At 69.4% G+C, this 56277-nt stretch carries 52 protein-coding genes (1 of these 52 only partly in view); 29 read left to right on the forward strand and 23 right to left on the reverse strand.

Going from position 1 to position 56277, the window contains the following annotated elements; all coding sequences use genetic code 11:
• Window positions 1-698: energy transducer TonB (locus FL344_RS09990; protein WP_194863062.1), on the forward strand; the 698-nt coding region annotated here is incomplete at its 5' end.
• A gap of 26 nt (window positions 699-724) precedes the next feature.
• Here FL344_RS09990 and FL344_RS09995 read toward each other — a convergent pair.
• The 3 genes from FL344_RS09995 to FL344_RS10005 are packed head-to-tail and all read right to left on the reverse strand — an operon-like array spanning window position 725 to window position 3706.
• Window positions 725-1831, reverse strand: a complete 1107-nt coding sequence (locus FL344_RS09995) for a sensor histidine kinase (protein WP_141589901.1) — start codon at window positions 1829-1831, stop codon at window positions 725-727.
• Complete coding sequence (locus FL344_RS10000) at window positions 1828-2541, reverse strand: response regulator (RefSeq protein WP_141589900.1); 714 nt, start codon at window positions 2539-2541, stop codon at window positions 1828-1830. Before FL344_RS10000 ends, FL344_RS09995 begins: the two co-directional genes overlap by 4 nt.
• Complete coding sequence (locus FL344_RS10005; RefSeq protein WP_141618348.1) at window positions 2516-3706, reverse strand: sensor histidine kinase; 1191 nt, start codon at window positions 3704-3706, stop codon at window positions 2516-2518. The genes FL344_RS10000 and FL344_RS10005 overlap by 26 nt, the downstream gene beginning before the upstream one ends.
• Window positions 3707-4162: 456 nt before the next feature.
• Here FL344_RS10005 and FL344_RS10010 point away from each other — a divergent pair, with 456 nt between their 5' ends.
• Window positions 4163-4405 (forward strand): di-heme oxidoredictase family protein, encoded by a 243-nt coding sequence (locus FL344_RS10010; protein ID WP_194863063.1) that lies wholly within the window; start codon window positions 4163-4165, stop codon window positions 4403-4405.
• Window positions 4406-4437: 32 nt separating this feature from the next.
• Here the strand turns inward: FL344_RS10010 and FL344_RS10015 are convergent, their stop codons facing one another.
• From FL344_RS10015 to FL344_RS10040, 6 genes are all read right to left on the reverse strand, one after another.
• Window positions 4438-4920, reverse strand: a complete 483-nt coding sequence (locus FL344_RS10015; RefSeq protein ID WP_194863064.1) for a MerC domain-containing protein — start codon at window positions 4918-4920, stop codon at window positions 4438-4440.
• 271 nt (window positions 4921-5191) lie between these two features.
• Complete coding sequence (locus FL344_RS10020) at window positions 5192-6607, reverse strand: DUF3526 domain-containing protein (RefSeq protein WP_194863065.1); 1416 nt, start codon at window positions 6605-6607, stop codon at window positions 5192-5194.
• Between the two features lie 20 nt (window positions 6608-6627).
• The gene (locus tag FL344_RS10025; protein WP_141618352.1) at window positions 6628-8055 is read right to left on the reverse strand and encodes a DUF3526 domain-containing protein; all 1428 of its coding nucleotides are present in this window, start codon (window positions 8053-8055) and stop codon (window positions 6628-6630) included.
• A 10-nt stretch (window positions 8056-8065) separates the two neighbouring features.
• Window positions 8066-8770 (reverse strand): ABC transporter ATP-binding protein, encoded by a 705-nt coding sequence (locus tag FL344_RS10030; protein ID WP_141618353.1) that lies wholly within the window; start codon window positions 8768-8770, stop codon window positions 8066-8068.
• A 296-nt stretch (window positions 8771-9066) separates the two neighbouring features.
• The gene (locus tag FL344_RS10035; RefSeq protein WP_011554250.1) at window positions 9067-9957 is read right to left on the reverse strand and encodes a LysR family transcriptional regulator; all 891 of its coding nucleotides are present in this window, start codon (window positions 9955-9957) and stop codon (window positions 9067-9069) included.
• 258 nt (window positions 9958-10215) lie between these two features.
• Window positions 10216-11403: an SRPBCC family protein gene (locus FL344_RS10040; protein ID WP_228564918.1), complete on the reverse strand. Its 1188-nt coding sequence runs from the start codon at window positions 11401-11403 to the stop codon at window positions 10216-10218.
• A gap of 236 nt (window positions 11404-11639) precedes the next feature.
• Here FL344_RS10040 and FL344_RS10045 point away from each other — a divergent pair, with 236 nt between their 5' ends.
• Together FL344_RS10045 and FL344_RS10050 are read left to right on the forward strand one after the other, a co-directional pair.
• Window positions 11640-11861 (forward strand): hypothetical protein, encoded by a 222-nt coding sequence (locus tag FL344_RS10045; protein ID WP_141589891.1) that lies wholly within the window; start codon window positions 11640-11642, stop codon window positions 11859-11861.
• Window positions 11862-12038: 177 nt separating this feature from the next.
• Window positions 12039-12719: a phosphoribosyltransferase gene (locus tag FL344_RS10050; RefSeq protein ID WP_141618355.1), complete on the forward strand. Its 681-nt coding sequence runs from the start codon at window positions 12039-12041 to the stop codon at window positions 12717-12719.
• Window positions 12720-12738: 19 nt separating this feature from the next.
• Here the strand turns inward: FL344_RS10050 and FL344_RS10055 are convergent, their stop codons facing one another.
• Complete coding sequence (locus FL344_RS10055) at window positions 12739-13929, reverse strand: fatty acid desaturase (RefSeq protein WP_141618356.1); 1191 nt, start codon at window positions 13927-13929, stop codon at window positions 12739-12741.
• A gap of 194 nt (window positions 13930-14123) precedes the next feature.
• Here FL344_RS10055 and FL344_RS10060 point away from each other — a divergent pair, with 194 nt between their 5' ends.
• The 10 genes from FL344_RS10060 (at window position 14124) to FL344_RS10105 (ending at window position 26471) form a co-directional block, all read left to right on the forward strand.
• Window positions 14124-16247, forward strand: coding sequence for a PAS domain-containing protein (locus tag FL344_RS10060; protein WP_141618357.1), 2124 nt, complete (start codon window positions 14124-14126; stop codon window positions 16245-16247).
• Window positions 16244-17635 carry a sigma-54 dependent transcriptional regulator gene (locus FL344_RS10065; protein WP_141618358.1) on the forward strand — a complete coding sequence of 464 codons (1392 nt, stop codon included), beginning with the start codon at window positions 16244-16246 and terminating at the stop codon, window positions 17633-17635. Before FL344_RS10060 ends, FL344_RS10065 begins: the two co-directional genes overlap by 4 nt.
• A gap of 86 nt (window positions 17636-17721) precedes the next feature.
• The gene (locus FL344_RS10070) at window positions 17722-18102 is read left to right on the forward strand and encodes a response regulator (RefSeq protein WP_228564919.1); all 381 of its coding nucleotides are present in this window, start codon (window positions 17722-17724) and stop codon (window positions 18100-18102) included.
• Window positions 18103-18286: 184 nt separating this feature from the next.
• On the forward strand, window positions 18287-20098 hold the full coding sequence (locus FL344_RS10075; RefSeq protein WP_228564920.1) for an OmpA family protein: 1812 nt from the start codon (window positions 18287-18289) through the stop codon (window positions 20096-20098).
• On the forward strand, window positions 20098-21264 hold the full coding sequence (locus FL344_RS10080) for a FecR domain-containing protein (protein WP_255508187.1): 1167 nt from the start codon (window positions 20098-20100) through the stop codon (window positions 21262-21264). Before FL344_RS10075 ends, FL344_RS10080 begins: the two co-directional genes overlap by 1 nt.
• A gap of 72 nt (window positions 21265-21336) precedes the next feature.
• Window positions 21337-22794 carry a CHASE2 domain-containing protein gene (locus FL344_RS10085; RefSeq protein WP_141618362.1) on the forward strand — a complete coding sequence of 486 codons (1458 nt, stop codon included), beginning with the start codon at window positions 21337-21339 and terminating at the stop codon, window positions 22792-22794.
• 87 nt (window positions 22795-22881) lie between these two features.
• A complete protein-coding gene (locus FL344_RS10090) occupies window positions 22882-24666 on the forward strand; it encodes a GAF domain-containing protein (RefSeq protein WP_141618363.1) in 1785 nt (594 codons plus the stop codon).
• 38 nt (window positions 24667-24704) lie between these two features.
• Window positions 24705-25286: an aspartyl/asparaginyl beta-hydroxylase domain-containing protein gene (locus FL344_RS10095; RefSeq protein WP_141618364.1), complete on the forward strand. Its 582-nt coding sequence runs from the start codon at window positions 24705-24707 to the stop codon at window positions 25284-25286.
• Between the two features lie 25 nt (window positions 25287-25311).
• On the forward strand, window positions 25312-25482 hold the full coding sequence (locus FL344_RS10100) for a hypothetical protein (RefSeq protein ID WP_228564921.1): 171 nt from the start codon (window positions 25312-25314) through the stop codon (window positions 25480-25482).
• A complete protein-coding gene (locus tag FL344_RS10105; protein ID WP_141618366.1) occupies window positions 25479-26471 on the forward strand; it encodes a sulfotransferase family protein in 993 nt (330 codons plus the stop codon). The genes FL344_RS10100 and FL344_RS10105 overlap by 4 nt, the downstream gene beginning before the upstream one ends.
• Before the next feature lie 307 nt (window positions 26472-26778).
• On the opposite strand, the gene FL344_RS10110 is transcribed toward FL344_RS10105, so the two are convergent.
• The 4 genes from FL344_RS10110 to FL344_RS10125 form a co-directional block, all read right to left on the reverse strand.
• A complete protein-coding gene (locus FL344_RS10110; protein ID WP_141618367.1) occupies window positions 26779-27276 on the reverse strand; it encodes a DUF6232 family protein in 498 nt (165 codons plus the stop codon).
• Window positions 27269-27682 (reverse strand): DNA-binding response regulator, encoded by a 414-nt coding sequence (locus FL344_RS10115; protein ID WP_141589875.1) that lies wholly within the window; start codon window positions 27680-27682, stop codon window positions 27269-27271. Before FL344_RS10115 ends, FL344_RS10110 begins: the two co-directional genes overlap by 8 nt.
• A gap of 123 nt (window positions 27683-27805) precedes the next feature.
• Window positions 27806-29164: a sigma-54 dependent transcriptional regulator gene (locus tag FL344_RS10120; protein ID WP_141618368.1), complete on the reverse strand. Its 1359-nt coding sequence runs from the start codon at window positions 29162-29164 to the stop codon at window positions 27806-27808.
• The gene (locus FL344_RS10125) at window positions 29154-31262 is read right to left on the reverse strand and encodes a nitrogen regulation protein NR(II) (protein WP_141618369.1); all 2109 of its coding nucleotides are present in this window, start codon (window positions 31260-31262) and stop codon (window positions 29154-29156) included. Before FL344_RS10125 ends, FL344_RS10120 begins: the two co-directional genes overlap by 11 nt.
• A 153-nt stretch (window positions 31263-31415) precedes the next feature.
• Here FL344_RS10125 and FL344_RS10130 point away from each other — a divergent pair, with 153 nt between their 5' ends.
• The 9 genes from FL344_RS10130 to FL344_RS10170 all read left to right on the forward strand — a co-directional run bounded on the left by FL344_RS10130 (window position 31416) and on the right by FL344_RS10170 (window position 38122).
• Window positions 31416-32102, forward strand: a complete 687-nt coding sequence (locus tag FL344_RS10130) for a TetR/AcrR family transcriptional regulator (RefSeq protein ID WP_141618370.1) — start codon at window positions 31416-31418, stop codon at window positions 32100-32102.
• Window positions 32099-32896: a CoA transferase subunit A gene (locus FL344_RS10135; protein ID WP_141618371.1), complete on the forward strand. Its 798-nt coding sequence runs from the start codon at window positions 32099-32101 to the stop codon at window positions 32894-32896. Before FL344_RS10130 ends, FL344_RS10135 begins: the two co-directional genes overlap by 4 nt.
• Entirely contained in the window at window positions 32893-33633 is a 741-nt protein-coding gene (locus FL344_RS10140; protein ID WP_011554268.1) for a CoA-transferase subunit beta, read from the forward strand. Before FL344_RS10135 ends, FL344_RS10140 begins: the two co-directional genes overlap by 4 nt.
• A 47-nt stretch (window positions 33634-33680) precedes the next feature.
• The gene (locus FL344_RS10145; protein WP_141589869.1) at window positions 33681-34718 is read left to right on the forward strand and encodes an alcohol dehydrogenase catalytic domain-containing protein; all 1038 of its coding nucleotides are present in this window, start codon (window positions 33681-33683) and stop codon (window positions 34716-34718) included.
• 49 nt (window positions 34719-34767) lie between these two features.
• Complete coding sequence (locus tag FL344_RS10150) at window positions 34768-36024, forward strand: hydroxymethylglutaryl-CoA synthase family protein (protein ID WP_141618372.1); 1257 nt, start codon at window positions 34768-34770, stop codon at window positions 36022-36024.
• A 144-nt stretch (window positions 36025-36168) separates the two neighbouring features.
• On the forward strand, window positions 36169-36657 hold the full coding sequence (locus FL344_RS10155; RefSeq protein ID WP_141589867.1) for an Hsp20/alpha crystallin family protein: 489 nt from the start codon (window positions 36169-36171) through the stop codon (window positions 36655-36657).
• A gap of 171 nt (window positions 36658-36828) precedes the next feature.
• Entirely contained in the window at window positions 36829-37233 is a 405-nt protein-coding gene (locus tag FL344_RS10160) for a hypothetical protein (RefSeq protein WP_141618373.1), read from the forward strand.
• 96 nt (window positions 37234-37329) lie between these two features.
• Window positions 37330-37521, forward strand: a complete 192-nt coding sequence (locus FL344_RS10165; protein WP_141618374.1) for a hypothetical protein — start codon at window positions 37330-37332, stop codon at window positions 37519-37521.
• Between the two features lie 85 nt (window positions 37522-37606).
• Window positions 37607-38122 (forward strand): SgcJ/EcaC family oxidoreductase, encoded by a 516-nt coding sequence (locus FL344_RS10170; RefSeq protein WP_141618375.1) that lies wholly within the window; start codon window positions 37607-37609, stop codon window positions 38120-38122.
• Window positions 38123-38125: 3 nt separating this feature from the next.
• Here the strand turns inward: FL344_RS10170 and FL344_RS10175 are convergent, their stop codons facing one another.
• The 5 genes from FL344_RS10175 to FL344_RS10195 form a co-directional block, all read right to left on the reverse strand.
• Window positions 38126-40558, reverse strand: a complete 2433-nt coding sequence (locus tag FL344_RS10175) for a cation-translocating P-type ATPase (RefSeq protein ID WP_141618376.1) — start codon at window positions 40556-40558, stop codon at window positions 38126-38128.
• 37 nt (window positions 40559-40595) lie between these two features.
• On the reverse strand, window positions 40596-41180 hold the full coding sequence (locus FL344_RS10180) for an HMA2 domain-containing protein (protein ID WP_141589864.1): 585 nt from the start codon (window positions 41178-41180) through the stop codon (window positions 40596-40598).
• Entirely contained in the window at window positions 41177-41449 is a 273-nt protein-coding gene (locus FL344_RS10185; protein WP_141589863.1) for a hypothetical protein, read from the reverse strand. The genes FL344_RS10180 and FL344_RS10185 overlap by 4 nt, the downstream gene beginning before the upstream one ends.
• A complete protein-coding gene (locus tag FL344_RS10190) occupies window positions 41446-42663 on the reverse strand; it encodes a hypothetical protein (RefSeq protein WP_141589862.1) in 1218 nt (405 codons plus the stop codon). Before FL344_RS10190 ends, FL344_RS10185 begins: the two co-directional genes overlap by 4 nt.
• 173 nt (window positions 42664-42836) lie before the next feature.
• On the reverse strand, window positions 42837-43394 hold the full coding sequence (locus FL344_RS10195) for a hypothetical protein (RefSeq protein WP_141618377.1): 558 nt from the start codon (window positions 43392-43394) through the stop codon (window positions 42837-42839).
• A 305-nt stretch (window positions 43395-43699) separates the two neighbouring features.
• Here FL344_RS10195 and FL344_RS10200 point away from each other — a divergent pair, with 305 nt between their 5' ends.
• Window positions 43700-44611: a serine protease gene (locus tag FL344_RS10200; RefSeq protein ID WP_228564922.1), complete on the forward strand. Its 912-nt coding sequence runs from the start codon at window positions 43700-43702 to the stop codon at window positions 44609-44611.
• 121 nt (window positions 44612-44732) lie between these two features.
• On the opposite strand, the gene FL344_RS10205 is transcribed toward FL344_RS10200, so the two are convergent.
• From FL344_RS10205 to FL344_RS10220, 4 genes are all read right to left on the reverse strand, one after another.
• Entirely contained in the window at window positions 44733-45431 is a 699-nt protein-coding gene (locus FL344_RS10205; RefSeq protein ID WP_090490707.1) for a LysM domain-containing protein, read from the reverse strand.
• Between the two features lie 169 nt (window positions 45432-45600).
• On the reverse strand, window positions 45601-48534 hold the full coding sequence (locus FL344_RS10210; protein ID WP_228564923.1) for a helicase-related protein: 2934 nt from the start codon (window positions 48532-48534) through the stop codon (window positions 45601-45603).
• Complete coding sequence (locus FL344_RS10215) at window positions 48521-50716, reverse strand: phospholipase D family protein (RefSeq protein WP_228564924.1); 2196 nt, start codon at window positions 50714-50716, stop codon at window positions 48521-48523. Before FL344_RS10215 ends, FL344_RS10210 begins: the two co-directional genes overlap by 14 nt.
• Complete coding sequence (locus FL344_RS10220) at window positions 50713-52098, reverse strand: hypothetical protein (protein ID WP_228564925.1); 1386 nt, start codon at window positions 52096-52098, stop codon at window positions 50713-50715. The genes FL344_RS10215 and FL344_RS10220 overlap by 4 nt, the downstream gene beginning before the upstream one ends.
• A 422-nt stretch (window positions 52099-52520) precedes the next feature.
• Here FL344_RS10220 and FL344_RS10225 point away from each other — a divergent pair, with 422 nt between their 5' ends.
• The 5 genes from FL344_RS10225 to FL344_RS10240 form a co-directional block, all read left to right on the forward strand.
• Window positions 52521-53141 carry a DUF6624 domain-containing protein gene (locus tag FL344_RS10225; RefSeq protein WP_141618380.1) on the forward strand — a complete coding sequence of 207 codons (621 nt, stop codon included), beginning with the start codon at window positions 52521-52523 and terminating at the stop codon, window positions 53139-53141.
• A gap of 11 nt (window positions 53142-53152) precedes the next feature.
• Window positions 53153-54397 carry a hypothetical protein gene (locus tag FL344_RS10230; protein WP_228564926.1) on the forward strand — a complete coding sequence of 415 codons (1245 nt, stop codon included), beginning with the start codon at window positions 53153-53155 and terminating at the stop codon, window positions 54395-54397.
• A gap of 3 nt (window positions 54398-54400) precedes the next feature.
• Entirely contained in the window at window positions 54401-55729 is a 1329-nt protein-coding gene (locus FL344_RS10235) for a cupin domain-containing protein (RefSeq protein WP_141618382.1), read from the forward strand.
• A gap of 61 nt (window positions 55730-55790) precedes the next feature.
• On the forward strand, window positions 55791-55943 hold the full coding sequence (locus FL344_RS38455; protein ID WP_194863066.1) for a hypothetical protein: 153 nt from the start codon (window positions 55791-55793) through the stop codon (window positions 55941-55943).
• 145 nt (window positions 55944-56088) lie between these two features.
• Window positions 56089-56277, forward strand: the 5' portion of a protein-coding gene (locus tag FL344_RS10240) for a hypothetical protein (RefSeq protein WP_228564927.1). 1212 nt of this gene lie beyond the right edge of the window; the window shows 189 of its 1401 coding nt (coding positions 1-189); its start codon is at window positions 56089-56091; its stop codon lies beyond the right edge, outside the window.

The raw sequence follows: 56277 nt of genomic DNA on the forward strand, positions 1-56277 counted from the left end.
CCGCCCCCCTCCTCATCCCGGACACGGGGACGATTGCCCGCACGGAGCTGTCGCGCGTGCCCTACTCGCTCGACGCTGAGCCCACCGCGCCCGTCCTGCTCGAGGACGCATCCCAGGAGTCGCCCGACGCCACCCTGGCCGAGGCGGCCTCGGCGCACGCCGACGAGCACGCCTCCGAGCTGCCCCGGGTGGTCGCCTCCGCGCCGGCGCCCTCGCGCGCCTCCGCGTTCGACGCCGTCTACAAGGCCATGAAGGCGTCAGCTCCCGTCAAGACGCTCCGGCCCGGAATCACCCCGCCCCGGTTCCTCTCGGGCGAGCGCATCCACCTTCCCAGCATCGCCTACGGGATTCAGTCCCACTTCGGAGGCTTCCCCAAGGGCGCGGTGGTGGCCCGCTGCATCATCACCACGCAGGGCTCCGTCACCGATTGCCAGCCCATCCAGGGCCTGCGGGGCCTGGAGGAAGGCGTCATCCGCACGCTCTCCACCTGGCGCTACGAGCCCGCCACGCTCAACGGGAGGCCCGTGGCCGTGCGCTACGTCTTCGACATCTGGTTCACGAAGGAGCCGGGCGGCGGAATGCACGAGTCCCGGCACTTCGCGGGCCTCGACCTCTCCGATGTGGTGGGCGCCGCGGCCCCAGGGACGTGCGACGACTGCGACGCCTTCGAGTTCCACAGCCCGACGGCGCAGCGGTAGCGCCTCCCGCCTTCCGCTGACGGGCCCTACCCCGCCAGCGGCATCCGGAGGATGAAACGAGCGCCCCCACCGGGCGCCGAGTCCACCTCCAGCGAACCGCCATGCTGCGTGACGATGGCATGGACGATGGACAGCCCCAGCCCCGAGCCCTGGGCCTTCGTGGTGAAGAAGGGCTCGAAGATGCGATCCCGAACCTCCTGGGGAATACCCGGGCCGCTGTCGTCCACGGTGAGCCACACGCGCCCGCCCTCGTGACCCGCGGAAAGCGTCACGGTGCCTCCCGCTGGCGTGGCCTCCAGTGCGTTGAGGCACAGGTTGATGAGCACCTGACGCAGCCGCTCCTCCTCGCCCGCCACCGACGGCACCGGCGACTCGCGTGGCGAGACTTCCAGCGACACCTTGCGGGACGCGGCCTGTCCGCTCAGCAGGTCCACCACCCGCCGCAGCAGCTCGTTCACGTCCACGGAGGCGGGACGGAATTCGCGAGGCCGCGCGAACTGGAGGAAGTCCTCCAGGATGTGGTCCAGGCGGCGAATCTCATCGCGCACCAACAGCAGCGGCTCCAGCAAGGGCGCCTGCTGCCCATCCGGAAGACGCCGTAGACGCCGCTCGAGGACGGAGAGCTGGAGCGCCGCCGCGTTCAGCGGGTTGCGGATTTCGTGGGACAGGCCCGCCGTCATCGTCCCCACCGCCGCCAGCTTCTCCGTCACCTGGGCGCGCCGTGCCAGCTCGCGCTTCTCCGCGTGCAGGCGCACCTGCCGCATCGCCTGCTCCAGCGTCAGCAGCAGCTCCTGCGGCGCGCAAGGCTTCATCAGGTACGCACACGCGCCCGCCCGCACCGCGGCCACCGCCGTCTCCAACGTGGCGAAGCCCGTGAGCAACACCACCTCCGAGTCCGGCGACGCGGCCTTCAGCTCGGCAGCCAGCGCCGTCCCATCTCCGTCTGGCAGGCGCAGATCCACCAGCGCCACGTCGAAGCCCTCCCGGACCCGCTCGCGCGCCGCCTTGCAACTGGACGCGCCGCGGACGGCGTAGCCCGCGTCCCCGAGCAACTCCTCCAGGTTGTCCAGGAAGGCCGCGTTGTCATCCACCACCAGGACGGACGGACGGGACGGAGAGGTGGGCTCGCTCATGAGGCGTGGGTGGGGCGTGCCGCGTGCGCCGTTTCCAGCACCTCCATCAGCGCGCCTGGGTCGAAGGGTTTGGAGAAGACGCCCGTGGTCCCGTCAAGCGGGGCCGCGTCGGGATAGGCCGTCATGACGAACGTGGGCAGGTGCGGATAGCGCGCGCGCAGCCGTCGCAGGGCCTCACCATCCGGCCCACCGGGGACGCGCAGGTCCACCAGCGCGGCGAAGGGCTGCACGCAGAGGATTCGGTCCGCGTCCAGCACCGAGGCCGCCGTCACACAGGAGAAGCCGCGCGCGCGCAGCAGCTCGGCGATGTTGTCGCTCAGCGCCGGGTCGTCCTCCACCAGCACCACCAACCCATCCCGGCGAGCACCGGACAGCAGCTCCACCAACGTGGGGATGGGCACGGGCTTGGGCAGCACCGCGAGCAGACCTTCGCGCCGGGCCGTCTCCAAGTCATCCTGGCGTGGGTGCGCGGTGATGACCACCGCGGCCAGGCCCGGATCCACGCGGCGGAGGTGGTGCACGGCGTCCGCGCCGCTCATGCCGGGCATGCGCATGTCGGTCAGCAGGACGTCGAAGCGCGTGGTGCGCGCCAACCGCACGGCCTCGTCACCGCTCGTGACGACAGTGGCTGCGTCCCCGCCGTCGCGCAGAATCTCCGCGAGGTTCTCCGCGAACGCCAGGTTGTCATCCAGCAGGAGGTACTGGCGCATGCGTCTCCTCCGAAGCGACGAGGGAAAGCCGAATCACGAAGCGCGCACCCGCTCCGGGACGGGGAACATACGCGATGCTCCCTCCATGCCGCTCCACGATGCGCTTGACCAGCGCGAGCCCGAGCCCGATGCCGCGCGCCTTCGTCGTCATCAGCGGCTCGAAGAGGCGGCGGCGGATGACGTCGCTGACACCCGGCCCGGAGTCCTCCAGCACCAGCTCCACCATCCCCGGTTCGGGCGTGGCGGCGGACAGCGACACCGTCCCGCCCGTCTCCTCCAGGGCCTGGACGGCGTTGTCGAGCAGGTTCACGAACACCTGGCGCAACTGCCCCGCGTCTCCTTGAACCGCGGGCAATGAGGTCAGTCCCTCCGCGCTCACGACGACAGTGTCGGGCCGCTGCACGGCCTTGAGCGCTTCCTGCCAGACCTCGTCCAACCAGACCTCCTGCAGGTGCAGGGGCCGGTCCCGAATCATGTCCAGCAGGTCGGAGACGATGCGATTGGCGATGCCCACCTGGTCGCCAATGCGGTCCAGGTGCTTTATCGTGCGCTCGTCCACGGCGCCCGGACGTCCGCGCAGGATGTAGAGCGACGTCTCGATGACGCCCAGCGGATTGCGCAGCTCGTGGCCGATGGAACCCACCAGTTGGCCAAAGGTGGACAGCCGCTCGCTGCGCGCCTGCTGCGCCAGCAGATCTTCCCGGTACGTGTGGAGCATGATGGCCAGCTCCAGGTCGAGAATCTTCCCCACCGCGGAGCGGGCCGCGCGGAGCGCCGCGGGCTGCTCCAGGTAGGTGGCGTCGATGTGGCTGTTGAACTCCTGCCGCAAGATGTTCATCGCGCCGAACATGTAGTGCTGCGGCAAGGCGATGCGCACGTGCATGCGGCCAATGCGGCAGCGCAGCGCGTAGTAGGCCTCGTCCCAGGGGCCGCGGAGGAGCTGGTCCATCCACACCTGCAGGGTGCCGCGCAGGTGGCCCACCTGGCTCTCGCCCCCTTCAAGCGCTTGCCGAGCCCCTTCATGCTCCAGGATGCGGTCGTAGAAGACGCGAGCGAAGCGCGCGAAGTGGGGCTTCGCGGTGGCGTGCAAGGTCACGAGAGCCTGCTCGTCCGCCGAGCCGAACCCCACGTACCGCTTCAATTCCTCGAACAAGGTTTCCGCCATGAGTCCTGGGGTAAGAGCCTATCCGCGCTGAACGCCTGAGCGCAGGAACTTCCTCCCCCGCTTCGCGCTGGCTCGGCACGCCGCCCAGGGGCCACGACCCGCGAGTCCAAGAACTCCGCCGAGAACATGACCTGGACCGCCTGTGGCTCACCGCAAATGGCCATGAAGGCTCCTGGAGCCAGGTCATTCCGGCCCGGCGAGAGCGCTTCAGCAAGCCCCAGGCCAGCGACTGAGCACGGAGGAAACCCCGAGGACGCACGCAAGATGTGCGCACATCCGACATCGAGACCCTCTATGCGCAAGGTTTGCGCGCGTGGGCTCATGGAAAATCCCGACAACAGAGAACTCTTGTCCGCGCCGCTCCGTTCCGGGCGGGGACGACACCGCCCAATTCACCATGCGCACTGCAAATGAAACACGTCTGCAACAACCAGGATGCCTCTCCTACGAGGCACCATGAATTTCAGCAGCACGAGGACGTATTTTTTTTGGTGGACGCTCACCTCGGCCCTGCTCCCGCTGAGCTCGGCGTGCAGCAGCACCTCCACTCCCACGGAACCCGATGCACCCGACCTCCACGACGGCGCCGCCAGCACCGTCACCCTGCATGGCGGCGACGCGGAGTCCTCACGGCGCACCTACGGAGCCCTCTCCGCGCCGGAGCGAGACGCCCTGCTCGCGTTCCTCCAGACGCTCTGAACGCCGCTCCGGAGTCCCGCCGTCCCGCCCGCTCAGGGCTGGGCGGCGGGACGCTCGCATGCGGAACCGCGGGTGAAGAGCCGGCGCCAGACACGGCGCTCCCACAGGCCCCCCGCGAGCAACACCGCCACCCCGCTCCACGTCAGCGCCGGGTCCTCTTCCAGTGCATGCCCCAGCACCAGGAGCGAGCACCCCGCGGCCGTCACCAGCAGTGGGCCCACCCGCCGCAAACGCCGCGACCGCCAGCCACTCACGGCCAATGACACGGTGACGGCTACGGCGAGCAACACCTGGTGCGCGGACTCCGTCAGCGACAGTCCCACGCCCAGGAACGACAGTACCTGCGCATACGTCGCCAGGCAGGTGGGGCACACCGCGCACGCCAGCAACGGCACCAGCATCGACCAGCGGCCTCCCGGCACCTTCACGGGCTCGTTCGGGTCAGTGGCGGCTTGAGCCCGGTGATGGGCGCAGTCGCAGGCCGCATCAGGAACGGAGGAAGAGGAGGAGCGCATCACAGTCATTCCAGGGGGAAGCCGGCCCCAGTGAATTCCGGAGCCGCGTTGTTCGACAATCCAGAGACGCACGTGCCCATGTGCGGCGTGACGTGACGCGCGCCCACACTCGGGAGGTACCAGCCAGCCACGTCACACAGGCGCTACGAGCGCCGCTCCGCACTGAACCTCGCGCACCGCGCATGACCGCACCGTTGAGGCACAGCGCAACGGCCCGCGAGGATTCCCTCCGCGCGGGCCGCGAACCGCGACGACGACTACGGCCACACGCTCAAGCGATGCGAGGCCGTGCCAACCATGCCAGGCCCAGCCCCAACGCCAGCAGCGTCGGCAGCACGAGCGCGAAGAGCCCCAGCGCCACCTGGGGCACGACGTCGGTGCCTGGCTGCTCGACATAGGCGAATCGAGGCAGCCGCGCGTGCTCCGCGGCCCCCAAGGTGGCGCCCGAGAAGACGCGAGGAAGCAGCGCCTCACGCCACGTGGTGTGGAAGTGGTCGACCTGTCGCAAGAAGTGCTCGTGCCGCGAGCCTCCCGTGCCCGCCACGTCCTGGAGCGCCTGCTGGAAAGCCAGCGCAGGAGACAGGAAGCGCAGCACACCCAGCGCATCCTGCTGCCGCTCCAACTGAGACTGGAAGGCCGCCACCACGGGCGCGGTCGCCCGGGCCGCCTCGTCCTGCACGGCCAACGCCGTGGGCCAGTACCCCTCCGCCTTGGCCCCCTTGGGCGCCAGCTCCGGATGGTCCTCGAAGTAGGCGGACAGCACCTCGCTGCCGCGCTTCTGCGCCTCCAGCGACGCCTCGCGCGTGGCCCCGACCAGCGCCACGCGGGACGGCACCGGATACAGCCCACTCACGCCGAGCTGCGCCACCGCGGGCACCACGACCACCAACACCAGCCACGCCCCCACGAGCACCAGCGCATTGGTGGCGGAGCTCAGGGCCCGCGCATTCACAGCCAGCGCCAGCGCGAACCAGAAGGCACCGTACCCAACCACCAACGTCAGCCAGCCCGCCAACCGCCCCAGTCCCCCTGCCCCGCCCGTCAGCGCGTAGCCGGCGACGCCCGCCAGCACGCACAGGCCCAGCAGGACACCCGCGCGGACCGCGAGCCTTCGCAGCGCCCAGCCGCGAAGGCCCGTGGCCTGCACGAGCACCAGCCGAAGCGTTCCGTCCTCGCGTTCACGCGACACCAGGTCAAAGGAGAACGCGAGCGCGAACAGGGGCAGCAGGTAGAGCAGCACGAACGACAGGTCCAACGTTCCTGTCGCCAGGTGCACCGGGTGCTCCAGCGTGTCACGCGCGAAGTCCGTGAGGCGCCCCTGGAGCGACACCTGGTAGGCGGACGGCAACAGGTCCATCTGCCCCACGGTGAATGCGCCCAGCGGTCCCGGAGGGAGCAGGGCTTCGGGCTGGACGAGCGTGTTGCCCACGGGCACCGGCATCGCCGGGCTCTTCCAGGGCGGCAGCTCCGGCCCTCGCCCCTGGCGCAAGGCTTCCGCCTCCTCCGCCAGACGGGCCCGCCGCTCCGTCTCCTGGGTAACGAGGCGCTGCTGGTAGGTCCGCAGGTCCCGGGTGAAACGCCAACCGTTGTAGAGGCCCAACGCCATCAAGCCGAGCAGAAGCGCGGCGGAGAAGGCGAGCATCCGGTCCTTCCGGAGCAGGAACCACTCGTGTCGAAGCAATGACATGTTCATGGTCTCGTCGTGCCTCAGACGGCGCTCAGGCGTGCGCAAGCGCGCAGCGCGAAGAGGGTGGTCCACGCCAGCCAGAGGCCCAGCAGGAGAAGCTCCGGCACCTGCGCGCCCAGCGCATCCGAGAGCCGCTCCTCGTCCAGGCTCAGCTCCGGCACCTCACGCCACAGCGACGCGTCCGCCTTGTAGTTCGCATCGCCGTATTTCGAGCGGAACGTGACGGCGTCATTCATCTGCTTCACCAGCCTCTGCCGGTACTGCTCCGCCTGCTTCGCGAAGCGAAGGTGCGCGGACAGGTCCGTCCGTGCGAGCGACGCCGACAGGTGCCGCAGCGCCAGCATGGGAGACAGCGGCGCGAAGAAGCGGTGCAGTCGCTCCTGTTCACCGTAGCGGGTCTCCAACTCGCCAAAGCGCTGCGCGCCCACCCGGTTGCTGTACTCCTCCCCTGCCTGGAGCGCGATGCCCCGGAAGTTGACGGGAAGCGCCTCCAGGGACGCCGCGCCGTAGCGCGCCAGCGTCTCGCGCTCGAGCGCCGCCTGTCGCTGGTCCGCCGGGTCATGACCGCTCAGGCCCTTCTCGTAGTCCTCCGCCAACTGCCGCGCGAAGTCCTGCGCCGTGGGCACCGGCGCCCACGCCCGGGCCGCGTCCACCGCGAGCCGGGGCACCAGCAGCGCGTTGACCATCCACGCGCCCAGCAGCACCACCAACGCCCCCCGGGAGGTCCGCGCCCACGCGCTGACCGCCAGCCCCAGGAACACGAAGCCCGACAGGTACAGCCCATACCCCAGTGCCAGCCCTGACAGACGGCCCAGCAGCTCGCCCGGCGAGACGCCCGCTCCGCCGCCCAGGCCCACCACCAACACCACTGCCACTATGAAGAGGGGCACCAGCAGCGACGCGAGCGCCAGCCCTACGCCCAGGGCCTTGCCCAGCACGAGCTGATGACGACGCACTCCGGAGCTCAACAGCAAGCGCAGCGTTCCCTGCTCCCGCTCGGCGGTGAACGCGGAGTAGGTCAGCAGGATGATAAGCAGGGGCAGCAGGAGCTGGAGGACCCCGGCCCCCGTGAGCTCTCCGAAGCGTGCCGCCGCCGTGGAGTCCGCCGCGGGACGGTACTGGGTGGCATTCCGTTTGTGCGCCTCCAGGTAGACGGCGACGCCCAGATACGGCTCCACGCCGCGGTCAAACGTGGCCAGGACTGACTCCGGCTTGAACGCCCAGACACCGTAGTGCGCGGCCGAATGCGGGTTCTTCTCTCCCTGCTCCAACCAATGCTGTCGCGTCAGGCGAGCACCCGCTTCGCGCTCGGCACGGGAGTCCCGGACATGGAGCGCGCCGACCGCGATGCCCACGCTGGCCAGCAAGAACACCAGGGCTCCCGCGACCCGGAAGCGTCCGTCGCGAGACAGCTCCATCCACTCTTTTCGGGCGATGGCTCGAATCATTCGTCGGTCCTCAGCCACGCATGTGCGCCAGATAGAGCTGCTCCAGCTCCGCGTGCCCCAGATCCCGCGTGGCGCGCGTCTCCACCAGCCGGCCCGACTTCATGATGCCCACCCGCGTGCCAGACTCCTTCGCGCGGAACAGGTCATGCGTCGCCATGAGCACCGCCATGCCTTCACCACTCAGGCGAAGGAGCAGCTCGGAGAGCTCGTTGGACGCCAGTGGGTCCAACCCCGACGTGGGCTCATCCAACAGCAAGGCCCGCGCGCCTTTCGCCAGCGCGATGGCGATGCCGACCTTCTGCCGCATGCCCTTCGAATAGCGGCCAACGGGGACGTCCATCGCCCCCGGTTGCAGCCCCGCGCGCGCCAACCACCCGCTGGACTCCTGGGCGGACAGCGCCGGGCGGCCCGCCAGGGTGTTGAAGTAGGCCAGGTTCTCCCGGCCTGTCAGCCGAGGGTAGAGCATCACCAACTCGGGCACGTACGCCAGGAGCCCACGCACGTGGGCCTCGTGTTGCTGCACCTCCAACCCGGCGACGCGTGCCTCGCCTTGCGTGGGGGTGATGAAGCCCAGGAAGAGGTTCAGCGTGGTGGTCTTCCCCGCCCCGTTCGCCCCCAGCAGGCAGAACACCTCGCCCGCCCCGATGGACAGGTCCAGGCACTCCAGGGCCAGGTGCTCGCCATAACGTTTGGACAGCTTCTTCGCTTCAAGCATGGGCCATCCCCATAACGAAGACCCGACAACAAACGCAACTCGATTGCATCATCAACCTCTCCCTGGCAGCATTCCTGGCATGCGACAGGGCTCGGGGATTCCCGGACCCGGGAGGTCGAACGTGCTGGCGGTGATGGAAACGAGGCGCTTTCACCCTACGTCGCGTTCATCGCCAACGCGCCAGACCCGAGCGTGACCGTGCGCTCGCGCGCCATGGCGATGGCCGCGCTGGGTGCTCGCAAGACCTGGGAGTGCTCCGCGGCAAAACACCGGGCGCCCATGACACGGGCGCGCCGTCATTCTCCCCCACCGAGCAGATACTCCAGCAACGCACGAACAGGAGAGGACAGGCCGTCCCAGTCCTGGAAGCAGACACAGAGCCGGCGCTGGGCCCAGGCCTCCGAAAGAGGCACCTTCCGATAGGTGCCCTCCCGCTGATGCCGGTTGGCAACACGCTCCGGGACGATGCCCAGGCCCACGCCGTGAGACACCATCTCGCACAGCCCCCGGAAGCCCTTCATCCGGACGCGGAAGGACACGTCGAATCCCGCGCGACGTGCGTGCCCGTCAATGTGCTCCTGCAAGGCGCTCTCGGCCGCGAGGCCGACGAAGGGCTCCCGATACACATCACGGAGCGCAAGGCTCTTGGACGCGGCCAGCGGGTGCCCGGCGGGGATGATGAGCACCAGGGGGGCGGGCTCCAACGGGCGGACTTGAAGCGTGCCTGTCTCCACGGCGTCCGAAATCAATCCGGCCTCCGCCAGACCCGCCTCGACCGCCTTGACGATATCCGCGCTGGTTCGCTCTCTCAGGTCGATGTTCAGCCTCGGGTGTCTGGCAAGCCATGGCGCCAGCTTCTCGGGCAGGTACTCGGTCAGCGCCGCGGTGTTGGCATAGAGGCGAATGGTGCCGCGCCGGCCTGAAACAAACGCATTCAACTCATCCTTCAACAACTCCTGTTGATGCAGGATCAACCGAGCGTGGTGCACGAGTGCGTCACCGGCCTCGGTCGTCACCACGCCCCGAGGCCGCCTCTCGAGCAGCTTGACGCCCACCGCATCCTCGATGCTGCGCAGACGCTCGCTCGCGGATGCCAGCGTCAGGTTCGCGCGTTGGGCACCTTGTGTGATGCTCCCCGCATCCACGATGCAAAGGAACAAGCGAAGATCCGCGAGGTCGAGCCGCATCGCGCCCCCTGCACACGTTGCCTCCGGTGCGTCCGAAGGGAGTCACGAGACATTCCGCATTGTGCCAGAGCACGCCGGGTGGTCCAGTCAGCGCACGTCGCGCGCCCACTGGAGTCGCCAAGCGGCCGGACAACTGGAACGTGGCAGGTGATGGCCCGCTGAATGGTCGCCGCGCACGGCGCCTCCTTTACGAGCCCCAGTCGGGAAACGGAGCCCCAGCGACTCAGGGATGGATTGAAGCGCCGGGGCCGGCACCGCCTAGTGAGTGAGGGGGCCCCGGGACGACATACGCCGGGGCGCGACCTGCTCGCGCGTCACCGTCTCACGGCCGGTGGCCCTCCCCCGCTCCAGCAGCGACTTGAAGCGCAGCAGGTCGTCATCCATCTGCTTCTTCGGGTCCGCGCCCAGCAGCTTCGCGAAGGCATGGCCAATGGCCCCCGCTGGCGGGTTGTAGGACAGCCGGATGTCCACCCGAGTGCCGCCGCGCGGCGTGGACTCGAAGTGGATGACGCCCAGGTTCTCCACCGCCGTGCCCTCCACGCTCTTCCAGGCCAGCACCTTGTTGGGCACGAACTTCGTGACGACGGCGTCCCATTCAAAGTGCAGCCCCGCGGGCCCGCGCACCTTCCAGTGCGAGCGGCCCTCCACGCCCGGAATCACTTCATCCACGTGTGTCATGAACCGGGGGAAGTTCTGCATCTCCCTCCAGAAGGCGAACACCTCCTCCACCGGCGCGTTCACGTTGATGTCCTTGTGAAGGGTGATGGCCCGCCGTCCCGCGCCCATCCCCGTGAGCCGCCGCAGCCCCATGTTCGTAAAGGCCCGCGTGCTCAGCATCACGCCGCCCAGGGTCGCCAGGGTTCCCGTCACTCCCCGGCGCCCCAGCCCCCAGGCCGTCAGCGTCAGGCCGCCCAGCGCCCCGAAGAGCCGTTCGGACGGCGACCAGTGCTCCTGGAAGAAGGGCCTCGACTCACCCGAGCGCATGGTGCCTCCTTGCAGCGCCGGGTGCGCTGAGCCCTCCGCATACGGAACAAGCTGGTTGTCCAGCCCATGCACCCCCTGCACCTTGCCGATGCGGGGCAGCACGCGCCCGAGCTCCTCGCGAAGAATGGGGCCTTCCAACCGAACCACGCCATCCCGAGCCATCACGCGAATCGCTCCGGGATGCGAGCACACCCGGCCCAGGGCCGAGCGCACCCGTTCCTCCAGGACAAGGTCCTCCACCGGTTCCCGGTGCAGCTTGCGCATCGATTCGAAAAAGACACCGCGCGATCGCTGCGAGAGGTCCCGAGCGACGACACCCACCGCGCCTCCCGCCTCATGCGCCGCGTGGACGGCCTTCCCCTGCAGATGGGACCTGCGCCAGCGGCCACTGCGTGGGTCCGTCCAGTACATCAGCCCCAGACCCAGCCCCGCGCCACCGATTCCCCATAGGGCAGCTTTCATCGTCCGCCTCCTTCTGGCTCGTGTCCTTCGCTCCACGGAACGTGACGGCGGCGATGGCGCGGTGCAGCAGACGGGAAGGGGCTGCCTCGCTCGCGTCCGCGGGGGATGGCTGATCACCAACCGGGCGGCCCGGGGCCCGGAGGTCCTCGCGTTGACTGGGCAACGAGGACGGTGCCCGCAGGCTCGGGCGTGCCCACTGTCTTTCGTGCTGGTCAACCCGAGAGGAGCAACACGGCATGCCCGAGGTACCGACGACACCTGACTCGCCCGTGAAGGACCCCGACCCCGACAAGAAGCCCGGGCGTGAGCCTCCCGGGCCGCAGGCGCCGCCGCAGAAGGACCCGCCCACGCGCCAGCCGCCGGAAATCGAGCCGCCGCAGCCGCCCGAAATCAAGCCACCCGGCATTCATGACCCGCCGGTGCCCAATCAGCCTGGGCGGCCAGAAATCATCGCGTGAGCAACACCGGGAGCGCGGCGGACGGGCACGCCGCGCCCCCGCGGTGGGAAGGCGGGAGCCCAGGCGAGCGACGGGTGCCAGCACGAACGCCCGTCCCGTTCCACGAGGCCACCGGCGTGGCCAACTTTCTCCTGACGAGCGCCCGTTCCATTCCAGGGAGCGGCGAGGAGTGGCGGTATGCGAGAGCCCGAATTCCAGGACCGCTATGAGGGGGGCCGCGTGCTCGCGGACCACCTGCTGCGCCATGCGCGGCAGCCCGGCACCCTGGTGCTGGCGCTGCCACGGGGCGGCGTGCCCGTGGGCGCCGAAGTCGCGCGGAAGCTCGGAGTGCCGCTCGATGTCTTCCTGGTCCGCAAGCTGGGCACGCCCGGCCACGAGGAGCTGGCCATGGGCGCCATCGCCTCCGGGGGCGTGCGGGTGCTCAACCGCGAGGTCTTGGACGAGCTGAACATCGGCCGCGAACAGATTGAAGCCGCGGCCCGCCGCGAGGCCGTGGAGCTCCAGCGGCGTGAAGAGAGCTACCGGGAAGGCCGGCCGCTCCCCGACGTGCGTGGGCGCACCGTCATCCTGGTGGATGACGGGCTGGCCACGGGAACGACGATGCGGGCGGCCGTGGCGGCGCTGCGGCTCCTGGAGCCCGCGGCCATCATCGTGGCCGTGCCCGTGGCCGCGGCCGAGTCCTGCGAAAGCCTGGCCCAGGTGGCGGACGAGGTCGTCTGCGTCCGCATGCCTAAGCCCTTCTATTCCGTGGGCCTGTGGTACCGCGACTTCGCGCAGACGGAGGACGACGAGGTGCGCGCCCTGCTCGCCGAGGCAACCCGGGAAGGGGCTGCCAGCGAAACACAGCCCTCCGCCTGAGCCCGGCGCCTCGCGGACCTCAGCCGCGCGGAGTCGGCCCCCATGCGCGCATGGACGTCCGCCCCACCATGATGTCCACCAACCGCTTCACGCGGCGGAAGACGCTCTCCTGCACGTAGGGCACGCCGTGCTTCTCGCACAGCGCCTTCACCTTGGGCTGCGCCTGCCGGTAGCGCGTCATGGGCAGGCTGGGCCAGAGATGGTGCTCGATCTGGTAGTTCAGCCAGCCGTGGAGGAAGTCCACCACGTCGTTTCCGGTGGCGTAGTTCACCGAGCCCACCACCTGCCGCACGGAGAACTCCGCGCCGCTGCGCGCCCGGCCCTCGAAGCGGTAGAGGTCGTCCCCCGCGTGGTTGGGCGCAATCAGCACGAAGCTCTGGATGTTGGTGAGCACTTCCGCGAAGACGCTGTTGGCGAAGACGCTGAGGACGGCCCACGCGCCCAGTGGCGCGAAGAGCGCGGGCAGCAGCACGAAGCGCAGGCCCGCGTAGGGCAGCAGGCACGTCCACCAGAAGGCACGGCCTTCGACGGTGAACGGGTTGAAGGCGGTGATGAGGGGCAGTGTGCCTGATTCGTCTGGCCCTCCCGCGCGCTTGCGTTCGAAGCGCCGCCACTCCAGGAACGTATTGGGCGCGTAGTACGTCACCTTCCACGTGCAGGCGAAGAACGCGACCAGCGCGTACTTGGCCAGCAGGGGCATGCGCGACTGGCGCAGCCACTCCGTGTTCATCTCCACCAGATCCGGGTCCGCCGTCTCCCCCGTGTGTCCGTGGTGCAGCACGTTGTGCTCATGCCGCCACGCCTGGGGATGAATCCAGTCCGGCCAGTCCAGGAAGCGGCGCCACCCGGTAGCGAAGCGCTTGCCCGTGTAGTGCGCCGGCACGCCCGGTACCTTGTCGTAGCCCCGGTGCGTGATGTGATGGGCCATCATCGTCCAGCGCGCCGTGTTGCCTTGCGCGATGAGCAGCGCCGACACGGGATTGGGTATCAGCCACGCCGTCGCGTAGCCCAGCGCGGAACAGGCCCGGCCCCAGCGTTCAATCTTCCGCGCGTGCGCCAGGTCCGCCTCGCCGAGTGAAGACTCCAACTCCTGCTTGAGCGCCTGAAGGTCCTGGGCGAAGGCTTCCGGCTCGGCGAGTACGTGGGGGTGGGAGGTGGGAAGGGATGTCCGCGGCACTTCGTCGACGAGCAGGGGGACTGCCAGGGTCATGATGGAATCGGCATCTCGGTGAGGGCATCCAGGTTGGCCGCCACCAATCTAGTCCCAGGCCCTAATATTCCGGATGTGGACATCCCTGGGCCCGTTCCCTCGTCCGCGACACCATCAGGGCGGCACGCCAATGCCCGACGAGCCACCGTCTGTGCGGGGATTGCGGTTAAGCTCCCGCGCTCGCCGCCCACCGCATGCACGAGTTTCCTTCCCGTCGACAGTTGCTGCTGGCCGTCCTCGTGGCCACGACTCTCTCCGCGGCAGTCGAGGGAGTCTGGAGCTACTCCGGGGCGGTGAGCCCCCCTGCCCGCGTCCTCCTCACCGCCGCGGTGGGGCTGCTCATCAGCGGCACCCTGGCGCTGTTGCTCCTGCGAACCCGGGAGCGCGCTCACCGCGCACGGGACGCCGCCCTGCGCAGCGCGGATGACGCCAGCGCGCTTCGCGCAGCCGTCATGGACGTGACGCCCGTGGGCTTCGCCTTCTTCGACCGAGAGCTGCGTTACGTTCACATCAACACGGCCCTGGCGGCGATGCATGGCCTGCCCGCGGAGCGGCACCTGGGCCGGCACGTCACCGAGGTGATGCCCGACCTGGGCAAGCTCATCGCTCCGCGCCTCCAACTGGCGCTCACCACGGGGGCCTCCCTCCAGGACACCCTGCTCCAGGTGGAGACGCCCGCCGCGCCGGGCGAGAGCCGCTTCTGGTTCGGCAGCTATCTGCGCGTGTGCGGCGCGAACGGCGAGGTGCTGGGCGTCATCGCCGCGATGTCCGAGCTCACCGAGCGCATGCGCGCGGAGAAGAGCCTCCAGGAGCACGAGGGCCGGCTGGATGTGCTGACGCGCTCGCTGCCGGACTACCTGTGGGGCGGCAAGCTGCGCGGCGGGAGACTGCGCGACTTCTACTGCACGCCCGTCATCGAGCGCACCACCGGCTATGCCGCCTCCGCGTTCGTCCAGCCCGCGCCGGATGGCGGACCGCCGCCGCTGTGGGCGGAGATGATCCACCCCGAGGACCGCGCCCGCTACCGGGCCAGCATCGAGGGCCTGGCCCCCGGCGCCGAGGCGGAGCTGGAGCACCGGATCATCTGCGCCGACGGCCGCGTGCGCTGGGTGCGCAGCCGCGCCGCCGCTTCCGCGTTGGATGCGCAGGCGGAGCTGCATGTCGGCTGCGTCGTCACCGACATCACCGACCGGCGGCTCGCGGATGACCTGCGCCAGCGCCTGCATGACAGCTTCCGCCGCTCCGCCCAGGAATGGCGCCGCACCTTCGACGCGGTGGCCTCGCCGCTGATGGTGTTGGGGGCGGATGGCACCGTCCAGCGCCTCAACGCCGCCGCCATCGCGCTCTTCGAAGGCATGGACCCGTCCGGCCAGCCGCTGTTCACCGCGGCCAGTGCCCCACCCTGGTCGCACGCACTGCCGTTGGTGGAGGAGCTGCGCCGCACCCGCGCCAGCGCCACCCGCGAGCTGGGCGACCCGGTATCGCGCCGCACGTGGGAGGTGTCCGCCACGTGGGTGGAAGAAGCGGGCGGCGAGGACTCGCGCATCATCCTGGTGGCCACGGAGGTGACGCGTCTCCTGGAGCTCCAGGCCAGCCTGCGGCGCAGTGAGACGATGGCCGCCATGGGCGCCATCGTCGCGGGCGTGGCCCACGAGGTCCGCAACCCCCTCTTCTCCATCTCCGCGGTGGTCGACGCGGTGGAGGCGACCTTCGGCGCGCGCGCGGAGCTCAAGCCCTACGTCGACGTGCTGCGCGGCGAGGTGAAGCGCCTCAACCACCTCACGCAGGAGCTCTTCGAGTACGGCCGCCCCACCCGCGGTGAATGGGTGGAAGGTCCCGTGCTCTCGGTGGTGGTGGATGCACTCTCCGCGTGCGCTCTGGCCAGTGAGCGCGCCGGTGTGAATGTGAAGCGCGAGTTGGCGGCGGAGCTGCCCTGCGTTCGCATGGACGCCCGGCGTTTGTTTCACGTGTTTCGCAACGTGGTGGAGAACGCGGTGCAGCATTCACCAGCGGGCAGCGCGGTGCGTGTGGCGACGGAAGAAGTGGAAGAGGCGGGCCGGGCCTGGGTGCGGTGCACCGTGCGCGACGGTGGGCCGGGCTTCCGCGAGGAGGACCTGTCCCATGTCTTCGAGCCCTTCTTCAGCAAGCGGCGCGGCGGCACGGGGCTGGGCCTGTCCATCGTCCAACGCATCCTGGAGGAGCATCAGGGTATCATCCGCTTGCGCAATCACCCGGAGGGCGGCGCGGAAGTCACACTGCTGCTTCCTGCTGTTTCTTCGCGTGTATCAACCCAGCACGTAGACTCCCTGAATTCATGACGCGCACCCGAATCCTTCTCGTGGACGACGAGCCCGGCATCCGACTGGGCATGAGAGGCTTCCTCACCGCCCATGGGTTCGACGTGGACGAGGCCACCAGCCTCGCCGAGGCGCAGGAGGCGTTCCGCACCTCGCGTCCGGACGTGGCCGTGGTGGACTACCGGCTCACGGACGGCACCGCGCTGGAGCTGCTGCCGCGCCTCAAGGACATCGACGCCTCGGTGCCCCTGGTTGTGCTCACCGGCCATGGGTCCATCGAGCTGGCCGTCCAGGCCGTGAAGGAAGGCGCCGAGCAGTTCCTCACCAAGCCGGTGGAGCTGGCCGTCCTCAAGGTGGTGCTGGACCGGCTGGTGTCGCAGCGCCGCGAGCGGCAGCGGCTGCTGGCGGAGCGTTCGCGCATCGTCCGTGGGACGGTGAACCCCTTCATGGGTGGCAGCGCCGCCATCCGCGCGCTCCAGGCGCAGGCCGAACGCATCATCGAAAGCGACAGCCCGGTGCTCATCACCGGCGAGACGGGCAGCGGCAAGAGCGTGCTCGCGCGGTGGCTGCATGAAGGCGGCCCGCGCAAGGACGCGCCCTTCGTGGACCTCAACTGCGCGGCGCTCTCCAAGGACTTGCTCGACTCGGAGCTGTTCGGCCACGAGAAGGGCGCCTTCACCGGCGCGGTGGCCGCCAAGCAGGGCCTGCTGGAGGTCGCCGACCGAGGCACCCTCTTCCTGGACGAGATTGGCGACATGGACGCGGCCGTCCAGCCCAAGCTCCTGAAGGTGCTGGAGGAGAAGCGCTTCCGGCGGCTGGGCGACGTGAGGGACCGCCGCGTGGACGTGCGCCTCATCGCGGCCACGCACCAGGACCTGGCCGTGGCCGCCCGGGACAAGCGGTTCCGCAGCGACCTCTACTTCCGCGTCAGCACGCTCATCCTCCATGTCCCCCCGCTGCGTGAGCGGCCCGAGGACATCGTCGGGATGGCGCACCAATTCCTGGCGGAGCTGGGCGCGGCTCGGGGCCGCGGCGGCGTGGGGCTGCAACCCGACGCGGAGACGGCCCTCACCCGCTACGCCTGGCCCGGCAACATCCGCGAGCTGCGCAACGTGCTGGAGCGCGCGGTGCTGCTGTCCGGCGGCGGGCCCCTGTCCCGGGGAGACTTGCGCTTCGAGGCCACCGCCGGTGAGCCCGCCTCCGACGCCGACGACCACCTCACCCTCGAGGAGCTGGAGCGCCGCCACATCGAGCGCATCCTCCGCCGCGAGCATGGCCACGTGGAGCGCGCCGCCGCGCGGCTCGGCATCCCCCGGTCATCCCTCTACGAGCGGCTGAAGCGCCTGGGCATCAATCGGTCCGGATTCCAGAAACCGGATCCGGAGTCTGGACGCAGCAAGCAGTCTTGAGCCGTTGCGCGGGAGCAAGCACCCGAATTTGCTTGGAACCGAGACAAGCCTGTCTCTGGCCCTGAGCTTGCTTGGGGGCCCGCTCAGTGGCTCAGAACATCCTGATCGTCGACGACGAGTCTTCCCTCTGCTGGGTGTTGGGCCAGTTCTTCTCCGGGGCCGGCTACCGCGTGGACTCGGCTGGCGCGCTGGACGAGGCCCTGGACCTGATGACGACGGGCCGCTACGACCTGGTCATCAGCGACCTGCGCCTGAGCGGAACGCTCTCCGAAGAAGGGCTGATGCTGGCGGACTTCGTGCGCCGCTACACGCCCCAGACGCGGATGGTGCTGCTGACGGCGTTCGCCACCCAGGAGCTCACCGACCGCGCGCAGGCGCTGGGCGTGGACCTGGTGCTTTCCAAGCCGCAGCCGCTGCCCGCGCTGGCTGAGCACGTGTCACGTCTGCTCGCCGCTGCCGCCGTGTAGTTCGCGCCCCCGCCGCCGCGTGCGAACCCCCAGGCTCCGCGCGACGACGCGTCATCGAGTTGCATGTCGCCGGGACGGCCCTGAGCAACTGAGACACCGACGGCTCATCGTTTCTTGAGTCAGTCATCCGCCGGTGACAACCTTCGCGGCTCCTCGGCGGGGCCCGTCCCAGCCTCGACCCTCCATGCTCTTTCCTCACTTCACGCGGTCCTCACCGCGCAGCTTCCTTCGCCGCGTGACACGGCTCGCCGCCCCGTTGTTGCTGGTGGCTTCTGCCACCGCCAGCGCCCAACCCGCGGCGTCGCAGGCCATCGACGTGCAGCAGTACAAGCCGGCCCCGGGTGCCTATGACGTGCTCGGCATGCATGGCGCGCGCATCGCGCCGCACCATTCCTGGAACCTGGGCGCGTCGCTCAACTACGCGAATGATCCGCTCAACCTCGTGGACCCGCGAGCGGACCGGTTCCTCTACCGCATCGTGGACAGCCAGCTCACGCTGGACCTGATGGGCGCCATCTCCCTGTTCGACCGGGTGGAGCTTGGCGTCGCGCTGCCCATCTCCCACACGACGTCGGAACCCGCCGCCGCGGTGGCGCCGGACCTGTCGAACGGCGTGGGGACCACGGGCGTGGGTGACCTGCGGCTGGTGCCGAAGGTCCGCCTGCTCTCCACCGACAGCGGCATCCACCTGGCGGTGACAGCGCCCCTGACGCTGCCCACGGGCGGCGGCTCGAAGTTCCTGGGCTCGGACACGGTGACGTTCCAGCCGCGCTTCGTGGCGGAGTGGGCCACCACCGCCGTCCGCCTGCTGGCCAACGTGGGCTTCAACGTCCGCCGCGAGGAGCAGCTGCGCAACCTCCGCGTGGGCAACGAGTTCGCCTACGCGGTGGGCGCCAAGGTGCCCCTCACGCAGGCCCTCACGGCGCAGGCCACCCTGGCGGGCGCGCTGAGCCTGAAGGAGACGAGCGCCGAGGAGCGGCCCATGGAAGTCCTGGCCGCGCTGAAGTACCGCTTCACTCCGGGGTTGGCCGCGCATGTGGGCGCGGGCCCGGGCCTGTCGCGGGGCTATGGCACCCCGTCCTTCCGCCTGCTCGCGGGTGTGGCCTGGACGCCATTCGAATCCAAGGGCGGCCCCGCCTCCGCCGCGCCGGTCTGCGACCTGGGGCCCGAGGACTTCGACGGCTTCCAGGACGACGACAACTGCCTGGACCCGGATGATGACGGTGACGGCATCCCCGACGTCACCGACGTGTGCCCCACCGAGCCGGAGAGCTTCAACGGATTCCAGGACGAGGACGGCTGCCCGGATGACCCGAACGCCCACCAGCCGCCCACCGAGGCGGGCCAGCCCGCACCGGCCCCGGCACCCCTGGCGCTGCCACCCGCGCCGGTGGATACCGACAAGGATGGCGTCGTCGACGCGGAGGACCTGTGCCCGACCGAGCCGGAGGACCTGGACGGCTTCGAGGACGAGGACGGTTGCCCCGACCCCGACAACGACCAGGATGGCATCCCGGACGCCGTGGACCAGTGCCCGCTGGAGGCGGAGACCATCAACGGCGTGAAGGATGACGACGGCTGCCCGGACCAGGGCAAGGCACAAGTGCGCGTGGAGGGCGCGCGCATCGTCATCCTGGACAAGGTGTACTTCGGCACCGGCCAGGACGTGATTCTGGCCAGGTCCCACGGCCTGCTGCGGCAGGTGGCCGCCACGCTCAAGGCAAACCCGCGAATCCTGCTGGTCCGTGTGGAAGGCCACACGGATGACCAGGGCAACGACACGAAGAACCTGGACCTGTCCCAGCGGCGGGCGAGGAACGTGGTGGCCTTCCTGGTGAAGGAAGGCATCGCGGCGCAGCGGTTGGACGCGGTGGGCTATGGTGAGGCGAAGCCAGTCGACACCAACGAGACGGCCAAGGGGCGCGAGAACAACCGGCGCGTCGAGTTCAACATCATGAAGGTCGCCGAGCCTTCGACGGGAGGAGGCACGCGTTGATGCGGACAGCCCCTTGGATGATGGCGGTGATGCTGGCGGGTCCACCCGCGCTCGCCGCGCAGACGCCGGCGCCGTGCGGCGGGCTGCGCTTCGACAGCGGCCGGATCGTGTTCGGCCAGCCGCTGGCGCCCCAGGGCGCGGAGACGGACGCGTGCCTGAGGCACGTGGCCCAGGCGCTCCTGGCGCGCCCCGCCATCCGTTCCGTGACGGTGGCGGCGAAGCTTCCGGACGCGGACAGGCTGGACGGCCGGGGCCTGGCCGCGGCGAAACGGGCCGCGGATGTGCTGGTGGCGGCGGGCGTGCCCCGCACGCGCGTGTCCGCCATGGCGCCGCCGTCCGTGGAGGGCGAGCCCGCACAGCTCCAGTTCGCCTACGTGGAGCGGCCCGCCCAGCCCGCGGTGGCCCGGCTACGGGCGGCCAGCGGCGCGGTGGAGGCCGGCGCGACGGAAGCCCAGCTCCTCGCGCGGACGGTGGGTGACTCGCTCTACCCGGGCGAGCTGCTGCGCACCGGCGCGGAAGCCCGAGCGGAGCTGGCCCTGGCGGACGGCAGCATGGTGCGCGTGGTGGAGAACAGTCTCATCAAGGTGGGCGCCATCGAGCTGATGGCGAACCTCCAGCGCAAGGTGCAGTTGGACTTGCTGCGAGGCACCGTGGAGACGGACGCGGCGCCGGGTGGCGCGGGCTCCATCTTCGAGGTCCGCACGCGCGGCGCGGTGGCCGGTGTGCGGGGCACCCGGTTCCGCGTGTCGGCCCAGGACGACGGCACCAGCCGTCTGGAAACGCTGGAAGGCAAGGTGGTCCTCATCGCGGAGCAGGCCGAGGTCGAGGTGTCGGGCGGACATGGCTCGCGCGCGAAGCCGGGCTCACCACCGGAGCCGCCTCGCCCGCTGCTGCCAGCGCCCACGCTGGTGGGCCCTCGAGGAGGCGCGTTCGCCACGGCCCCGAAGGTGTCCTGGCGGACGCTGGAGGGCGCCGCGACATACCGCGTGGAGGTGGCTCGCACGGCGGACTTCGCCGCGAGCGTCCAGACGTATGACAGCGCGAGCCCGGAGCTGGCGATTCCCGGGCCCCGCCAGGGCAAGTGGTTCTGGCGGGTGATGGCCGTGGACGGAGACGGCTTCGTGGGCGTACCCTCGAAGATCTACGCCTTCGACGTCCAGCCCTGAGACAGTTGCGTTGCGTGCGCCCATCCGCGCACGCATGATGGCCAGGCCCTGCCCTCCAGCAGGCCCCCGCCCATGGACTCCAGTCCCGCCGAGCCCCACCGCCGCGACGGCCTCCGTCTGCCCTCGCCCGCAGTACTGCGAGTGCTGGGTGCGTGCGTGGGCATCGCGCTGGCGGGGGTGACGGCGGCCACCGGTGGCGCACCGGGCTTCCTGGAGCGCCCGCTCTATGACCAGGCCGTGAGCCGGCTGCTGCCCGCCGTGCCGCCGAGCGCGGACCTGGTGCTGGTGGAAGTGGATGATCGCGCCCTCGCGACGCTGAACGAGCGTTGGCCGCTGTCACGCACCACGTGGGCCCGCGCCTTCCACGCGCTCGCCGCCCAGCGCCCCTCCGCAGTGGCGGTGGACGTCGTCTTCGACCAGCCCGGGCCGCGTGACGCGCTGGAACTGGGTGAGGACATCCTGGAGGCGCTCCGCCGCTCCGGACTGACGGAGCAGCCCGCGGGTGAAGCCTTGGCGGCGGACCTGGAGGCACGGCTCCTCGCGCGCGACGGCGATGCCCGGCTGGCCGAAGCGATTTCGGAAGGGAACGGTGTCGTCCTGGGTGCCGCGGCGCTCACGGGCGACGTCCCAGTGATGGCGCCCCTCCAGGATGGCGCCCTGGGCACGCCGCTGGCCCTGCCCGCCCACGCGCTGCGGCTCCAGGCCCAGGAGGTGGCGGGGAGCATCGCGCCCCTGCGCATGGCGGCTCGGGGCAGTGGAACCCTCAACATGCTGGTGGACGGTGACGGCGTCATCCGTCGATATCCCTACGCCGTGGGCGTGAGCGGACAGGCCTGGCCTTCGCTGGCACTGGCCACCGCGCTGCACCTGACGCCCGAACGGGCGGAGCCCCTGCGTGAGCTGGCGGCAGTGGACCACGGCGCGCCATTGATGCGGCTGCCCGCGCCCAACTGGCTGCCCCGGGTGAGCTTGGCGGACCTGCTCCACGCGGACCCGCGTTCGGTGGGCTTGGACCTGGCGCTGCGAGGCAAGACAGTGTTCGTGGGTGTCACCGCCACGGGGCTGCATGGCCAGAGCACCCTGCCCGGCCAGGTGGCGGTGCCCGGCGTGGAGATTCACGCCTTCGCCCTGGACAACCTGCGGTCGGGCCGGCTGATGCGCTCGTCGGGACTGGTGGCGCTGCTGGGCATTCTGGAGACCGCGGCGGTGCTCGCTGCCTTCGTCTGGCTTTGCCGGCGCGCGCGCACGTCCGGCGCGGTCCTCCGATGGGCGGTGACGCTGGCCGTCCTGCACACGGCGCTGGTGGCGTGGCTGGCGTCGGACCCGGGCTGGGTCATTCCCCTGGTCCCCGCGTGGGTGGGCCTCATCCTGATGCTGGTGGTGGATGCGGCGTCGCGCGCGCAGGAGATGGGCCGGCAGCGCGGCGCCCTCCGCCGGCTCTTCATCCGCTACCCCCAGGCATCCGTGGAGCCAGCGGCGCCGCAGCGAGACGCCCAGCGCGCCCGCGCCGACGCAATGCACCAGGACTAGCGACTAGCCAAACAAACGCTCCGGGCGAACCCGCGCCACACGAAGCCTTGAGCCAGGCAGCAGCCGTGGCAGCATCCTCGCTCCTGCATGCGCCGCTACGCCCTCATCGCCGAGCCCGACCCACAGCGAGCCGCTGGCCTCTTGTCCCTGATGACGGAGGAAGGCCTGGAAGGCGTCGTCGCCAAGGATGGAGCGGGAGCCCAAGATGTCGTGCGCCAGCGCGGTGCGCCCCTGCTGCTCATCACGGACCTGGCGCTGCCCCTGCTGGATGGATTCGCGTTGCTGACGTGGCTTCGGGAACAGGAGGACTCCGCCGCAACGCAGGTCGTGGTGGTCACTGCCTTCGACGAGCTGCGCGTCCGCGCATGGCAGCTCAAGGAGGCGCTGGGCATCCATGCGTTGCTCAGTCGCCGGGCCTCCTCGGAGGTGATGCGGGACACGCTGCGTCGCGTACTCGCAGGACAGCTCGCGCCACAGCCGCCTTCGGCGGAGGGGGCCGCGGAGCAGGAGCGGCAACGGCTGGCGAGCATCGCGGCCATGCACCTGGTCGACAACGGACCGCCTGAGGCGGAGCTCCAGCAGCTCGTGAAGGAGGTCGCCCAGGCCTTCGGTGTTCCCGTGGCGCTGCTGACGCTGGTGCTGGGCGAGCGCCAGTGGTTCAAGGCCCACGTCGGCCTGCCCCCCACCCTCGCGAAGGACCGGGGCACGCCTCGTGACTGGGCGTTCTGTCACCACGTGGTGCAGGGGCGCGAGCCGCTCGTCGTACCGGACGCCCGGCGCCATCCCTACTTCCGTGACAACCCGCTGGTGCGCGACGGCATCGTGGGCAGCTACGCGGGCGCACCGCTGCTGACGTCCACGGGCGAAGTCCTGGGCTCGCTGTGCGTCATCGACACGCGCCCGCTCGTCCTGGGAGCCGAGGACCTGGCCGCGCTGCGGGAGCTCGCGAACCGTGTCGCGGAGGACCTGGAACAACGGGCCCGGATGGAACCGGCCACCGGAAAGGCCCAGCCAGAGCCCGCGCTCACCGAAGCGTCGGCCCTGGGGCTCCTGCGTGATGCGGTGCAGGCCCTGGATGTAGCGGCCCTGGTCGTAGCGCCTGGACGCAAACCGCACGCGTGCAACACCGCGATGACGGACCTGCTGGGCCTGCCGCCGGCGCCCTTCCCGGCCATGACGTTCGATGCCTTCTGCCAGCACGTCGCGGGACTCACCGCGGACCCGGCGAGCACGCTGCGGCAGCTCGACCTGGCCTCCGAATCGTCCCGAGGCCTCCGCCTGACGCTGGTCCTGGAGCGGCCCCAGCCGCACCGGCTGCGCTGGGTGGCGCGGCCCTTCCCCATCCCTGGCGGCATGGCGCAGATGCTGACGCTCGCCGACATCGGACACACCCGGCCAGCCCGTGAGGAGCGGGAGCGGCAACACCGGGTGGACGCGCTGACGGGACTGGTGTCGCGGCGCGCGGGCGAGGAACGGGTGCTGCGCGAGATTGGCCGCTGCCGCAGGGATGGCATGCCCTTCAGCGTGCTGCTCGCGGACCTGGTGGGGCTGGGGCGCATCAACGCGACTCGAGGTTTCGACGCGGGGGACGCCACGCTGCGAGACGGAGCCCGCATCACCGAAGCCCTGGGCGTCCCGGGAGGCTTCGCGGTGCGCTGGGAAGGTGGGACGTTCCTCCTGGCCCTTCCAGGCGTGGACGCGGCGCGGGCCGAAGCATTGCACCAGAAGCTGCGCGACCCCCCTGGCGCACCCGATGTGGTGTCCGCCACCGTCACCGTCGAGGGTGAGGAAGACCCTCAGGGGACGCTGGCCCGAGCCCAGGCAGCGCTCATCCGGGCCAAGACGGAGCACCGGCCGCGGCGGCTGGCATGAGCCACGCTGGAACCCTTCACCGCGACGAGGAGCATCGCATGTCGACGCCCGTGCCCGACCGCCTCCGCCTGCCCTTCCACTTCGACGCCGCGCCGCTCCAGCAGGAGCTCGCGGCATTGCCCGCCGAGGCGTGGGTTCCCCACTTCAACAAGCGCGAATACGAAGGAGAGTGGAGCGGTGTGCCCCTGCGCTCCATTGGCGGCATGGAAGGCCGCATCTATCCGGACCCGACAGGGCGCGAGCGCTACGCCGACACGCCCCTGCTGGCGCGCTGCCCCGCGTTCCGCGCCGTGCTCGCCACGTTCCAGTGTCCCATCGGCGCCGCGCGTCTGCTGAAGCTCGCGGCGGGCGCGCGCATCCGCGAGCACACCGATTACAACCTGGGTTTCGAGGACGGCGAGGTGCGGCTCCACGTCCCCATCACCACGCACCCCGACGTGGCCTTCTTCCTCGGCGGCGAGCGAGTCGTCCTCCAGCCCGGTGAGTGCTGGTACCTGGACTTCAACCGTCCCCACCGGGTGGACAACCCCAGCGACACCGACCGCGTCCATCTGGTGCTGGACTGCGATGTGAATGACTGGCTGCGAGACGTCTTCACGCGGGCCGTGAATGGGCGCTGAGGCTTTCGAATGCTTCCGTCTCCGCGTGCTGGAGGACGTCACGCTCCAGGATGCACTGCGCGAGACTCCGGACACCGCGGCCTTCGTGGCACGCGCCATCGAGCTGGGCGCCGCGCACGACTGTCACTTCACCGCCGAGGACATCCACGAAGCACTGCGCGCCGCTCGCCGGGTCTGGCGGGAGCGATGGATATGACACCGGACCTCGAGGGCTGGATGCCCGCGCGCATCCACGTGGACGGCGGACAACCGCGGGTGGACTGGTGCCACATGGGAGGCCAGCGATTCACGGACCCATTCTTCGACGAGACGCTGGAGCGGAGGCTCCGCCACCCATTCGCCCTGCTCTTCCGGCATCAGACGTCCATGGACGCACTGGTGGCACGACAGGCCGCGAAGCCCGGCCTGCCGGTGCGCGGGCTCGTCTTCCACATGTCCCGCTGCGGTTCCACGCTGGTGGCGCAGTTGCTGGCCGCGCTGCCGCGCCACATCGTGCTGTCCGAAGCCGGCCCCGTGGACACGGTGCTGCGCGCGCACCAGTACTTGCCAGGCGTCACGGACGCGCAGCGCATCGAATGGCTGCGCGCGGTGGTGGGAGCCCTCGGACAGCAGCGGCATCCGGAGGAGCACGCGGTGTTCCTCAAGCTGGACGCGTGGCACATCCTGGAGCTCCCGCTGCTCCAGCGCGCCTTCCCTGGCGTGCCGTGGATGTTCCTCTACCGGGACCCGGTCGAGGTCATGGCGTCGCACCAGAACCACCGGGGCGCGCACATGCTTCCGGGACTGCTGAACCCCGCGCACCTGGGCCTGGATCCCGGGCAACTCGAAGGCATGCCCCTGGACGAGTACGGTGCGCGCGTCCTCGCGGCCATTTGCGACGCGGGCCTCCAAGGGTATCGCGCGCGAACAGCCCAAGCGCGACTGATGGACTACCGGCAGCTCCAGCCGGAAGGCCTGCGAGTGCTCACGGAGCTGTTCGCTCTCGAGCTGAAGGCCGAGGACACCCCGCGCTTGCGCGACGTCCTGGAGCGAAATGCCAAGAACCCCGTGCTGCCATTCGAGGACGACACGGAGGAGAAGGCTCGCCGCGTCTCATCGCATGGGCGGGCCCTGGCGGAGCAATGGGGCCGTCCCATCCACGACGCGCTGGAAGCCGAACGCCTGCGCGGGAATGTCGGGCCGTAGCGCGAGACACCTACGCCCGGCGCTACCGGACCAGGGACGCCTGTGCAGCATTGCCTGTGGTCACCGCCATGCTCCGGCCGAAGTCCCGTGGCACTCCAGCCGCCACGGCGAACTCGCTCAGTGCCGTCCCCATGCCGCGACGGCGCCCTGGATGAGCTTGGCGAGCAACATGACGAAGCCCCGCGGCACTCCAACCGGCACGGCGAGCGAGCTCAGTGCCGTCCTCGCCCCGCGACGGCGTCCTGGATCAGCCCGGCGAGCAGCATGACGAAGCCCCGCGGCACTCCAACCGCCACGGCGAGCTCGCTCAGTGCCGTCCCTGCGCCGCGACGGCGTCCTGGATGAGTCCGGCGAGCAGCATGAGGGACTTCGGATCCTTGCTCGCGCGCACGCGCCAAGAGCCGGCGCGGGTATGCAGCACCAACCGGTAGGACTCCTCGGCGAGCACGAGCCGCGCGATGCAGCCGAAGATGACCATGACGACGGCGATCAGCGCCGCCTCATAGACCCCCTTCGCCGTGCTGCTGGAGACGGACAGCGCGGACAGGGCCGGCAGCCCCACGCTCATGCACAGGCCCAGCGTGGCCAGCACAGGAACCATGCGAGGCGTGCGCCGCACCGTCTCCACCCGCTGGACGTCCGCGAGCAGCAGCGTCCGGCCCCGGGCGACGACCCGCTCGGTCGTCACCCGCAGGCCGGCATCCTGAAAGAGCGGCACTTCGGAAGGAGCGGGCGGCGCCACGAACGGGCGGTCCGGAAACGCGGGAGTGGCGGGCACCGCGGACACGGCGAGAGGCTCAATCATGGGGCGACTCGGTGGACGGCGGCACGGCCCCGCCGGGAGAGATGAATACGGAACTCGGATGACCTGGAACGTGGGCCAGCAACACGCGGCGCAGCTCACCGAGCGGCCCGCCCAGCGCGAAACAGTCGCGGGCGCCCAGCCGCAGGGCGAGTCCCATCAGCCGCTCATCGGCGAAGGGCACCAGAACGATGATGGGCCCCTGGGGCGAAAGCTCCCGGGCGCGCTGAAGCCGACGCTGGAGACTCTCACCGCGCTCGACGTGGACGAGCACGAGGTCCGGACACCCACCAGCCGGCGCGCCCGACTCCAGCGCGATGCCCAGCTCGGCCAGCACGTCCATCAGGAGCGAGCTGAGCGACGCATCCCCTCCGAGCAGGAGGGCACGGGCAATGGACGAGGACTTCACGTTGCAACATCAAGCAATGCCCATGCCCGCTGTCCCCACCCCGAGAGCCCCGGGCAACGTGCGGGCGAACCGTTGCATCACGCCAGACGTCCCTGGCGGATTACCACGGTGTCTCGCGCGCCCCTACCCGCGCTCCCGCTCGCGGCGATGGATGGTGGACACATCGATGCCGAGCACCTCCGCGGCGCGCGTCTTGTTCCCGCCGCAGCGTGTCACCATCCACGCGATGTACTCCGCCTCCAGCCGCCGCAGGGGCCACAGCGCGTGCTGCGCCATCACCAAGGGCTGCACCTCCGGCGCCTCGGGTGGCAGGTGTGGGCGCAACTCCTCCAGCCCCACGACTTCGCTCGCCACCATCACCGCCAGCCGCTCTATCAGGTTCTCCAGCTCACGCACGTTTCCCGGCCAAGGCAAGGTCGCGAGCGCGGCCACCGCCTCCGGAGACAGGGACTGCATGCGGGAGCGAGGGTTGCGCGCGCGGGCGCGAGCCGTGAAGTGCTCCACCAGCAAGGGGATGTCCTCGCGCCGCTCCGCCAGCGGAGGCAACAGCAGTGTCACGACATTGAGCCGGTAGAACAGGTCCGCGCGGAAGCGACCCTCGCGCACGCGGGCGTCCAGGTCCTGGTGCGTGGCGGCGACGATGCGCACGTCCACGGTACGGCTGCCGTCGGCGCCCACCGCGCGCACCTCGCCGTCCTCCAGTACGCGCAGCAGGCGGGCCTGGAGCTCCAGCGGCATGTCGCCAATCTCGTCCAGGAACAGCGTGCCCCCATCCGCCTCCACGAAGAGGCCGCGACGGGCGTGGGTAGCGCCGGTGAAGGCCCCCTTGAGGTGACCGAACAGCTCGCTCTCCAGCAAGTCATGTGGCAGCGCCGTGCAGTTGACCGCCACGAAGGGCCCGGAGGCGCGAGGCCCCTGGAAGTGCAGCGCGCGCGCCACCAGCTCCTTGCCGGTGCCGCTCGGGCCTCGCAGCAGCACCGCCGCCTGGGCGTAGGCCACGCGGTCGATGAGTTCGTAGAGGTTCCGCATCGCCGCGCTTCGGCCCACCAGCGCCCCCAGCCCGCTGCGCTCGGCCGCGGCGCGCCGCAGTGCCCGGTTCTCCACCTGGAGCCTGCGCTCCTTCAAGGCGCGCTCGAGGAAGAGCAGCACCTCATCCAAGCGGAAGGGCTTGGTGAAGTAGTGGTACGCGCCGCGCTTCATCGCCTCCACCGCGCTCTCCACGCCGCCGAAGGCCGTCATCATCAACACGGGGATGTCCGCGTCGAGCGCCCGCACGGCCTCCAGCACGTCCAGGCCGTCCACCCCTTCCATGCGCAAGTCACACAGCACCGCGTCGTAGGCCTGTGCGCGCGCCATCCGGATGGCCTCCTCGCCGCCCGTGGCCAGGTCCACGACGTAGCCCGCGTCCGTGAGGGGCTCTCGCAGCATGAGGCCCATCTCCACGTGGTCATCGACGACCAGGATGCGTCCTTCAACCGACATACCGCTCCTCCGCGCTGGGCTTCGCGATGGGCCAGAGCACGGTGACGCAGGTGCCCCGGCCCTCCTCGCTCTCCAGCTCCAGCCGGCCACCATGGTTGCGCACGACGTGAGCCACCATCGTCAGGCCCAGTCCCGTGCCCTGTCCCCGCTTCTTGGTGGTGAAGAAGGGGTCGAATACCTGATTGAGGTGCTCCCGGGGAATGCCGCAGCCGTCGTCGCGGAGGGTGAGCGCCACCAGCCCCCACGGCTCCGCCTCTGGCACCGCCGCTGACAGCGTCACCTGCCCGCCCTCGCCACACGCATGGCAGGCGTTGAGCGCCAGATTCACCAGCACCTGCTGGAGCTGGTCCGGGTCCGCGGCCAATGGAGGCAGCGTCTCCGGAACGGTCACCTCGAAGCGAACCCCGCGCCGCTCCACCTCCATGCGCAGCAACTCCTGGACGTCCTGAAGCAGGGAGATGAGCGGCACCGGCCGCACCGCCGTGGGCTGGAGGCGCGAGAAGTCCAGAAGCTGCCGCAGCGTGCGGCTCACCCGGTCAATCTGCTCGATGATGACGGCGATGCCAGGGCCCTGCGGGTGTTCCTTGCCCAGCTTGCCCAGCACGTACTCCGCGCGCCCACGCACCACACCCAGCGGCGTGCCAATCTCATGCGCGATACCGGCGGCGAGCACACCCACCGTGGCCAGCTTCTCCGCGCGCAGCAACTGCGTCTCCAGCGCGCGCACGTTGCTCAGGTCCTCCACCACCAACAAGGTCTGGACCTCCGGGTGGCGCGCCTCCAGCGGCACCGCGTGGAGATTGAAGCGGCCCTCCTCGCCAAAGAGCACCAGCGTCTCTCCCAGGATGCCATGCGCGCGCGACTCGCTCGCGGCGGCCTCCACCAGGGCGCGAATCCGGGACACCACGGGTGCCGGGGCCTGGGGGAACGCCGTCTCCAACGGCGCGCCAATGGCGTCCGGAGGCATGCGCTCACGGAGCACCTGGTTCACCGCGCTGATGCGCCCGTCCACGGTGAGCGCCAGCACCCCAGAAGGAATGTGGTCGAGAATCTTCTGTGTCTTGTCGTGCAGGTGCGCCAGCTGGTCCGCGTGCTGACGGCTCTCTCGCAAGGCGGCCGCGCGGCGCTGCGCCAGCACCACGTACACGGCGAACGTCACCAGGAAGAGCGCCACGAGCAGCGCCGCTGCCAGGAGCCGCCAGATGAGGGCCTGCTGATGCGATCGCAGCGTCGCGGTAGACACCAACGTGGCCGCGGCCCAATGGCTGCCACCGCGGACGCGGATGGGCGTGAACACGGCGATGGCCTCCGAGCGGCCCAGGCCCAATCGCTCGGCCTCCTCCGCGCGCAGCGGCAACGCGCCGCGCTCCCCCTCGCGCATGCGAGCCGCCAGCGTCGTGAAGCCCGGCACCCACGCGCCCTCCGTCTCCAGCCGCCGGAACCAGTCCGCCAGGGTGGGGTCGCTGGCGGAGGTCGGATGACCATAGGTGCCCAGGAGCAACAGCCGCGCGTCCGGGTCCGACGTCACGATGCGCAGCGGCGTGAAGAAGGATGTCGTGTCGACGAGCACCGCCACCGCGCCCTCGGGCCGGCCTTGCTCATCCACGGGCAGCGCCGTGGCCATGACCCGCAGCGAGTCCAAGCCCCCATCCTCCATGGGAGGTGACAGCGTGACGTCCCCCGGCGGCCGCAGCAGGGCCCGCCGGGCCGCCTCCGCCATCTGCGCCAGCACGGGCGCTCGCGCCACCTGCTTGCCCATGCGCCGGTCCAACATGCGCAGCCATTCCTTGCCGCTGGCGTCGTAGGCGATGAGGACCTTGTACTGGCCCACCGCCTCCAACAGGGCCCGCATCTCCCGCCGGTGCTCCGCCAAGGTGCCGGGCTGGGACATCAGCTCCCCGGCGAAGCGCAGGTCCTCCGCCACGTCCTCCAGCGTCTCCGCCACCCCGCGTGTGGCCTCATCCAACTGGGCCTGGCGCTCCACCGCGAACTGGTGCCACTGCGCCTCCCGGTTGCGCTCCAACAGGGTGAACACCCCCACCCCCACCGTCGTGAGGGCGACACAGAGCAACAGGATGGGGACGAGGGCGTACCGCATGGCCCGCGGAGTCTAACCGCCAGCCCCTCCCCAACCCCTTGAAATAGCAGGGAAATCAGGAGGCTCGCCGGCCCGGGGGCCGACTTTGGCGATTGACACCCCGCGTCGGGCGCTGCTACCTACCGGTCGGTAGGTCTCCAGAAGGGAGCAGACGTGACGAACACCGGAGGACGGAAGCCGGACGAGGGCGAGCGCTACCGAGCCATCCTTGAAACGGCGGCGCGGCTCATCTGTGACCGGGGGTACGAGGGCACGTCGATGCAGGAGATCGCCGCCGCGTGCCGGATGACGAAGGCGGGCCTCTACCACCACATCCAGAACAAGGAGCAGCTGCTCTTCGCCATCATGAACTACGGGATGGACCTGTTCGAGGAGCAGGTCCTCTCGCGGGTGCAGGACATCGCGAATCCGGTGGAGCGGCTTCGCGCGTGCATGCGCCACAACATCCTGCTGGTGACGCGGGGGTGGAGCAAGGAGGTCATCATCATCCTCCACGAGCACGCCACGCTCACCGGCGAGACGCGCGCCTTCATCGACGCCCGGAAGAAGAAGTACGTGGACTTCCTGGAGGAGGCCTTTTCGCAGGCCTCGCAGCAGGGCCTCATCCGCCCCGTGGACCCGACGGTGGGCGCCTTCTCGTTCCTGGGAATGGTGCTGTGGATCTACAAGTGGTTCAAGCCGGACGGGCGCCTCACAGATGAGCAGATCGCCGACGGCATGGTGGGCATGTTGTTCCCGCCCTTCGCCGCCGCTGGGGACACCGCTGGACAGGCAGGGCCCTCCCCGTTGCGCATGGTGCCGAGCGTGTCGGCCACCGGCACGGATTCGGAGGGTGCATGAAGACGGCGCGTTGGTGCTCGCTGGAGGAGGCGGTGGCTTCCATTCCGGATGGCGCGTCGCTGGCCACCGGCGGCTTCATGCTGGGTCGCGCCCCCATGGCGCTGGTGATGGAGCTCATCGCGCAGGGCAAGCGCGACCTGGGCCTCATCTCCCTCCCCAACCCGCTGCCCGCGGAGTTCCTCGTGGCGGGCGGCTGTCTGGGCAGGCTGGAGATTGCCTTCGGCGCGCTGAGCCTCCAGGGCCGCGTGCGTCCCATGCCCTGCCTCAAACGGGCCATGGAGCAAGGCACACTCGCCTGGCGCGAACATGATGGCTACCGCGTCGTCCAGCGGCTGCGCGCCGCGTCCATGGGGCTGCCCTTCATCCCCGCGCCGGACGCGGACGTGTCCGGGCTGGCGCTGACGGAGCCGCCTCCCACGGTGGAGGACCCCTTCACCGGCCTGCGCGTGGCGGTGGAGCCTGCCTTCTATCCGGACGTGGCGCTGCTCCACGCGCGTGCCGCGGACGAGCGCGGCAACCTCTACATGGAAGACCCGACCACGGACCTGCTGGTGGCGGGCGCGGCGAAGCGGGTGATTGCCACGGTGGAGGAACGAGTGGCGAAGCTGCCTCGCGCCACCCTGCCCGGCTTCCAGGTGGACCGCATCGTCCTGGCGCCCGGCGGCGCCCTGCCGACCGGCTGCGCCGGGCTCTACCCGCACGACGACGGGATGCTGGCCCGCTACCTGTCGCTGGCGGAGACGGGCCGTGAAGCGGAGTTCCTGGAAACGGTGCTGACGCGGAGGGCGGCATGAGCGCGACGCTGGACATCACCCCCGCGGAGACCGTGGTCTCCCTGCTGGCGCGGCAGATTGATGACGGCGGCGTGGTGGCCACGGGCGTGGCGTCACCGCTGGCCATCCTGGCCATCGCCGTGGCGCGCGCGACGCACGCGCCGGACCTGACGTACCTGGCCTGCGTGGGCTCGTTGGATCCGGAGATTCCCACGCTGCTGCCCTCCTCCGAGGACCTGGGCTACCTGGATGGCCGGTCCGCGGAAATCACCATTCCGGACCTGTTCGACCACGCGCGGCGCGGCCGGGTGGACACCGTCTTCTTCGGTGCGGCCGAGGTGGATGCCGAGGGCCGCACCAACATGACGGCCAGCGGCAGCCTGGACAAGCCGCGGACGAAGTTCCCCGGCGTGGCGGGCGCCGCGACGCTGCGGCAGTGGGTGCGCCGGCCGGTGCTGCTGGTGCCGCGCCAGTCGCGCCGCAACCTGGTGCCGGAGGTGCAGGTCGCCACCACGAGAGATCCGCGCCGGCCGGTGACGCTCATCTCCGACCTGGGCGTGTTCGAACTGGGCGCTTCCGGCGCGCGGCTGCTCGCGCGACACCCCTGGGCCTCGGAGGAGCACATCGCGGAGCGCACGGGCTTCGCCTTCCAGGTCTCCGAAGCGCTGTCCGTCACCTCGCTGCCGGATGCCCGGACGGTGGCGGCCATACGCGCCATCGACCCGCACGGCTACCGCGACGCGCTCGTCGGCGCCTGAGCAGGGCCGTTCCCCTTCCACGAATTCAGATGCACGGAGGCACCCCGATGAAAGCCGTCGTACTGCGCAGCTTTGGTGAAGCGGGCAACCTGAAGATGGAGACCGTGCCCATGCCCCGTCCCGGGCGTGGCGAGGTCCTCCTGCGCGTGCATGCCTGCGGCGTCTGCTACCACGACGTCATCAACCGCCGAGGCAACCTGCCCCGCACCAGCGTGCCCGCGATTCTTGGCCACGAGGCCGCGGGTGAAGTCATTGAAGTCGGCCCGGACACGCCGGGCTGGAAGACGGGCGACCGCGCCGCGACGCTCCAGCGCATGTCGTGTGGCGACTGTGCCCTGTGCCGCAGCGGCCGAAACAGCCTCTGCAAGACGGACAACCGCTTCTTCGGCGAGGAGCTGGCCGGTGGCTACGCCCAGTTCATGGTGGCCCCCGTCGGCGGCCTGGGCCGGGTGCCCGCGTCGCTGCCCTGGAACGAGGCGGCCACGGTGTGCTGCACCACCGGCACGGCCGTCCACACGGTGCGCACGCGTGGCAAGGTGCGCGCGGGCGAGACGGTGCTCATCACCGGCGCCAGTGGCGGCGTGGGCTTGTCCTCCGTGCAGCTCGCGCGGCTGGACGGCGCGCGCGTCATCGCGGTGACGTCCAGCGAGGCGAAGGTGCAGGCGCTGAAGGAGGCGGGCGCGGACGAGGTCATCGTGTCGCGCGGGCTGGACTTCGCGTCGGATGTCCGCAAGCGCACCCAGGGCGCGGGCGTGGACATGGCCGTCGAAATCGTCGGCAGCGCCACGTTCGACCAGACGCTGAAGTCCATGGCGCCCGGAGGCCGCGTGGTGGTGGTGGGCAACCTGGAGTCGGGGATGGTGCAGCTCAACCCGGGGCTCGTCATCGTCAAGGAGCTGGAGATCCTGGGGGCCTACGCCACCACGCAGGCGGAGCTGGACGAGGCCCTGCGCCTGACGGCCACCGGCGGCGTGCGGCAGTTCGTGACGGACGCGGTGCCCCTGGCCGAGGCCGCGAAGGCCCACTTCCGGCTGGAGAACCGCGAGGTGGCGGGCCGGCTGGTGCTGGTGCCCCCTGAGGCGTGAGCGAAGCGGCGGCTGGAATCCAGAGCACGACAAGGAATCGAGGAGTCCGATGAAGAAGCGCGTGGGAATCGAAGCGTTGGCGGTCGCGGTGCCGTCCCGGTACGTGGACATCGAAGACCTGGCCCGGGCACGGGGCGTGGACCCGGCCAAGTACACGGCGGGCCTGGGCGCCAAGGAGATGGCCGTCACCGACCCCGGCGAGGACACCGTGGCCCTGGCGGCCACCGCGGCGGCCCGCCTCATCCGTCAGCAGGACGTGGACCCGTCTCGCATCGGCATGCTGGTGGTGGGCACGGAGACGGGCATCGACCACTCGAAGCCCGTCGCCTCGCACGTGCAGGGCCTGCTGAAGCTGCCGCGCACCATGCGGACCTATGACACGCAGCACGCCTGTTACGGCGGCACCGCCGGGTTGATGGCGGCGGTGGAGTGGATTGCGTCCGGCGCGGGCGCGGGCAAGGTGGCCGTGGTGGTGTGTTCGGACATCGCGCGCTACGGACTGAACACCGCGGGCGAGCCCACCCAGGGCGGCGGCGCGGTGGCGCTGCTGGTCTCCGAGCAACCCGACCTGCTCGCCATGGACGTGGGCCTCAACGGCGTGTGCACCATGGACGTGTATGACTTCTGGCGGCCCGTGGGCCGGCGGGAGGCGCTGGTGGACGGGCACTACTCCATCACCTGCTACCTGGAGGCCCTGTCCGGCGCTTACCGGGGCTGGCGCGAGAAGGCCCTGGCGGCGGGCCTGGTCCGCTGGTCGGACGCGCTGCCTGGCGAACAGTTGGCGCGCATCGCCTACCACGTGCCCTTCTGCAAGATGGCCCGAAAGGCGCACACCCAACTGCGCCTGTGCGACCTGGAGGATGCGCCGGACGCGGCGGCGTCGACGGCGGAGTCGCGGGAGGCGCAGGCGAAGTCGGCCGCCAGCTATGACGCCCAGGTGGCGACTTCACTGGGACTCAACTCGCGCATCGGCAACGTGTACACCGCGTCCCTCTACCTGGCGCTGGCGGGCCTGCTGCACCGCGAGGCCGGCGCGCTGGCGGGACAGCGAATGGGCCTGCTGTCCTACGGCAGCGGCTGCGCGGCCGAATTCTACTCCGGCACGGTGGGCGAGAGGGCCGCCGAGCGGATGGCGAAGGCGGACCTGGAGGGCGTGCTGGCCCGGCGCGAGCGCGTCTCCATCGAGGAATACGAGCGCCTGATGAAGCTGCCGGCGGATGCCCCCGAGGCCGTGGCCCCGCCGCCCGGTGCCTTCCGGCTGACGGAGATTCGCGACCACCGCCGCCAGTACGCCGAAGGGAACTGACGCAGGGCGCCGGGCGCCCATCCCAGACGCGTGACGAGGCACCGGCAGGCTTCCCGGTGCCTCCCCTTCCGCCGCCGTCTCCCTACCGTGAATCTCGAAACCCCTGCCTCGACGAACGGGGCACGGCTGAAAGGAGACGGAATCATGGCGGACCTACCTGCCCGCAGAGGCGGAGGCATGCTGGGAGCCCCGCGCGGCTGGGACCCCTTCGAGCGCATGCAGGAGCTCTTGGGATTCGACCTCGGCCGGATGCTCGGCCCCCAGGGCACACGGGAAGGCGGCTTCGTGCCCGACTTCGAGGTGAAGGAGACCCAGGATGCCTTCATCTTCAAGGCCGATGTCCCCGGCGTGGAGGAGAAGGACCTGGAAATCACCCTCGCGGAGAACCGGCTGACCATCAGCGGCAAGCGGGAAGAAGAGCGCCGCGACGAAGGCGACCGCTACTACGCCTACGAGCGCAACTATGGCTCGTTCAGCCGGACCTTCACGCTCCCCCGAGGCGTGAATGCCGACGACGTCCAGGCGGACTTCAAGAGTGGCGTCCTCAACGTGCGCATCCCCAAGAAGTCCGAGGAACAGCCCAAGCGCATCAAGGTCGGCGGTGGCGAACGCAGTGACAAGGCGAAGGCCTGAGCCACTTCGCTGAGCAACCCGGGGGCCCCTCCGGGTGAGCCCGGCGAATCGGCGCCTTAAGGCAAACAACGGGATGGACGCCTCCGGACACCCGCGCTTCGGGTGGCAAGGGTCGCCCGGAGGCGTCCGCGCATTGCGACCCGCACAGTCGCGGCATATACACGGGACATCGTGTCTGGACTTTCGCGGCTCCTCGCGCTCGCGCTGTTGCTCCTCTGGCAGGCTGTCGCCAGTGGCGCGGGCGGGCTCGGGCACTACTGCGAGAAGCAGGTCCACTCACGGGCCCCCAAGTGCGAGTGCCCCCACGGGGCCGTGCACTCGGAGGCGGCGGACCAGGGGCTTCCGGTCCTGCACGCGCAATGCTGCGAAGCGCCACACTGGGATTTGCCCGCCCCCACCGAAGCGGGCTCCGCCAGTTACGCCCCCTTCATCCAAGCCCCTACCGTCCTCGTTCCCGCCGCCTGGCTGCCCAACCCGCCGCTCCTGAGCGGGCCACGGCCTTCCCTCGCGCGAAGGGACGCACCTCCCGGTCAGGGCCTCCCTGTCTTCCTCCGCATCCGCACGTTGCTGATTTGAGCCGAGCGCCTCCGCGTTGACGCTCGATATCGGCTGTCCTGGCACCGCCCGCGCGCAGCGCGCGTGGCAACGGGACACGTCCGCCATCGAGCCCCCATGCCGAATGCGCTGTTTTATCAAATCAATGACGACAGGAGTCGCGACGTGGACATGATCTGGGAGCTGATAGTCGGAACCGTGCTGTTGACCCTTCTCATCGTGGTGGTGACACCAGCGATGTGGAGTTCGAGGTTGAGCCTGCGGCAGAAGCTGGGGAAGGACGCCAAACCCACCAGGCCAGACGCCTGAGGCACCGGGAGGGGCGCTTGGGAGAAGCCGGCCGTGTTATGGGACCTGGCACGACAACCGGCTTTTCCCGAAAGAAGGCTACCCAATGATGCGCCGCGCCCTTCCCCTTTCCTTCCTGGCCCCCCTCCTCCTGCTGGCGTCCGCGTGCGCGACCACCGGCACGGCGCCAGCGGAGGCGGACATCCTCCAGCTCGTGAATGACCAGACGGAGGCTTGGAACCGCCAGGACGCGGTGGCCTGGTCCAAGGACTTCGCCCCGGACGCGGCCTTCATCAACATCGTGGGCACCATCTTCGAAGGCCGCGATGAAATCCAGGAGCGCCACGCGGGCATCTTCGCCACCATCTTCAAGGGCAGCCAGAGCCAGGTCACCGTGCGCAAGGTCCAGTTCATCCAGGATGACCTGGCCATTGTCGACACCACGCACGAGGTGACGGGCCATCTCGGCCTGCCCCCTGGCGTCCAGGACACCGAGCCCGGCGTGCTGCGCACGCAGATGCGGTACGTGATGAAGCACGTGAACGGGCAGTGGCAAATCCTGGCCGGCCAGAACACGGACGTGAAGCCCAGGCCCCAGGCGGCCGCGCCCCAGACGCCCTGATGCTCAGTGGGTGGTGGAATCCTCGCGCTGGGCGGCGCGCGCCTGACGGAACAGCGGCGCCAGCGCGGCGAAGCCAGCCACCACCGTGGAGCCGTTGTTGATGACGGCGGCGGCGACGGGCGGCAGCCATCCCAGCGCCGCGAGCACCATGGCCACGGCATTGGGCACCAGCACCAGCCCGAGCCCCAGGTGCACGCGGCTCAGGGTGTCGCGGCCCGCGTCGAACGCCAGCAACAGGTCATCGAGGCTGCCTCGCAGCAGCACCACGTCCGCCGTCTCCAGCGCCACGTCCGTCGCCCCCCTCAAGGAGATACCGACGTCGGCGAGCGCGAGCGCCGGGGCGTCATTGATGCCATCCCCCACCATGGCCACGATGCGTCCCTGGCGCCGGAGCGCGCGCACTTGCGTGGCCTTGTCCTCGGGAAGCAGCTCCGCGATGGCCTCGTCCACGCCCAACCGGCTCGCGACCTCCGCCACCCGCGACGGTGAGTCCCCGGACAGCAGCACGATGCGCCGGCGCCCGTTCTCCTTCAGGGCCTGCACCACGCCCGCGCTCTCCGGCCGCAGTGTCTCCACGTAGCTGATGCACCCGGCCAGCGCGCCATCCACGGTGACCCACAGGGTGGCGACATCGCGCGGCACGGACCAGGCCAGCGCCGAGCCCGCGTCCGTCACGTCCACACCTTGCTGCTGCATCCAGCGCGCGCTGCCCACGCAGACGCGGCGCCCGTTCACCTGAGCGCAGACGCCCCGCCCCAGGACGAACTCCTCCAGTCCCGCCTCGGGCTGCGGCACCTCCACGCCTTGCGTCTGGGCATGCCGGCGCACCGCCTCCGCTACGGGATGAGACTGACGCAGCTCGGCGGCGGCGCTCAGCGACAGCACCTCGCGCGCGTCCCAGCCCCGCGCGGGAATGACGTCCACCACTTCCGGGACACCCAACGTCAGCGTGCCCGTCTTGTCGAAGACGATGGTGTCCGCCTGGGCCAGCCGCTCCAGGTACTGCGCCCCCTTGATGAGGATGCCCTGCCGCGCCGCGAGCGTCATCGCCACCAGCGCGCTCGCCGGCACGACGATGCGGACACCCGTTCCGAAATCCGTGATGAGGATGCTGATGGGCCGTGACGCCTCGCGCGTCCACAGCCCCGTCGCCGCGGCGAGCCCGAAGGTCGGCAGCACGACGCCGTTCGCCACCGAGTCCACCTTCGCCTGCAGCGTCATGGGCTTGGCGCCTGCGCCTTCGAGGATGTGGAGAATCTTGGCCGCCGTGGTCTCCACGCCGGCGCGCACCACCCGCACCCGAAGGCTGCCCTCGCCCACCACAGACGCGGCCAGCACGCGGTCTCCCACCTCGCGGACGCGAGGCTCTGATTCACCCGTGAGCGCCTTCTCATCCACCCACGCGGTGCCGGCCACCACCGTCCCGTCGGCGGGCACACTCTCCCCCGAGTGCACGACGATGAGGTCGCCCTCCTTGAGCCGGTCCGCCCGGACCTGCTCCACCTCTCCGTCCACCCGCAGCCGCCAGGCGTACAGCACCTCCAGCCGCATCAACCGGGAGATGGCGGACCGGGCGCGGTCCGCGCTGCGCTCAATCAACAAGTCGCCAACGCCCAGCAGGGAGGTGATGAGCGCCGCGGTCCGCACCTGCCCCGTGGCCAGGGACACCCCCACCGCCACCAGGTCGAGCAGGTCCACGGTGATGCGCCGCTCCGCGACGGACTGGAAGGCGCGCTGTGCCAGCGGCAGGCTCGTCAACGCGACGCCCGTGGCCAACACGGGCATGGGCGCCGCATTCACGACGCACGCGGCGAGCACCGCGGAATTGAAGACCGTGGCGGCCCATTCCCGCCGGGGCGGCTCGGGCGCGGCGGGCCAGGTGGACGGGTCGCTCGTGCGCAGGGCCGCCATCAACTGGCTCGCGTTGAGCATCTCCGGGTCGAAGCTCACCACCAGCGAATGGATGGCCGGCGAGGCGCTCGCCTTGTGCACCCCCGCCAGCGTCGCGGCCCAGGCCGCCAGCTTGAGGATGTCGTCGTCCTCGAGCCCCCGGACGTGCAGGCGCACGCGCCCGGGCACTGCGTGCAGCACCTCCACCTGGAATGGCTTGGGCGGAAGCTGGTGCAACGTGAAGGCGAAGTCCCGCACCCGCAGCGCGAACGCGCCAGGGAAGCGCGAGGACTCCTGGTAGTGCACCTTGACCAGGCCCGTGCTGCGCTGACACGTGGCCACCTGCACTTCGGGGCGGGACTCCAGCCAGCCGAGCAACTGGCGCAGCGTCTTGGAATCCTCCGCCGCGCCTCGGATGAGGAGCCGGCCCGGAGCCACGTCCGTGACGTGGACGGACACGGGCCGCTGATGCCCGTCCAGGACATCGTGCGCGCGCCCCTTGAAGCCGCGCGCCATGCCACTCAGGAACTCCACCTCCGCCCGCATGAACGCCCCCCGAGCTGAACGCAGTGCAACCGCGGCCTCACGCGTGGGGCCGGGGCCGGAAGGCCACCGTCCCGCTGACGCGCGCGGCGCCTTCCAGCTCCTGCTCCCGCACACCGTCACGGAACACGCTGTAGGCCCAGTACAGCGCGTTGTCCCAGCGAGGCAGCCAGCCCTTCTGCGACGGGTTCGCCACCAGCGAGTAGATGCCCGTGGCCGTCAGCACCACGGGAATCAACTCGTAGAGGCCCGCCCCCGTCAGCTCACGCGCCAGGCCGTCCAGCCACCGCGCGCCGCTCACCACGTGCTCGGCCGGGGCCATCCGCGACTTCGCCATGAACTTGGCGTCGACGATGCCGTCCAGGCCCGCCGTGTCGACGATGGTCGCCAGGAGTGATTCCACGTCGGCCTCGTCCGGGCTGTATTCGACGAGCAAGCTGCCCGTGAGTGGAGAATGGACGGTGCCGAACACGCCTTGCGTCTCCCCCAGCTCACCGCGCACGCGGTCCGCGAGGTCCGAGTCATCTCGGAAGCAGCTCGCGCGCACACGAAGCCGGCCCGGGGAGTGGTGCACGAGCAACAACCACTCCCCTTCGATGGCGCCCGAGTCCGGGTCGAGCCTCATGCGTGCCCCTCTCGGCTGTCCGCGATGGGCCGGGCGCCACTGTCCGCCGCACGCCGGTTGTGGGCCTGATGGAGGTTCGCCCGCGAGCGCGCCTCCGCCACCAGGTCGGAGAGGTACTCACGCTCGGTGGCGAAGACCCGCCGCGTCCACGCCACCAAATCAAACGCCGCCGTCGCCACGGAGACGACCGCGCCGCGTGAGTTGTCGACGGTGCTCCGGGCCATCCAGCCGCTGGCCACGCCCGCCAGGAATGCCACCGCCGTCTTCATAGCCCCCCCGGAGCGGCATGGGCGTCAGCGCCCAGCCCGGCGACGGGAGACGACGGCATCCGCCCGTCGCGCGGCTCGAACGCGTCGCCCTGCGGCGCACGAACGACGCCGTGGGTCCGGAACTGCTTCAGCAGGGCCTGCACCCGCTCCCGGCGCAACGGACGGTTGAGCGCGGCGGCGGCCTGCCGCAGCAGCAACCACTCCGCGTTCGACATGGACAGGTCCACCGCGGCAATCACCTCGAGCGCGTGCAGGAAGGCATCCCGCGCGGGCTCGGGTACCTCGTGGAGACGCTCGACCCACTGCGCCTCGTCTTCGCCCAGGCGCTCCAGCAGCCGCTTGCGCGCCGCGGAGGGGCTGTTGCGCAGCAGGTGCGCCAGCATGACCGTCGCCTCGGAACTCAGCACCCCATCCGTTCCGAACAGGCACCAGGCGCCTTCGATGAGCAGCTCCACGCACCGCGCATCCACGGCCCGCACGGCGGAGAACGCATCGTCCAAGGCGCGGCGGTAGCGCGCATACTCCACCGAGGCCTCACCCAGCCGGCGGGTGTGCCGCCAACTGGTGACGGAGGAGGTCAGGACGCTGGCGAAGGGAAGGAGGTTTCGCAGCACGCCCTCTCCCATCAAGCGGTTGCCCAGCTTCCGCTCCGCCGCCTCCGTGTCCTCGGTCAGCATCCGGCCCACGAGCCCCGCACCGCCGTGGTCCGCGTCCTCCCACGTCTCCGAGCCCGACGTGAGGGCGTTCAGGTGGAGCAGATCCCACGGGTCGTCCGGGTCGATGTGCACGCCGAACGCGGACGCCACGTCGCACATCATCCGGGCCTGGATGAGCGAGCGCAGCATCGTGTCCAATCCCATGGCGGCCCCTGCCACGGGGACGGCCACGAGCGCCCCCACGAAGCCAGTGTCCAGGGTGAACATGGCCGCGCTGGTGGAGATACCCGCGGCGCTTGCCCCCACCAGCGCAGCTTCCTTGCTGGCACGCCGGATGAGGGCGTCCGTTTCGGACGCACGGACGGCGGACGCGGTACCAGCGCGCCGCGCCTCGTAGTGACGCACGTAGGCGGTCACCAGCCGGGCGTGCCACGCGCCCGAACGGATGTCTTCGAAGCGCAACTCACGCCCGAGTTTCTCGGCGAAGTCTCGCAACGGGTGCAGTGCGGCCGCCGGCGTGGCGGCGTCTTCCGGATGGAATGGAGCGGTTCGTGTCATGGGCATGAGTGCGGAACAGCCGTGCGCGCCAGACCTGGAGGACGCGACACGGCTGGTGGGGGGTGCATCCGATGTGGGCTTCCAGGAATCGGCGCACTCAAGCTAGGGAGATTCGAGGACCGGGAGAACCGGTCCTGCGGGGCAAGACCTACGCCGCCGGGTTGACGGCTGCCTCAGCGGACGGTGATGGCCGCCCGGGCAGTGCGCAGGAGCTCGGTGAGCTCGACACGCGCCTGCGCCTTCGCCGCCGGGTCTTTCTCGTCCTGACCTCGCTGCGCCACCAGGGCCGTCACCATGGCGCCCGCGGCGGCCTTGGCGCGGGCCCAGGGATTCGTCTCCGCGTCCACTTCGTGCGTCGTCACCGCGGCCCAGACTTCACACAGGTGGCTGGCCGCGTCCGCGAACGCGGCGACGGCGGTCTTCTGTTCGAGGATGGACGCGTTGCGCAGGTCCCCCAACGCCCCCGCGATGACATGCCCCTGACGATAGGCCTCACTGCGGGCCTGGGCGAAGAGGTCCGCGGCGGCGGCGGCGCCCTCGACACGCGTCGCGGCCAGCCGCAGCCACTCCGCACAAATCTGGAAGGCCGTGGGCTCGGGGAACCGCGCTGTCAGCCAGCCCAACAAGGGATAGAGGTACTCGGAGCGCTGCCAGGCCTCGTCCACGGAGCCGCAGGCCAGGCCCGACTTCTGGAACATGCCGAGCAGGAACGCATCAGGGGATTCACTCATCGCGGCGCCCACTCTCCCCTCGCGGTAGCCCTGGGACAACCCCGAACGTGGCGCGACTGCGCGCCCGTGGGCTCGGCCATCTCCCCACGAAGCGCATGTTTGCGCCGATGTCCCCGCGCCCGTGCCCCGCGACGAACAGGATTCACGTAGGTGCGACTGACGCGTCAAGCGCCTCCACTTGACGTGTCATGACCCGAACCGAGCCTGCTGTTGCGCGGACAAGCACGTGAATCGATTGGGCAGCAATCCGGCATGTGGATTGCTGACGGCCTCCGCACTTGAAACGGGAGGTTGCATTGCGATTCATGAGTGGAGTGGTCGTCGCGGTCAGTCTGCTGGGGTGCGGTGGTCCGGAGGTGGAGCGAGACCCGGTCGATACGATCAGCCAGATGGACCAGGAGATTGTGGGAGGATTCGAGGCTCGGCCTCACTCCTTCCCCTGGATTGTCAGCTTGCAGCAGGGCAACAGCCACTTCTGTGGTGGCGCCCTCGTGCGGGTCGGTCTCAAGGAAGAGACCGATATCGTCCTCACCGCTGCCCATTGTTTCTACTACGGTTCGTCCAACGTCACCGCGGTCGCAGGGGCTCATAACCTGAACAGTCCCACCGCGGCACAAGCCACAGCCCGGGTGGTGAGGGCAGTCCTTCACCCGCAATACAATCCGGACACGACGATGAACGACATCGCCGTTCTCAAGCTCGACCGGCCCATCAAGTTCGATCAGGCCGTTGCCGGTACCTGCGGTCAGTCATCCACCATGCGACCCAATCTGGCCCAGCAGTACGCATCTGGAGGCCACCGCGCACCTGTCTGCCTCCCTGCCAGCGGGGAGAAGGTTCCAGACAACACGATGGCGACCGTCGCGGGCTGGGGCCTGACACAGGACGGAGGGTATGACACGTCCCCCCTCTTACTGCAGGTGGGGGTCCCCACCCTCAATCACCGGGACGTGGCCAATCGCTACGGCTCCCAGGGAATCACCATCAACGAGCAGGCGATGTTCGGGGCCGGGTACAAGGATGGAGGCAAGGACTCATGCCAAGGGGACAGCGGAGGACCTCTCATCGCACCGGGGCCCCACGGGTACGTGATCCAGGGAATCGTGAGCTTCGGCGTGGGCTGCGCGAGGGCGGGGTTGCCCGGCATCTATACGCGGGTCTCCAATTACATCCCGTGGATCAACACGCAGATCCGGACCTACAGCGCCGTCAGGTAACGGGCGCGTGAGAGGGCTCCGTCAGGCCCAGCCGCCCGTGAACTTGAATCCCGGACACGACATCGCCTCCGGTCGAATGCCCCGGAGGCGATGAGACGACAGGTTCCACCGTGCGGCGGAACTAGATGATGGGCATGAAGACCTTGAACCCGGTGCGGCCGCTGTTGGTCGTGTTGCGCTCGATGAAGTCGCTGGCGGACGAGTGGCCGTCGCCGGTGGTGATGGCCGTGTGGCCGTAGATGCTGCCCAGTCGACTGGAGGTGCTCTCCCAGGTGAGGACGAGGCCCGGAATCTTCAGCGCCTGCTCGAGCGACATGTTGACCTGCTTGAACTTGTCGCGCGGCAGGTTGTTGTCAATCTGGTTGCCGTTGCCCCAGACCTTGAAGCCGAAGGCGTTCTGGATGGCCCGGCTCACACCCGTGGCGCACAGACCCTGGCTGTTGTACCCGCCCATGCCCAGCGCGGCCTGGCGGCCCGCCTCGGCGAGCCTGCGCATCGCGGAGGTCGCCTGGCCCGGGGCCACACCGCCGCTCCCGCTGACCTCTCCGCCGCCCGACGCGCCGCCGGAGCCCCGCGGACCGCTCTTGCCCGAGTCGAAGGAATCCTTGCCGCTGTGGCCCGTGGGGCGGCCGCCAGCGCTCCCGGGGAGGCGCAGCGTGGCCCCCGCGTAGATGAGGTCTGGATTGGCGATGTTGTTGATGCGCGCCAACTCCTTCACCGACGTCTTGAAGCGAGCGGCGAGCTCAGAGAGGGTGTCCCCCTTGCAAATCAGGTAGGAGGAAGGTGCTCCCCTGCGGCTCGAATTGATGGACGTGGACATTCAGGTCTCCTGGCTCCCATTGTCGTCTCGGCCCTCCCGGAGTTGCGTCCGGTTTCCCAAAATCTTGGAATCCGCAGGGAAACGAGGGGACGCAAATCGAGAAAACCCGAATAAAACCAGGAACCTGGAGGCGCTCGATTGCGAAGCCGCCTCCGTGCCGAAGTGAGCATCACCCGTCTGGCAGCCGTGCCTTCGCCACCGGCCCCAGCTCCACGCGGAGCGCCTGCGCGAAGGCATCTGGCAGAGGCTTCAGGGGGTCATCCGCCAAGCCGTACTCCTCGATGCGGGGCGCTGCCCCCAGGAGGAACTCCAGCCAGCGCTCCCGCAGCCGAACCGTTCGCTCCAGGCGCTCGTCGATGGTGTTGGCAATCAACGGAAGGTGAACGTCCAGCGTGGTGTCCGGCTGTCGCGCGCGAAGCCGCTGGACGAGCGACCCCAGCCGGTCGACGCGACCCACGCGCTGCTCGAGCTGCGCGGGGTTCCACGCCAGGTCGTGATGAACCACCCGACGGCAGTGATGATGCAGGTCCAGCCCCTCCTGCATGACCTCGTTGGCCACGAGGACCATCGGGTACAGTGGCGTGTTGAAGGCCTCGCGAAGCCGCTCCCGGCTCTCGCCCTCCACGGTGTGGCGGACGAGCGCACCCGCGCGAACCGCATCATCGAGCACTTCGCGCCGCCGCTCCTCGTCGAGCTTCCCCGCATAGGTCAGGAAGCGCTTCAACAACTCGAACCAGGGCCGTCCCCGAGGCGTGGTCCAGAAGCGATCCACCACCGACAACAGCGCCCGGGACTCCACCGCCTCCACGTCAACGCCCTGCTCCTTCGCGAAGGCCAGCAGCTCCGGAAGGAAGGGGACATTGCGAGCGACGAGATAGCTGGCGAGCCGCTCGACGGTACGGACCCGCAGCTCGGGAGGTACCTCGAGCAAGGGCCCCTTGAGGTAGGACCAGAGATGCTCGCGGCGAAGCACGAGGGCCGCGTCCCCTGCGTCAATCATCCAGGAAGGCGTCCTGTCTCCCTCCGCGGAGTCCTCGACGTCGTCGGCGACGAGGTCGAAGCCGAGCGACACGAAGCGCGCGTCCGTCAGATGGCTCAACACCTCCGGGTCGACATCCCCCGCCAATACTCCGTCTCGCACGAAGAGGGCCACGGCCTGCTCGACACAGCGCTTGACCAGGGACCAGTCCATCCTCTCCGCTTGCGTCTTGGAAACGCGTTGCTGGCGCAGGAGGCCGTTCGCCCGCTCGATGACGAGTTCAAGGTGGGCCCCTTCCACCACGACGCCCTCCAACAGCGTACCGGTATACCGCTCTCGCAGCGCGAGGTAGAGCGCATCCTGGGCGCGGCCGAACCGATCACGCAGGCGAGAGTGATGTCCATCCACCCGCTTGCCGTCCAGTTCGTGCTCGAAGATGTCGCCGTGGCTCGCGGCCGGAAACACCTTCCTCCATCGCTCCAGCAGGAGATTTTCCCACTCCGCCTCGATTCTCCGCTTCAGCTCACGGAGCGTCTCGATGCGGGCGCAGAAGATGAGCGTCTTCTCGTCGCGGGCGACAGCCTCCAGCGCGTCCCGCACGACATGGTCCACCTTCGGGTGGCCCCCCTGCTCCACGCGCAGCTCCCCCACCACGCTCCGCAAGAGCCCGCGGTAGGCCTCGGCGTCGCCGTCCGGCAGGGCCTGCCGCTCACTGGAGAGCAGCGCCCCCTCGCGCGCGGCCCCATAGGAGGAGACCATGTTGATCTGAACCGCCGCCTTATGCGTGCGGTTCTTCCCCCGGAAGAGCTCCGCGATGAACCGCTCGTAAAGCATGAACGGAACGCCCTCCCCACCCTGGGCTCGCAGCCGGGAGCGGTGGCTCCTGCGGTAGACACGCTTGTCCTCCCGGAGGCTCCGAATCATCCACCGCCGGAAGCCCGGCTCGATGCGCTCCGCCTTCAGGGACAGCAACCGGCGCGCGCACAGGACCACCGCCCGCAGGGACGCATCCGCCGGATCCTCCACAAGCTGCGGGTCCCTGGAAAACAACGCGCCGAAGTCCGAGATGACGGCCTCGTCCGCTTGTGACCAGACGCGCTCAAGCTCGCTATAGGCCTGCTTGTAGTCCCCCACGTCGTCCAACAATCGCTGGGCCTGCTCCATCAGGTCAGCGGGCGCGGACCGGGCCAGGGCAAAGAGCGAGAGCACCTGCTTCAGCTCGTCGACAGAGAGCTGAAACGGCGTGGCCGTGAGGAACAGCGCCTTGTCGAAGCGCCCCTCGAAAACAGTGCGCACCCCGGTGGCCCGCACCGAGTCCACGTTCTTCAGCTTGTGGGCCTCGTCAACGATGAGCAGGTCGAAATCGGGGATGAGCTGCCCGACCAGGCGGAAGCGCAGGTCCATCAGCGCATCATCGACCCACCTCTGGTTCGCGAAGCCGTCGTATTCCTCGCTTTTCCAGAGCGCGTCGAGTGAGCCCTCTCCCGCGCGCTGTTTGTGTCTCTTCAACGCCTCTCGGACATGGGGCCTGATGACCGACCACTCGAAGGTATCGAGGAACGCCTGCTGCTCGACGTCCACGCGCGCCACCGCGCCGTCCCGGTAGCGACGAAAGATGGCCGCCACCTGATTGCCGGCGAGCCCCTGTGCATCCGCCCACAACGAAAGCAACCAGGCCTGGTCCGCCAGGGAGCGACTTCCCGCGAAGATGTTCACGGGCGCGATGGTGATTCGCGTCTCGCGAGCGGCCGCGACCAGCTCAGCCAGGGTGCTCGCGGTCTTGGACTGACCCGCGAAGCCCCGGTACATGGGGCGGCTGGTGTCACAGAAGGCACGCAGCTCCTTGGACCACTTCGTATTGAGGTCGGGCCCTGGGGTGAGAATCAGCGCCCGGGCATCCGGCAGCACATGCAACCGGGCCGCAAGGACGCCGAGCGCCTCATACGTCTTCCCCATTCCGACTTCATCCGCCAGCACGACTCCTGGCTGCTCATCGAACAGCTCCAGCGCGCGGAGGACGGTGTCCTCCTGTCGCTCGATGTCTCGCAGGGGCACCACCGTCGACTCGGCCCGTGCATCCAGGTGCAGGAAGCTCCGCAACCACGTCCGCTCACGTCTTTCCATGGGTGCCCTCCAGCCCGTAGAAACGAACGACACCGTCCAGCCACCCGGCACCTCGCGGTCGCAGCCGCGTCAAGTCCGCGCGCAGCAGGGTCCGCAGCTCCGCGAGCAGCGCCTGCTTCGCCTCCAGATCCGCGCTCTCGGGCAACACGAGCTGCTCCAGTTCGCGAAGCAGCTCGCAGCCGTAGACCCAGATTTCGTCATCGGACGCGGAATCCCGAGGCAAGTCGCGCAGCCGCTCCCAGAGCGTCCGGGCCCCCATCGGCCCCAACAACCGGTAACGAAACGCGGAGACCGTCGATGCGGCGAGCAGATCCTCCTTCAGCCCCCACCAGGCCTTGAAGACGTCCGTGGGGCCAAAGCCCTCGCCAAATACGGAGTCCAGGATGGAGTCGACCCCCGCCACGCCGCGCTGCTCGCGAAGGGTCGACAACCGCTCCGCGCCCACACGCCGCGCCAACAGCGCCAGCAACTCCCGGACGCCCAGGCCCGCAAGATGGGCACTCGTGGGCAGCATCGCGAGGTCCGCGACGCGGATGGGGACGAGCCACGACCGCCCCGCCGCGCGGAACTCCAGCTCGGCTCCCGCCGCGGCCAGCTCGAAGTCGGAGAGCACCACCGGCCCCGAGCCCGGCCCCACACCCTTCGCCAGTTCCCTGTCCAGGTACCACCAGGACCAGGCCTCCAGTCCCGCTGGTCCCTGCTGACTCCAGGTGACGGTCAATGTGCGATCGGCCGCGTCATGGACGACATCCTCGAGCCATGCCGAGAAATCGACGTCGGCCCCGGGCGCCTCTCGCTCCTCGAAGCGCACCGACTCGAAGGGCGCGCACACCAGCGAGGGCAGCATTTCCGACAGGCGCACGTCTCCGTCCAGGCAGAGCAGGACGCCCGCCTCGACGTTGCCCCCCTGCTCCACCCCACTCGAAAGCGCGGCGGCGGAGGCGTTGGCGGACCCGATGAGCGCATAGGTCAGCGTCCTGCCCGCGGTCGTCACCGTCAGCAGGAAGAGCTTGGCATGCAGGGGGCGCCGGCTCGCGCGGCCGGCAGGTGTCAGCGTCGCCGTTGGATGGAGCCAGAGCTGGACCTCGTGCTCGCGGACGATGCGCTCGAGGATTCGCCTCGGCGCATGGACCGTCGGCGGCTCCACGGGCCACATCCGTCCCTCCGCGATTTCATGCTCGAATGCCTCTCGCTCGTACCGCCCAGGCCGCCCGGTGCCGAGCTGGATCTCGACACGCTTCGCCGTGACGCGATTGACCCCAAAGTACTCCAGGCGTTCGATGTCCTCGCCGTCGACTGATTCGCGATAACGCGAGGCCCACAGCCGCCCTTCGCCCTCCGCGAGCACGGGCGTTCCCCCGCCATAGGGAGGGGCGAGTGGTGCGTCCTCCCATGGCACGCCGAGGTCCAGCGGCGGCGGACTCCCGGGGCGAAGCGCGAGCAACTCGGAGAGCACCGACGCGAGCCCCGTCGTGTCATCCGCGATGTCGAGGTCATCCTGTTCGAAGAACGGGGACAGGATGCCCACGCGAGTGACTCGCGCATCCTCGGGGAGCGCCTCTTTCAGATGATCGAGCATGGACGCGCTGAAGGTGTCCACGAAGAGCGCATCCGTCGGCGCCTGGCCGCTGGGAAACGGGGTGTCGGAGATTCTTGCCGCGAGCGCGGAGCGGACCAGCGTCAACTGGGTGCCCGGGTGGGTCGCAAGTGCCGCGCAGCTTCTGAGGAACCTGTCTACGTTCCGTAGGAACGCCGCGTCGGCGGGGACGTCGTAGCGCAACGTGCGCGTGAAGAAGAGTTCGGCGTTCTGCTCGTGGCCCGGCCTGGTGGCATTGCCCGAGCCCACGGCGACGCGCGCCTCCCCGTCGTACAGCACCAGGATGACCTTCGGGTGGAACGTCCGCTCCCGGATGAGCTGGAGGTCATACGGCAGGCGACGGCCTCCCCGGCGGACATGGGCGTCGACGAAGCAAGCCACCGGTGTCTCACGGAGCGCCGCGCGGGCCTCCTCATGGTAGCGGACAGCCTCCTCCTCCGGGTCCCCCTGCAGGCGCAGCAATGCACGCAGGATGCGGTCCTCGAAATAGGAAGGGTCGAATGTGTAGGAGCAGAAGACGGCTCCCAGGCAGGGTTGCTCGGAGACGAGGACCTGCTCGATGAGCCTCCGGGATTCGATCATCATGCGGCACCTTCCAGAACATCCAGCTCCCGGCTCATGGGCAGCCGTCCCAGGTCCGTCAGCAACGTGCGGACCACATCCAGCTTGAACGAGGGGAAGCGTGCCGACTCTGGCCGCGCTGTGTAGGACGTGACGATGAGCACGAGCTTGCCGGCCTCGTTGCGAATCCAGCCTTCGCCGCGTCGCCGTTCGCGCTGCACATGGGAGTGATAGAGCAGCAACAGGTCTAGCGCCTCGAGTGAATCCGCATCCACCAGCGCCTCGACCAATCGAAGAAAGGCGGCGCCATGCATGGGCAGTCGCCGGATCGCGCCGACCCTCGGCGAGGACAGCAGCGCCGCGCATGCGCCCTTCAGCGCCCCAAGCGTCTCCGCATCGAGGGCCTCGCGCCCGATACGCTCGCGGGGAGCGACCCAACCGGCGCCATCCAGACAGGAATAGACCCGGTCGAAGGCCCCGACGAGCCCCTGCATCACCTCACCGAAGCGGCGCGCCGTCAGCAGGAGCGCCAGCAGCTCATCCGAGAGCCGTCCCAGCCGGCCCGCCAGCGCAGCGTCGAGGATGTCTCGCGGAGCAGAGACCCCCGCCTTCACTGCCGACTCGACCAACTGGCTCATCGCGAACGAGTGCGGGTCCCGTGCGTGCACGAAGAGGGCCTCGAACAACCGGTGCTGCTGGGCGGTGCGTCCGCGCTCGACCAGGGAGGTCAGACGGCTGAACCGCCCCACCTGAGCCAATGTCAGCCGTCCGTGAACCCGCGCGATGCTCGTCGACTTCCTGTCCAGCGCCAGCAGCGCGTACTCCTCATATCGTCCCCGGTGTTTGTTCTCCGAGGGCTCGTCCCAGAACGCGTCGATGAGCGCCAGCGCGCCTGGGCCCGGGCGCAGGGAACCGTCGATGACGAGCCCGGAGCGCCGCAGCGGTGCCAGGTATGCACCCAGGTTTCCCAGCTCCTGCTGACGCGAGATGAGCTGGAAGTCGAGCGGCAGGCTCGACGCACCTGAGCGCCACGCATTTCGCGCACCTCGCACGCCCCGCATGGAATCCCAATCGCCCCGAGGAAGCTGGCCCTCACGGAACTCCAGCGTGGCCAGGGCCCAGAAGCGCTCCCAGCGCTCGAAGAGCTCTCGCCGAACCTCGTCCGTCGCGGGGTAGGCATGGTGCTCGATGGCCCGCTCCACGAGCTGCAATCCATAGAGCACCATCGCGTAGGCCTGGGCCCTGCTGGAGCGAGTCGTCAGCGTGGGCAACCCCCAGAGCCCCACCTGCTGCGAGACATAGTCGAGCGCGAGCGGGTCTTCGGAGGTCAGCTCGGGATTCTCCGCGGGCGGCGCCACCCAGCAGAGGGCATCGGCGGGACTCTTCAACGGCGTGAGCGTGGGCATGCACGCGCAGGCTCGCATCTCGGCGCCGTGCTGGAAAGACAGGGGACCTACCCCCCGGGGAGTATGGCCAGCGTGTCATTGGGGACCTCTCCGGCCCAATGACGCAGTGGCTCATGGCAAGGCTTCTGAAAGCCGTGTCTTAAAAATGTTCCAGCTCTCCGAGAGTCAAGGCTGCCACTATCCACAGTGAACAAACCTCATCCATCCAAAGTCACGCACCCCATCTTCGCGTTCCTGCGTGACCACGCCACCTTCGAGCAGATGCGGGAGTTCACCTGCTGGAGCACACCACGGTCGACGTGGAGCACGCCAACGAGAGCCATGCGCCCGTCTGGCACCAAGCATTCTGGGCTCATGACGCACGGCATTTCCTTGCAGTCCTTCCACGGAGTGGTCGCGACCGTCTGCTAATGTAGACGGCCATGAGCCTCGTTGAACGACTGCAGGACTCACGACGCCGTGAAGGACGCCCTTCCCAAAAGGCTCCGCGAGCGGCCCGGACATCGAGCGCCGCACCTCGCCCCGCCGTCAATCGAGACCTCCGCACGCAACTGCTACGGCTGGACCGCATCGACAGCAAATTACGTTCTGCGTGGGTGGCGACGGAGTTCAAGGACCGTGCTCTTGAACACAAGCTCAATGCGCTCACCGACGCGGGTATCGACTGGCTGCGTGAGACGATCAAGGTCCACGGCTGGCCTGGGCATCGCCTCGTGGGCCGCAGCGGATCCGCGGCCGCCTGGCGGCTGATTCAACATGCCGACTGCTCGCTGGCCTTTCAGAAACGCTGCCTGAAGTTGCTGCGGGACGCGGCGGCGCAAGGCGACGTTCCCATCCAGCAGGTGGCCTACCTCACTGACGTGGTGCGCATGCGGGAGGGGAAGAAGCAGCTTTATGGAACGAAGTTCCGCAAGGTGAAGGGAGCGCTCGTCCCCTACCCCATCGAGAAAGAAGCCGGCGTCGACTTGCGCAGGAAGGAGATGAACCTGCCGTCGCTCGCCGCCTATGCGCGGAAGATACGCCGCGCATTCCAACCTTCGTGATGGGAGCCGCCATGCACCACGCCTTCGATTGGCAGCCTTTCGTGAAGCAACACTGGGAGAAGGCACCCGCGCGCCTGGCACTGCCCGGCCCCATCCTCCCCGTCGACCAGGTCTTCCAGGCCGCGATCTCCGCCTGTGCCCCCTTCCGCCACGGGACGCGTTTCCGCGCCCTTCCCGACGCGCGCTTCTTCGTGGAGGCCGCCAGGCTCGCAGCCCCGGGAACGCTCCTCCCGGGTGAAGACGACGCGTCCCTGGAGTCGTTCTCGCGCCGCGCCTCCAAGCACCTGGACGGTGCGTCCTTCCAGCTCCACGTCGAACAACCGTTCATGTTCGACTTCGCCCTCTGGAGCGCCTTGCGAGACTTCCTCAGGGGGCTCCTGGAGCGCGTGGGCGTCCCGGTCCTGCCCATGGCCACCGACCTGTTGCTGGGCCGCTTCGCACGAGGCCCCTACGGCATCGCGAAGCGGCCCCATCATTCGCTGGTGACGCTGGTGCTCCAGGGCCGGCTGCGCGTCCGGCTCTGGAAGAAGCTCTGGGGCTCGCCCCCCAACGAAACCGAAGACTTCGACCGCCACCTGGACAAGGCCACCACCCTGGAGGCCGGTCCCGGTGAGCTGCTCTACAGCCCCTCTCGCTACTGGCAGCTCGAAGAAGCCCGAGGGGACTGCATGGCCGTCCGGGTGTGGATTCCCGTCAAGGGGAGCCGGCCCACGGACGCAGTCAAGGACGTGCTCGTGGGGCTCCTCGAAGCGCGGCATGCGCACGATGAGCGCGTGCCCTACCACCCCTACCCCTGGCGCCGGCCGCGCAAGGGCGCACAGGCCACCATTCCATCCGTCGAGCAGACCGCCGATACGCTCCACGCGCTGACTCGGGAGGAAGACGTCCAGCAGGTCCTGCGCCTCATCTGGGCCCGGAGGGTCAGCGCTTGCGCGCTCGAGCCCGTGCCGCCTCCGGACCAGGCCCCACCCCTGTCAGACCCCGACCGGGTACGGAAGACGCCGACCATGGACATCATCCGGATGAAGGACCCTTCGGGGCTGTGGATCTGGGCCGTCAACGGACATGCCTTTCCCGGCCCCAACGAGGCCGTGGGACAGCGGCTCATCAACGCACTGTCCTCGGAAGCGCCGCCTTGCGTCGGTGAGCTGTGCAAACTGGCTCGCCCCGGTCCGCAGCGAGAGGCCATTCGCGCCACGCTGGCGGCGCTCCTCCGGCTGCGCGGGATTCACGTCGTCACCGGAGCGGAGGTCTGACGGATGCCCGCCTTGGAAATCGCGACCCGCTTCGACTGGGACACCTTCGTCAGGCGCTACTGGAACCAGCGCCCCGTGCTCTTCAAGGGAACGCAGGCCTCACCCTTCACCGTCGACGACGTCTTCGAGGCGTCGGCTGGCGCTACCCAGCGCTACCTGTCCCGCAGCTACGAGCCGGCGTCACGGCCCGACGTCTCCTTCACGGTGGACCGGCTGCGGCAGCTCCGATCCCGGGAATGGCTGCCCAGAAAGTCCGATGGCTCCCTGGACGGGTATGACGCCCGCATCGCCTCGCAACTGGGCGAGCGCCGCTATGCCCTCATCATCGCCACGTTGCACGCCTCCGGCTTCCAGCTCTGGTCACGGCAACGCGCCTTCTTCTCCGGCCTGTGGCAGCGCGTGGGCATGCCCGTGACGGGCGGCATCACCTCGCTGTTCCATGGGACCTACGAGCACAGCCCCGTGGGGGTCCACCTGGACCGCTTCACCACGTTCATGTTCGCGCTGCGCGGACGCAAACGGATGCGCTTCTGGCGCAAGCGGCCGTGGAGCGAGGACGTCTCCACCATCCTGAACTACCAGCCCTACCTGGCGTCGTCCTTCGTCGCGGAGGTCGAGCCCGGCGACATCCTCTACTGGCCCTCCACGTACTACCACGTGGGCGAGAGCGCCGGCTCAGGCGTGGCCAGCAGCCTGAATGTCGGCATCCCCATCACCGAGCACCACGCCATCTATTCCGTGGACGATCTGCTGCGCGGGATGATCGACGAGACGTCGCTCGCCGACCAGGAGTGGAAGCAGACACGGCTCGCGCAGGTATCGGCATCGCCCCTGGCTCGCGGTGCCCTCTCGAAGAACGGTGTCCTGGCCACGGAGCTGCCCCGGGCGCTCACCGAAGCCGTGCGCGCGTTTCGCGATGTCAGCCACCCGAAAGAGGCGCGACAGCACATCCAAGCCACCTGGCTCAAGCGGTTGACTTCGGGAGGCTTCGAGCCCGTGCCGCCGCCCATGCGTGAAAAGCCATTGCGTGACTCACACCACGTGAGGGTGGACCCGAGCTTCCCCGTCCTCTTCGAACGAGACAGCGCCACACGGTGGATTTGTTCCGCCAACGGCCACGCCCTGCGCGGCGCGGGTGGTGGACGCGCCATTGAAATATTCTTCCGAAAACTGAACTCCGGCGTGGCTGTAAGCGTCGAGGAGTTGCTGAGCCCGTTTGGGACACGACGCTCTGCAAGACATGATTCAGCAGTCATTGCCGCAACGCGCGAAGGAATGCGCGGCATTCTGAAAAAACTTCACGCATTTCGCGCAATCACTCTCAGCACTTGACGCATCCGCCGTCAGCGCCCAGGCTTGGCCAGCAGTCCACATCCATCGACGGAGGAATGTCATGACGAAGACGAAGGCGAAGGCCCCCCGATCGTCCAAGCAGGCCAAGCAGAAGCTCGTAAAGCTGATGAACGTCATGGAGAAGGCCACGGTTCCCGCTGCCACGACGGCCATGAACCTTACCTGCAGGCGCATCTACTGCTCCCCCTACTAATGGCCTTGGGCCGCTGGGCATTCGTCCCAGCGGCCCGCTTTCCAACCTGCGCAGTGTGCCTCGCAGAACCGATGTAAGGCATTCTGGAGCATGCAGCCCCCCTCACTATCCTGTCACCCTCCTGGATCTCCCGAGGAGCCGTGACATGAAAAACGCTGTCGACCTGCAGGGCAACCCACTGAGCGACATCTCCCTCGCCGCGATGCGGCGATGGCTCCTCGAAGCCGATGTGCTGGGCTACCTGCCACAGATTGCCGCCACGGAGTCTGAAGGCCGCCTCTGGACGTACTACTGGTTCGGCGTCCGGCGCATCGATGAGTTCGTCCGCGCGAAC

It is taken from the genome of Myxococcus sp. AB036A (genome assembly GCF_006547355.1).
GTDB lineage: Bacteria > Myxococcota > Myxococcia > Myxococcales > Myxococcaceae > Myxococcus > Myxococcus virescens.

What these genes read in the sequence shown, in the direction of transcription:
- FL344_RS09995 (WP_141589901.1), bottom strand. Translation starts at nt 1,831, where the DNA reads ATGAGCGAGCCCACCTCTCCGTCCCGTCCGTCCGTCCTGGTGGTGGAT.
- FL344_RS10000 (WP_141589900.1), bottom strand. Translation starts at nt 2,541, where the DNA reads ATGCGCCAGTACCTCCTGCTGGATGACAACCTGGCGTTCGCGGAGAAC.
- FL344_RS10005 (WP_141618348.1), bottom strand. Translation starts at nt 3,706, where the DNA reads ATGGCGGAAACCTTGTTCGAGGAATTGAAGCGGTACGTGGGGTTCGGC.
- FL344_RS10010 (WP_194863063.1), top strand. Translation starts at nt 4,163, where the DNA reads ATGAATTTCAGCAGCACGAGGACGTATTTTTTTTGGTGGACGCTCACC.
- FL344_RS10015 (WP_194863064.1), bottom strand. Translation starts at nt 4,920, where the DNA reads ATGCGCTCCTCCTCTTCCTCCGTTCCTGATGCGGCCTGCGACTGCGCC.
- FL344_RS10020 (WP_194863065.1), bottom strand. Translation starts at nt 6,607, where the DNA reads ATGTCATTGCTTCGACACGAGTGGTTCCTGCTCCGGAAGGACCGGATG.
- FL344_RS10025 (WP_141618352.1), bottom strand. Translation starts at nt 8,055, where the DNA reads ATGATTCGAGCCATCGCCCGAAAAGAGTGGATGGAGCTGTCTCGCGAC.
- FL344_RS10030 (WP_141618353.1), bottom strand. Translation starts at nt 8,770, where the DNA reads ATGCTTGAAGCGAAGAAGCTGTCCAAACGTTATGGCGAGCACCTGGCC.
- FL344_RS10035 (WP_011554250.1), bottom strand. Translation starts at nt 9,957, where the DNA reads ATGCGGCTCGACCTCGCGGATCTTCGCTTGTTCCTTTGCATCGTGGAT.
- FL344_RS10040 (WP_228564918.1), bottom strand. Translation starts at nt 11,403, where the DNA reads ATGAAAGCTGCCCTATGGGGAATCGGTGGCGCGGGGCTGGGTCTGGGG.
- FL344_RS10045 (WP_141589891.1), top strand. Translation starts at nt 11,640, where the DNA reads ATGCCCGAGGTACCGACGACACCTGACTCGCCCGTGAAGGACCCCGAC.
- FL344_RS10050 (WP_141618355.1), top strand. Translation starts at nt 12,039, where the DNA reads ATGCGAGAGCCCGAATTCCAGGACCGCTATGAGGGGGGCCGCGTGCTC.
- FL344_RS10055 (WP_141618356.1), bottom strand. Translation starts at nt 13,929, where the DNA reads ATGACCCTGGCAGTCCCCCTGCTCGTCGACGAAGTGCCGCGGACATCC.
- FL344_RS10060 (WP_141618357.1), top strand. Translation starts at nt 14,124, where the DNA reads ATGCACGAGTTTCCTTCCCGTCGACAGTTGCTGCTGGCCGTCCTCGTG.
- FL344_RS10065 (WP_141618358.1), top strand. Translation starts at nt 16,244, where the DNA reads ATGACGCGCACCCGAATCCTTCTCGTGGACGACGAGCCCGGCATCCGA.
- FL344_RS10075 (WP_228564920.1), top strand. Translation starts at nt 18,287, where the DNA reads ATGCTCTTTCCTCACTTCACGCGGTCCTCACCGCGCAGCTTCCTTCGC.
- FL344_RS10080 (WP_255508187.1), top strand. Translation starts at nt 20,098, where the DNA reads ATGCGGACAGCCCCTTGGATGATGGCGGTGATGCTGGCGGGTCCACCC.
- FL344_RS10085 (WP_141618362.1), top strand. Translation starts at nt 21,337, where the DNA reads ATGGACTCCAGTCCCGCCGAGCCCCACCGCCGCGACGGCCTCCGTCTG.
- FL344_RS10090 (WP_141618363.1), top strand. Translation starts at nt 22,882, where the DNA reads ATGCGCCGCTACGCCCTCATCGCCGAGCCCGACCCACAGCGAGCCGCT.
- FL344_RS10095 (WP_141618364.1), top strand. Translation starts at nt 24,705, where the DNA reads ATGTCGACGCCCGTGCCCGACCGCCTCCGCCTGCCCTTCCACTTCGAC.
- FL344_RS10105 (WP_141618366.1), top strand. Translation starts at nt 25,479, where the DNA reads ATGACACCGGACCTCGAGGGCTGGATGCCCGCGCGCATCCACGTGGAC.
- FL344_RS10110 (WP_141618367.1), bottom strand. Translation starts at nt 27,276, where the DNA reads ATGATTGAGCCTCTCGCCGTGTCCGCGGTGCCCGCCACTCCCGCGTTT.
- FL344_RS10120 (WP_141618368.1), bottom strand. Translation starts at nt 29,164, where the DNA reads ATGTCGGTTGAAGGACGCATCCTGGTCGTCGATGACCACGTGGAGATG.
- FL344_RS10125 (WP_141618369.1), bottom strand. Translation starts at nt 31,262, where the DNA reads ATGCGGTACGCCCTCGTCCCCATCCTGTTGCTCTGTGTCGCCCTCACG.
- FL344_RS10135 (WP_141618371.1), top strand. Translation starts at nt 32,099, where the DNA reads ATGAAGACGGCGCGTTGGTGCTCGCTGGAGGAGGCGGTGGCTTCCATT.
- FL344_RS10140 (WP_011554268.1), top strand. Translation starts at nt 32,893, where the DNA reads ATGAGCGCGACGCTGGACATCACCCCCGCGGAGACCGTGGTCTCCCTG.
- FL344_RS10145 (WP_141589869.1), top strand. Translation starts at nt 33,681, where the DNA reads ATGAAAGCCGTCGTACTGCGCAGCTTTGGTGAAGCGGGCAACCTGAAG.
- FL344_RS10150 (WP_141618372.1), top strand. Translation starts at nt 34,768, where the DNA reads ATGAAGAAGCGCGTGGGAATCGAAGCGTTGGCGGTCGCGGTGCCGTCC.
- FL344_RS10155 (WP_141589867.1), top strand. Translation starts at nt 36,169, where the DNA reads ATGGCGGACCTACCTGCCCGCAGAGGCGGAGGCATGCTGGGAGCCCCG.
- FL344_RS10165 (WP_141618374.1), top strand. Translation starts at nt 37,330, where the DNA reads ATGCCGAATGCGCTGTTTTATCAAATCAATGACGACAGGAGTCGCGAC.
- FL344_RS10170 (WP_141618375.1), top strand. Translation starts at nt 37,607, where the DNA reads ATGATGCGCCGCGCCCTTCCCCTTTCCTTCCTGGCCCCCCTCCTCCTG.
- FL344_RS10175 (WP_141618376.1), bottom strand. Translation starts at nt 40,558, where the DNA reads ATGCGGGCGGAGGTGGAGTTCCTGAGTGGCATGGCGCGCGGCTTCAAG.
- FL344_RS10180 (WP_141589864.1), bottom strand. Translation starts at nt 41,180, where the DNA reads ATGAGGCTCGACCCGGACTCGGGCGCCATCGAAGGGGAGTGGTTGTTG.
- FL344_RS10185 (WP_141589863.1), bottom strand. Translation starts at nt 41,449, where the DNA reads ATGAAGACGGCGGTGGCATTCCTGGCGGGCGTGGCCAGCGGCTGGATG.
- FL344_RS10190 (WP_141589862.1), bottom strand. Translation starts at nt 42,663, where the DNA reads ATGACACGAACCGCTCCATTCCATCCGGAAGACGCCGCCACGCCGGCG.
- FL344_RS10195 (WP_141618377.1), bottom strand. Translation starts at nt 43,394, where the DNA reads ATGAGTGAATCCCCTGATGCGTTCCTGCTCGGCATGTTCCAGAAGTCG.
- FL344_RS10200 (WP_228564922.1), top strand. Translation starts at nt 43,700, where the DNA reads ATGAGTGGAGTGGTCGTCGCGGTCAGTCTGCTGGGGTGCGGTGGTCCG.
- FL344_RS10205 (WP_090490707.1), bottom strand. Translation starts at nt 45,431, where the DNA reads ATGTCCACGTCCATCAATTCGAGCCGCAGGGGAGCACCTTCCTCCTAC.
- FL344_RS10210 (WP_228564923.1), bottom strand. Translation starts at nt 48,534, where the DNA reads ATGGAAAGACGTGAGCGGACGTGGTTGCGGAGCTTCCTGCACCTGGAT.
- FL344_RS10215 (WP_228564924.1), bottom strand. Translation starts at nt 50,716, where the DNA reads ATGATGATCGAATCCCGGAGGCTCATCGAGCAGGTCCTCGTCTCCGAG.
- FL344_RS10220 (WP_228564925.1), bottom strand. Translation starts at nt 52,098, where the DNA reads ATGCCCACGCTCACGCCGTTGAAGAGTCCCGCCGATGCCCTCTGCTGG.
- FL344_RS10225 (WP_141618380.1), top strand. Translation starts at nt 52,521, where the DNA reads ATGAGCCTCGTTGAACGACTGCAGGACTCACGACGCCGTGAAGGACGC.
- FL344_RS10230 (WP_228564926.1), top strand. Translation starts at nt 53,153, where the DNA reads ATGCACCACGCCTTCGATTGGCAGCCTTTCGTGAAGCAACACTGGGAG.
- FL344_RS10235 (WP_141618382.1), top strand. Translation starts at nt 54,401, where the DNA reads ATGCCCGCCTTGGAAATCGCGACCCGCTTCGACTGGGACACCTTCGTC.
- FL344_RS38455 (WP_194863066.1), top strand. Translation starts at nt 55,791, where the DNA reads ATGACGAAGACGAAGGCGAAGGCCCCCCGATCGTCCAAGCAGGCCAAG.